Below are 57,671 nucleotides of genomic sequence, written 5' to 3'. Positions count from 1 at the left end.
CTTCATTCAGGCATTGGTGGATTATGAGACAGCAACAGCTGACCTTTCACTTAGACAAGAAAACCTAAATCCGCTGGAGCCCGACACAGGACCAACATCGAATCTGACGGTCTTACCTGAGCGATGGTTTGGTCTGTTGATTGCAGGCATCGTCTGCAGCGGTCCTTACTTGACTGCCCACCTAGAGGGATGGCTAGAAGAAAGCAGAAAAGAACTCGGAAACGATGCTGTATTAACTAACGCCGTACGGTTGCTTCTCGAAGGGGCTTCACGCCAAGCAGATCTTCTTGAGGCAACTGTTCAGGACACAGCGAACCCAGGGACCGTACGTTGTGGAGCCGCAGCGAAGCTACTGTTGAGCTTGCCAGGTGCTACCATAACCCTGCGGCTGCAGAATTTCCTTGTTTCAGCAATGATCAGTGACTCGAGCGTCACACGCCAAGAACTCTTCAACCTCCATGTTGCGAGACGCTTCGCAGGTTCCTGGCATGCACAAGCAGAGAATCGCTTCCAGTTTTCCTCTCCTCGCACATCTGTACCTGCATTGCTCCGAGTAGTACATGATGTTGAGGCCGGGAATGGAACCTTGAGGAAGCTGCTTCAGGCAGCTGCAAATGCCCTCGATCAGCCCTTGGGCAACTTCATCGAACACGTCCGCTAGCTTGATTCAGGGATCAAGAGTTTCCGGAGACTCTTTTTGGCCAGAAAAATGGTTGGGAGTCTTTTCTCGGCTGAATATCCATCGCTATTCTATCAACCATCTCCCTTGAGGGCGGGCTAGATCGTCTCCCACTGCACGCGGCCTCTCAATCCCCTACTCCATTTTCAAGAGTGACCTGGTCAATCCTCGATTGCGCACGTCGAACGAGCACATTCCTATCGTGCGCGTTCCGCGAGCAGGAGGACGACCAGGCTGCCCTTCCCATCCGATTCCAAGCTCGCTCATTCTCTCTTAGGGATGGGGGCTGATTGATCTTCCACTGCGCGCGTCCAACGAGGGCCTTCGGAGGCCGCGCGTTGCGCGAGCACAGAAGATCATCAGGCTCCATCCCTCCTCTGCTTCGGGAGCAAAAAAGCTCCTCAATCCCTTGCGCAATCCCGCTGGTCTAATAAGCAGATTTCAATTTTCTCTACCTCTCTTTAGAGGAGTGGCTGAGGCTGCCCTTTACTGCGCGCATCGGACGAGCACCGTTTCATCGTGCGCGTTCTGCGAGCAAGAAGGGCACCTGGCCACTCCTCCTGCCCCTATGCTCTTGTCTCCGTCGCTGCCATACTCATCTCCCGTGTCTGTTCGCCCAGAGTAACATCCTGACGCTGGAAGTCCTTTCACGCTGGAGACCTCGATGATCGTGACCCTGGAGATGAATGGCCGAAATCGGCGGCAGGCGCTCGTCGTCGCCGGCCTGGTGGCCTGGGCTGCGGGCCTGTTGGTCTGGCTGGCCCCTGCGCTCTGGCTCCTACTGGGTCTGATCCCGTTCAGTTACTGGTGGGTGCGGCGGCGCTATCTCCGGCGGGTGACGGTGATGCAGCAACCCTTTCCAGACGAGTGGGAACGAATTCTTCGCACGCATGTCGCCTTCTTCGTGGCGTTGAACGATGCGGAGAAGACGCGATTCCGGCACCTGGTGCAGATTTTCCTCGACGAGATCCAGATTACGGGCATTCGCACGGAGGTAGATGAGACGATTCGGGTGCTGGTGGCGGCGAGTGCGGCGATCCCGATCTTCGGCTTCCACGACTGGGAATATCATCGACTGCGTGAGGTGCTGATCTACCCGGATGCCTTCGACGACGCCTACCAAAGCCATGGGGGGTCCGATGAGAACATTCTTGGGATGGTCGGGCTGCACCATTTGAGCGGAGTGATGATTCTCTCCAAGCCGGCGCTCCTGGCAGGGTTCGCCCATCAGGCCGGCACACAGAATGTGGGGGTGCATGAGTTTGCGCACCTGGTCGAGCAAGAGGCGAATGAGTATGGGCTCCCGCCGGAGGTGCCCTGGATGGTGGTCCGGCAATGGGTGCGCTACGTGGCTCGGGAACTGGCTCGCCCTTCGACGCATCGCGCCCACGTCAGTTCCTATGCCTACACGAACGAACACGAATACTTCGCCGTGCTGGCCGAGTATTTCTTCACCTCGCCGGAACTGTTGAAACGCCGGGATCCCGCCTTGTACGCCATGCTGCGCGGTATGTTTCACCAAGACACGGGGTCGCTGCTCCCGTTGGTACCCCCACGTCGCCAGGGGGTCAGCCGCAACGCGCCCTGTCCCTGCGGCAGCGGCAAGAAATACAAACATTGCTGCCTTGCAGGACCGGCGAAGCGCGGCTAGCTAGTTCATCTGGTCTATCCCGTCTATCTGGTTTGTTTGGTTGATCGGACTGGAATTTCATCCCGAAAAACCAGACAGACAAGCCCCTGCGCGCTGCGCGAGCACAGAAGATCATCAGCCTCCATCCCGCTCTCTATTCCGCGATCAGAAGGACGGCCAGGCCACCCTTCTCCACCTACGGCTTCTTCGTCTGAGGTGACTCGATTTGGGCTGTGTCTTTCAGCCGTTGGGCTAATGCACAGCAACAAGATGTAGTAACGGAGTCGTTTGGGTGGCAACCGCAATAGAAAGAGAGCCCGCTGAGGACAGGAGGTCGGACGTCGAACCGTGCGCTATAGTTACATGGTACGCGGAGACAAGATCATGGAACAGAAGAGTCATCTCGCCGCTCAGATCCCAATTCTTATGGTTAGCCTCTCATGTGTCTGCGCTATATTTCTGGGCCAGCGCTACATTGAAGGGCTAGAGCAACGCACGGTCTTAGTCGTGGACCAAAACAACGTGGCTCGATTCGATACCGAACATCAACAGCGCTATCGTTATTTCCGGGATCACCACGTCGTCACGGAGAAGGCCTTCCGCCAAGTGCTGACCGAATGGGAGCGAGAACGATTCAGTCAACCGCCTTTACATGAGCCTCCTGAGACAGCCCATTACAAACATCGCTTGCGAAGTCTCTAACACCTCGCCTGGCGACATCCCATTGGTCTGCACCGAGAACTCATAGAAACGAACAGCTATCAATGCTCCTTCCAAGCTTGCTAGTTACCTACCCCTCTCAACGGGGAAGGGTGGTCTGATCGTCTCCCACTGCGCGCGTCCAACGAGGGCCTTCTGAGGCCGCGCGTTGCGCGAGCACAGGAGACCGTCAGACTACCCTCACCCCTCCTCTACCGCCAACCATCCTGACCAGTCCCCCCTCCAAATCCTCCGAAGTTCCCCCCGAATCCCCCCTGCCCGGTTCCCCAATACTCGCCTTTTTGAATCCGTCTGTAGGGATGCCGGAGATCCGGACGGCTGATCCACCAGAAGAATGAGATAGCTCCGATGCTGGTAAAGAGGGTGATCCAGAAACCGACACCTTTGAAATGGGTCTTCGACAGCGTCCCGACCCTGATTTCTTGCGCCGGCGCGGCGAGCGAGACCACGGTGCGATAGAGCCCTTCGCCGAACTGACCCCGGTCGATGAACGGTTGCAGATGCTCATGTCCGACTTGATTCATCACCGTGGGGGTAATCACCGGCAACATCTGCCGGCCCAGCGTGATCGCGACTTGTCGGTCCTCCACCGATACCAGCACCATGACGCCATGCTCTTGTTGCGCGGACCCGATACCCCACTTGGCATAGATCGCCGTCGCATATTCGTTGATCGTCCCGAAAGGCTTGATGTTCGGGACCGTCACCACGACCATTTCCACGCCGGTCTTCCGCTCCAGATCTTGACAGACGGACCGGATGCGTTCTTTCCATTCCGCATTGACCACCTGGGCATGGTCGCTCACGTAACCTCGCGGTTCCGGCAATTGGACCTTGGGTCGATCGTAGGGCACCGCCTGAGCGGTCCCCGCCACGAGGACGAGGCAGCAAACGAGTACAATCCTAACGAACTTCGTCATCGTGGCCCCGGCTGCGGCAATTGTTCGACCGCACGCGTGAGTTGCGTCATGGTGTGTAAATACCGGTCGAAGAGGCGAGGCACTTCGTGCGGGCCGGGAGAAATCTGCCCGCGCTTGAGCAACAAGGCATCCAACAAACCATGCAGATCGAGATTCAACTGCTCGGCCACGTCCTTGATTACGGAGTCGGAATGAGAAAGGACTGGCCGCCCGAGGAGCCGCTGCACCCCGCGCAGCAATGGCAATGTCGCCGTAATCGAGAGCGGCAGCAAAATCGTGGTGGCATCGTCGGTCCCGCCCCCTTCGACATAGCGCTGACGCAGCCGGAATAGATTACTCGTCATGCCCTGAACGACGGCCTCTCGCAGCCGATCGGCCTTCACGTGAAAACCGATGAAGGGATCGCGCCCGCCCAATACGCGATGGTGCTCCTGGATTTCCAGAAACTCGAGCGGGAAGACCGCAGCCGACTGGTGCAGCTCCTCTTCCGTGAGAAAGAGAGGGACCACGATCTGTTCCTTGCTCCATTGACGGTGCAAGGCGCTGTACTTCTTGAGCACGGCGCTGTCGTACGACGACACGAGCAGCAGGATATTCAGATTGGAACGCCCCGGAAGAAATTCACCACGGACGGCGCTGCCATAGAGCAGCATGCCTTCCAACTGGTCCCCGAAGCAGCCTTTGACCTCCTTCACGTAGGTCTGCAGCAGCTGCTGGGTTTCGTCCGACAATCCTTCGATCACACGTTCAGTCATGCCCTATTCCTCATGAAGACTTCGGATGTGGAGATTGTCCATTCGCGCGAAAATCGGGAAGAAACCCCGCGGCGATCACGCGGTCGATCAGATCGAAGGGCGCAGTCGTCCGCAAGCCCGCTGTGGTCGAGAGGACCTGATACCGCAGCCGTTCGTTCCGATCCAAGGTCTGAAACACACGATCGCGCAGGAAAGCCACGACCGGATTGCCCGTATTCCAATAGAACACTTGCTGATCGGCCAACTGCTGCAACATCGTGACATGCGGCCGCCTGATCCGTTCAAACTCTTTCAGCCTGGCGGCTGAATAGTCCTTGTCGGCCAAACAGCCAGGCAAGAGATCGGACAGGGCCATGGCATCGACCATCGCCTGCATCCGTCCCTGCGAGGCATGGGGATTCATCGCATGGGCGGCATCGCCGATCAGGACTGCCCCATCCGCTACCCAGGTCGGCGTGCGTACCCGCCCGGTCGGCATGTAGGCGGTCTGGCTCCAATCGTTCAGACGCTTGAACAGTCCGGTGAACTGCGGCGCGATCTGGCTCCAGGCCTGCTGCAAGGAAGGAAGGCCCCGCTGCATCACGGCCTCCATTGAGCCGCTCGGGATCATGTAGAACAAATAGACTTTGTTCCCTGTCGCAGGAAAGAGACCCAAAATGGTCTTGTGCCCAACGTAGTAAAACGATTCGGAGATCGGCTCCTCCGATTCGAGAATCGCAATCAGATAGCCGTCGGGATAGCGATGCAGGTCGGCGGGAATCTGCAAGGCCTCGCGCACCTTGGAAAAGGCCCCATCGGCGCCGACGACGATCTTGGCGCGGATCGTGCTCGTGCCTTCCGGCCCTTGCGTGGTCAATCCCACCACCTTGTTTCCCTCGCGCAAGAGTCCGACGAAGGAGGTGCCATAACGAAGGGTCGCGCTCTGCTGCTGCTGCACCGCTGCAACGATGGCATGATGGGCCACGTTCGGCAGGGTGACGATGGCGCGATTGTACGGCTCTGGCAGGTCGTTGTAATCGATGCTACAGAGGCGCTTGCCTCCGGCCCGGCAGAAATGAAAGTGCCGCACGGATCGCGTGGCGTTGGCCGGTAAGGATTGCAGGACGCCCAGGCGATCGAGCACATGTTGTCCATTGGGTTGGAGAATTTCTCCCCGCAATCCCTGGGGTGGACCGGCAGCCTGATCCAGCACGACGGTACTGATCCCCTGCTTCGCCAACGCCAGGGCGAGGACCGCTCCACCGCCCCCAGCTCCTACCACCGCCACATCGGTCTGTTCAGTCGAGTCTGCCATGGTCTCAGTGGGCGTCCCAGGCCCGATACCTCGTGTGATCGTTCCACATCATCAGGAATTTCTCCCTGGCTTTTACGGAGATCGCACGATCGGTGATGATATCGAGCCGCTCATCGTTATAACGGTTGCCGCTGGTCGTATGGTTCATCGAGCCGGAGGCGTTCACCTCATCGTCGATCACGGCCTGCTTCAGATGCATCAACCCGTCGTGCTCGTTGACCAGAATAGGAATGTCGGCCAGATGCAACGTATGCAGCGCCGCGCGCTGCTTGACGTCCTCGGTGCGCTGCCGGTCGGTGATCAATCGCACATCGACGCCCCGCTTCTTCGCCGCGACCATCGCCTCCACGGCGCGAGGGGTGGTCAGCCCATAGACCGCCACGTAGAGATAACGTTTGGCCTGTCCGTAGAGCGCCGTCAGGCGATCGAGTGGCGCATCGTCCGGTGCATAGTAGACCTCCACCGTGGCCGCCCAGCCGGCCCCGACCGGAACCGTGAGCAGCAGGGCGACGAGAGCCAGCGACCGGATGATGGAGTGGGCAAGGCCTGCGCTCATAGATGACAATTGCAGGCTCCCAGTTAGTCGAGCTCAAACAACATTTTGAAATGTTCGTCCGTGGCCTCCCAGGCCTCGGGCGCCGTGGTAGAGAGCCATTGCTGCAGAAACTGCTTTTGGCCCGGCGTGAGCAACTGTTTGATCTGGTGTGTGCGGCCTTGGAGGGGTTGGAGAAATCCGACCCGCTTCTGAAAATCCAACGTGGCCGTGCGGACATACATGTTCGTAAAGATCGTCGGCTTTTCGTCTTCCCCCTCGCCTTGAATCCACACGGATAAAAACTTCTCTAACTCGAGTCCGGCGCTATCCATGGCGGGATCGGTATCGTGAAACAGCTCGTTTTCGGATTCTTTGAGCGGAATGGCCTCAGCGGACCGGAACATGAAATTGCGTTTCCACATGCAATCACGCCTCCAAAAGATGGCATAGTGGCGGCGGATCACAAACAAAGTCAAGCCACCAACCGGCCCATTTCGTTGCCTTGACAACGGCAAAGTCCGTTTGATAACGTGTTGAAATTGTTTAATCTCTGGGCCATATTAGGAGTCTTCATGCAGGTCAAAATCAATGGCAAGCCAGAAGAGATTTCAGGAGGAACGGTCCTCGACCTTCTCCAGACCAAAAAAATCGAACCGCAAATGGTTGCGGTCGAAGTCAACGACGCTGTGTTAGACCGGAATCTTCTCGCCACCACCAGCCTGAACGAGGGCGACCGAGTCGAGTTCTTGTTCTATATGGGAGGTGGCCGGTGACGATGCCGCTGCACAAGGATATTACCGAACTCATCGGGCGGACTCCCCTTGTCCGTCTGAACCGGCTCTCCCCTGCTGGCGGAGCGACGATCTACGGAAAGGTCGAGTTCTTTAATCCTGGCGGGAGCATCAAGGACCGGATCTGTCTCAACATGATCAACGAGGCGGAACGCCTGGGTCATTTGAAGCCCGGCGGCACGATCGTCGAGCCCACGAGTGGAAACACCGGGATCGGACTGGCATTGGTCGCCGCGGTCCGTGGGTATAAGTTGATTCTCGTCATGCCGGAGAGCATGAGCATGGAGCGGGCCAGTCTTTTGTCCTCCTACGGCGCACAGCTCGTCTTGACGCCGGCCTGGGAAGGGATGAAGGGCTCGATCCGCGAGGCGGAAAGTATCATCGCGCAAAATCCGTCGTACTATATGCCGGATCAGTTTTCCAATCCGGCGAATCCGGCGATGCATAAGAAGACCACCGCGCTCGAGATTCTGGATGCGCTCGAAGGAAAGATCGATGCCTTCGTCGCGGCGGTTGGCACCGGCGGCACGATTACCGGATGCGGAGAACTGTTCAAGGAACGGAATCGCGACGTGAAGGTGATCGCCGTGGAACCGGCCGGGTCGCCGGTCTTGTCGGGCGGAGAACCGGGGCCGCATAAGATTCAAGGTATCGGCGCAGGATTCATCCCGAAAGTGTTGAACCGGGCCATCATCGATCGGGTGATGACCGTGACCGACGACGAAGCCTATCAAACGGCCAAGCAGCTTTCGAAGAAAGAAGGTCTCCTGGTGGGAATCTCCGCGGGAGCCAATGTGTTCGCCGCACAGAAAGTCGCCCAGGAATTGGGACCGGGCAAGAACGTGGTCACGATCCTCTGCGATACCGGAGAACGGTATATCAGCATCGAGAAGTACTTTAATATTTAAGGACGCTGAAAATGGCTTCCACCTTCGTTCTCGGCTCAAGAAAATCCTCAACGTACCCCCGAGGGTACGCCTCCGGTTTTCTCTCGCCTGCGGCCTCGCTGGAAAACCATTTTGAGCATCCTTTTAGATTCACCAACTGAACATCATGGAATTTACTGAAGATCAGATAAGCCGCTACAGCCGCCATATCCTGCTACCGGAGGTCGGTGGCAAGGGGCAGAAGAAGATCGCCAAGGCCAAGATTCTCCTGGTCGGCGCGGGAGGCCTGGGGTCGCCCGTTGCCCTCTATTTGGCCGCGGCCGGAGTCGGCACGATCGGACTCATCGATAGCGACGTGGTAGATCTGACCAACTTGCAACGTCAGATTCTCCATCACACGTCGGATGTGGGCCGCCCGAAAGTCCTCTCGGGCAAGGAAAAAATTCAAGGCTTAAATCCCGACGTCCAGGTCTCGATGTACGAAGAGCGGCTCACCGCGGGCAATGCGTTAAAGATCATCAGCGAGTACGACGTCGTGATCGACGGGGTCGATAACTTTACCGCCAAGTTTCTGATCAACGACGCCTGCTTCTTTGCCGGGAAACCGTTGGTCCACGGCGGCATCCTCCGCTTCGATGGACGGGTGACGACCATTGTGCCGAAGCAGTCAGCCTGTTATCGTTGCGTGTTCAAGACGCCGCCGCCGGCCGGGCTGGTCGCCTCCTGCCAGGAAGCGGGCGTGATCGGCGTATTGGCCGGGATCATCGGCACGATCCAGGCAACGGAAGCGTTGAAACTGGTCTTAGGCATCGGACAGCCGTTGACGAACCGATTCCTGGACTTCGATGCACGCAAGACCCAGTTCCGAGAGATTAAGATAAAGCGAAATCCCGATTGCGCCCTCTGTGGTGCGCACCCGACGATTACCGAATTGTTCGACGACGGCGATCCTTTTGCCGGCTGTGCCGTCCGGCCGTAACCATTGACGCAGCGAGGTGGAGTCACCATGACCAAAATGAAAGCGCTAGTCTGCCGCGAGTGCGGAAAAGAATATCCGACCAAAGCGATTCACGTCTGCGAGATGTGCTTCGGTCCCCTCGAAGTGAAGTACAACTACGAGGAGATCAAAAAGAACATTTCCCGCAAGAAGATCCAGGACGGACCACTGAGCATCTGGCGATACGCCGATTTGCTGCCGGTGGAAGGGCCGACCTTCCTCGGCCCGCATGCCGGAATGACCCCGCTGGTGCGCGCCAAGAACCTTGGCGCCTACCTCGGATTGGACGAGCTCTATATTAAGAACGATACGGTGAATCATCCGACGCTCTCGTTCAAAGATCGCGTGGTCGCGGTCGCCATCACCAGGGCTCGCGAATTGGGATTTGAAACCATCGCCTGTGCCTCGACCGGCAATCTGGCGAATTCCGTCGCCGCCCATGCGGCTGCCGCTGGCATGCGCGCCTACGTGTTCATTCCCGGCGATTTAGAAGCCGCGAAGGTCCTGGGCAATTTGATCTATAAACCCAACGTGGTCGAGGTCGAAGGCAATTACGACGACGTCAACCGTCTCTGCAGCGAAATTGCCGGTGAATATGCCTGGGCCTTTGTGAATATCAACGTGCGGCCTTACTATGCGGAAGGCTCGAAGACGCTCGCCTATGAAACGGTGGAACAACTCGGCTGGCGCACGCCGGACCAAGTGGTCATCCCGATGGCCTCAGGCTCGCTCCTGACCAAGATCTGGAAGGGCCTCCATGAAATGAAAACCTTGGGACTCGTCGACGACGTGCGCACCAAGATCAACGGCGCGCAAGCCGAAGGTTGCTCCCCTATTTCGACGGCGTTCAAGGCGGGACGGGATTTCTTCAAACCGGTAAAGCCGAAAACCATCGCCAAGTCCCTGGCCATCGGCAACCCCGCAGACGGGTACTACGCCCTCAAGGCGACGGCCGAGAGCAAGGGCTCCATGGACATGGTGTCGGACGACGAAGTGGTGGAAGGCATCAAACTACTGGCGCAGACGGAAGGCATCTTCGCAGAAACGGCCGGCGGCGTGACGATCGGTGTGCTCCAAAAGCTGGTGAAACAAGGCACGATCAAGAAGGGCGACGTAACAGTCGCCTATATCACCGGCAACGGCTTGAAGACGCAGGAAGCGGTGATCGATGCGGTCGGCAAGCCTCACCGCATTCAGCCGAGTCTCGCAAGTTTCGAGAAAACCTTTAAGATGGGAAAGAACGGTGGTGGTGACGCATGATTAAAGTTCGCATTCCAACTCCACTCCGTCCCCTCACGAAGGGACAGGGCGAGGTCGACGCACAGGCGACGAGTATCACTGAGATGATCGACACCTTGAACACCGCGCATCCTGGGATCAAGGATCGTCTCTGCGACGACACGGGTGAGCTTCGCCGTTTCGTAAACATTTACGTCAACGAGGAAGACATCCGATTCCTCAAGGGCAAAGAGACCTCGCTCAAAGATGGCGACGAAGTCTCGATTGTGCCCGCCATTGCGGGAGGCTCATCATGCCAAGCATGAAAGTGCATGTGCGGTTTCCGGAAGATAAAATCAAAGAGCCCGTCATCTATCAGATCGGCCACGAGTTCAAGGTGGTCACCAACGTTCGGCGAGCGGACGTCCGTGAAACCACCGGTTGGATGGATCTCGAGCTGACCGGAGAGAGCGCAGAAATCGAGCGGGCAGTCGCAGGCCTTCGCAAGAAGGGCGTCATCGTCGACCCGATCGAATTGGATGTGGTTGAAGGGTAAGGGGTGCGAGGCAAGGGGCTAGAGAAAATCCTTCTCAAACCTCTCGCTCTAGCCGTTTACCTCTAGCCGAAAGCGAAGCATGGAACTCACCGAACAACAGATTCAACGATACAGCCGTCAGATTATTCTCAGCGAAGTCGGCGGCAAGGGCCAGATGAAGTTGAGCAAGGCGAAGGTCTTGCTCATCGGCGCCGGTGGACTCGGCTCGCCTGCAGGACTCTATCTTGCTGCCGCCGGAGTCGGCACCATCGGTCTAGTCGACGGCGATGTCGTCGATCTCTCGAATTTACAGCGGCAAATCATGCATTCCACGGCGACAGTAGGCATGCCGAAAGTGGAATCGGGCCGTAAGACCCTGTCGGCGATCAACCCTGAGATCACGATTAAGACCTATCACCAGAACGTCGACAGCGACAATATTCTTGCGCTGGTGTCCGAGTATGACATCGTGCTGGACGGGTCCGACAACTTTTCGACCAGATTTCTCGTGAACGATGCCTGCTTCTTTGCCAAAAAGACGCTGATCTCCGCCAGCATGTTCCGGTTCGAAGGCCAGCTGACGACGATCAAGCCCCATGCCGGCTATCCCTGCTATCGCTGTCTCTATCCAGAGCCACCGCCGGCTGGATTGGTTCCGAACTGCCAAGAGGCCGGTGTCTTAGGCGTCCTCGCCGGGACCATGGGTATTCTTCAAGCATCGGAAGCGATCAAAGAAATTCTCGGCATCGGGGAAACCATGGCCGATCGCCTGATGATTTACGATGCCCTCGAAATGAAATTCAGGAAGGTCCGCCGTCCCAAGGACCCGGCCTGCCCGCTCTGCGGCGAGAATCCGAAGATCAAAGATCTGAGTATGGACTATGTGGTCAGCTGCACCATTTAGCCTCAGGATGCTGAAAACGCCCGCCAGCTTTGTTCTCGCATCGTTCGGATCCTCAACGTACCCTGAGGGTACGCCTCGGACCCTCTCTCGCTGCGGCCTCGCTGGACAGACGTTTTGAGCATCCTGCGTAAGATTGGACTCAACTAGCGTGGCTGATCTCGTCATTCCTCAAACAATCCTCGACGACATGGTGGCCCATGCCAGGGAACTCGCCCCCTACGAATGCTGTGGTCTGCTGGCAGGAACCAACGGCGCCGTCACCCATATCTATCGGATCAAAAATATTGTGGCGAGCGAGGGAGCTGAAAAACTGTCTTCCTTCGATCCGGCCAAGGCTGCACATCTGGAACGGCTCTCCCCGGCTGAACGAGCCGAAATTGCCTTCGTAATGGATATGCAGGATTTTTCTACGGCAAAGAAGGATATTCGAAACAAAGGACTCGACCTACAAGTGGTCTACCACTCGCACCCTCACGACCCGGCGCGCCCTTCCATCACCGACATCAAGATTGCCACCGACTACGAAGAAATCTGGCCGAAGATCAACCTGCCAATCCCCGCCTATTTGATTCTCTCCCTCATGGAGAAGTCGAGGCCCGATATACGTTGTTACTGGATCAAGGGTGGGACGGTCTCAGCGGCGCACATCACGACCGCGAATTAAGCCTGGTTTGTTTGGTTACATGACCCGAAGAAACCAAACAAACTACATAAACCGGATAAACGAGATAAACCTCTTGAGAATTTCCAGTTTGTATCCCATCTGCCCCAATGCGATAATGCGCTCCTCATTGTCTTCATAAGAAGGAGTGCTCGTCATGCCCTATCTGCGTACGACTCTTCTCTCCGGATTGTTCGGTCTCATCCTGCTCGGCCTGATCGCGACTCCTGGCTTTGCCGAGGACAAGAGTTTCTATAGCCCTATCATCAGCGTCAACTTGGAAGAGCACAAGATATTGATCTCCACACTCGGGGCCGTTTTCTGGATCGATGTCCCCGATGCCGCCAAGCCGCACCTCGAGAAACTGCCGATCTCGGGCCTCGCAGATTTCGTGCTGGACATGAGAGAGAATGGGCAACCGCCCCTGCTTAAAAGCTGGAAGATAAAATCAGGGGAATCGACCTGCAAATACTTCGATGGAACGACCTGCAAGTAGTTTCGTTGTACGTAACGTGTCGTTCGTCGAGCGTAATAATATGCGAGAATGCTTAAGAAGCCAGAGATGATCTAGCGCGACATTCTGAGCTACTTCCGCAAATCTCAGGCGGGCGCTTTCAAGAACTCACCATGTCCCCGTGTATTTCCCCTTCAGACCTTCACCCGAACACTCTTCTGAATTTTCTCAAACGCTCCATCTAGAAACCAAAGGAAGCGGGCTGGGGGTCGAGTTAGGTTTTAATTACCGGTCATCGCCGCCGAGCCGAGTACTTGGAGCTGTGCATCATCGGACGTCGCAGTCGTAATCGTGAACAACATCTTTCGTGCCGCGTTTGGGAAAGCCCACTCGTACGAAATGGTATGGGTTGGACCATTGGCAGGAGTATGGGCACGCTCGTCTCTTACTGGCCGTGAAACCAGTGGAGCGGGCGAATTGCCGACTAGCGCCACAAACAACTGCTCTGCTTTCGCGGCATCGGCTCTCCGCGCATACACCGCACAAATATTTTTATCGCGGGGAAGAGCCAGGACGAAGGTTCCAGCTTTATCAGAAACCGGCCAGGCATCGCCCTGATTTCCAGCCAAGAAGTGAGCAGATTGCTCCGGAGCGAGCTTGGGCATATCTTTCAACTTCTCCCGAAGACTATCCAGGTTCGTGATGTTCTTCAGGCAGAGCGACGCATAGATCTTTGCGAACGCGTCAGCTTGATCTTCAGCCACGCCTGCGAAACAGGAATTGGATGCCACAACGACCAGGAACAGAGAGACGATAAACGTACGCATTGGTTCTCCTGATGAAGGCTCACGGTTGAGTACACGGACCTGCATCTTGGACCGGGATAAACTGACATCTATGGCACGTTCGGCCTAATTCTCAGGTGAACCACCATCTCCGTCAAGTGCTACCTAGGCAACAGCGTCTCAACATAATTCAATTGTTGGTGTCGGAAGATCGACTGGAAACCACGAGGCATTGCGACGTCATCAGTATCCAGCCAGTAGGAGACTAGCGCTATGAGGATGTTCAAAAAGCCCGTTCAGCAAGGCCGCAGCGAATGGGCAACTAAACTATGAAGCTGAAGTGCGAGCACTTTCCAGCTCACCGTTCAGCGTTTTCCAGCTGGCGGGATTTTTCAACAGCCTCATTCGGAGCTGCCGAGCATGTCGTCGATGAGGGGCCTGTTGATATCGGTGCACCCGAGACAGATCGAATCGAAGAGCGCTTCGTGGTCTGCAATAAAGTTCCTGGCGTCGGTTAACTTCTCTTCCATGACCTGGTCATAACAGGTATCGCAGAGCATCATCAGCCCGCGAGATACGGATACGGTTTTTCGTCCTGCGCTTCCGGCCATGCTGTTCTACACCGACCCTTTCTGCCTCGCGAGCCAAAAGTCTTCGGCTTCGAGATCGATTTCGCACACCGGACATTCGTACACGGACTCACCGGCCGGCAGTTGAATCTCCGTCTTAATAATTTTCCCGCGGCAGACATGATAAAAGCGCCCGCGCGCGTCTTCGTCATCCAGGGGATCGCTTTCATAAATCAGCACCATCGGTCAATTCTCCCTCAAGTGAGGCTCAGTATACTGGCGGACCAGTTCCATCCGCAACGGCCTGGCACGATCCTCCCAAGCAGGAGCGACACGAATCATCTCGACAGGCCTACATTCAATGACTCACCAGCTTATGAGTACTCGGACACAACTTTGCAGGATGCTCAAAAAGGCCGTCCAGCTAGGCCGCAGCGAGTGAAGGGCCGAGGCGTACCCTTGGGGTACGTTGAGGGTCTGAACGATGCGAGAACGACGCTGGCGGACTTTTTCAGCATCCTGCTACACCTGGAACTGGGCGTCATACAGCCGCGTATACACGCCTCCCCGACCGATCAACGTCTCGTGCGTGCCGTCTTCGACGACGCGACCGTGATCGACGACGATGATCCGGTCCACGCCGTGAATCGTGGAGAGGCGATGGGCAATGATGATCGTCGTCCGCCCCTTCGTAAGATCGTCCAGCGCCTCCCGAATCTTGACCTCGGTCTCCGTGTCGATATTGGACGTGGCCTCATCGAACATGACGATCGGTGGGTCCTTGAGGATCACACGGGCGATCGACACACGTTGCCGCTGCCCGACTGACAGCTTGACGCCTCGCTCTCCGATCCAGGTATCGTAGCCTTCAGGAAGTGCCATGATGAAGTCGTGGGCGCGAGCGACTTTCGCCGCCGCTTCAACCTCTCCCTGCCTTGCCGACAGATCGCCATACAGGATGTTCTCTCTCACGGTACCGTTGAACAGGAACGGCTCTTGTTGGACCAGCCCGATCTGACTGCGAAGAAAGGCGAGGGGCAGATCGCGGATATCGTACCCATCGATGGTGATGGCGCCTTCTGTCACATCGTAAAACCGCATCAATAGTTTGAGCGTCGTGCTTTTGCCCGCGCCGCTCGGACCGACCAGCGCAACCCGCTCTCCCGCACGGACGGTTACCGTCACGTCATGCAAAATCGGCGAATCGGGCCGATAATGAAACCCAGCGCGATGAAAGGCGACTTCCCCTCGTACCCGAGGCACCGGGATTTTCGCGTCAGGCCGATCCCTGACATCCGGCACGAGGTCGAGTACTTCGAACACCCGCTCACTTGCAGCCAACGCATGTTGCAACATGTGGTTCACCGAGTGAATCTGATTGATCGGGACATAGAAGAGCGCCAGGTAGGAGGTGAACATCACCAGTTCGCCCACGGACAGCCGATGCGCTAGAACCTCTGCTGTGCCGAACCAGAGCACCATCGCCCCGCCAAGACTCCCGATCAGCATCATGCCTGGGGAGTAGAAGGACCAGAGATACATGGCTTTTAACGTATCTTGCCGGCAGCGGTCGCTCTTCCGATCGAATCGCTCCTGTTCGTACGGCTGACGATTGAACCCCATCGTCTCCCGAATACCGGCCAGCACGTCTTGCAAGAGGGCGTTCAATTCGGCTGCGCCCTTTCGAATGACGCGATAATGCCCATGGACACGCTTGGTAAAGAGGGCGGCACCCACGATCAACAGAGGAATCGGCACAAGCGCCAGCAAGGCCAGCTTCCAGTTGAGCATAAACAGCACGATCATGATCCCGATCAGCGTCAATCCTGCCGTAATAATCTCTTCGAGGCCGTCGACGAAGATGCGCTGCATGTGCTCGGTATCGTTCAAGACCCGTGACATGATCTCGCCCGTCGGACGATTTTCGTAGAAGCTGATCGAGAGTCGTTGGAGGGCGGAAAACACCTGAACATGCAGGTCATGGACGACTTGCTGCTCCAGTCCGTTATTCATCCTGATGCGCATCGATCCGCAGAAATTCCGCAACAGATAGGCGGTGCAGAGCGCGAGAAACACCCATGACAGGAGCTGGACTTTTCCAGCCTGAATCACGTCGTCGATGATCACTTTGATGAGCCACGGCGGCACCAACTCGAAGGCGGTGGCTAACCCGGCGAACAGAAAGGTGCCGACCACCATGGCACGGTGCGGACTCAGGTACTGGAGCACGCGAAGGAGGGTTTTCACAAGGAGGGTCTATTCACGGCTGGTTAAATGACCGGGGTCGATTCTTTTTGCCAATAGCGACTGAACTCCGCGAGTTGCGTGAGCGTCGACATATCGGTCATCCGGTCCACGAACAGTTTGCCGATCAGATGATCCATCTCGTGCTGGATACAGACCGCATAGAGACCGGTCGCTTCGATATCGATAGATTTTCCGTCACGATCCAGCGCCTGCACTCGCACCACAGCCGGGCGCGTCACCTTCCCGCGCAATCCGTCGACACTCAGACAGCCTTCCCAATTTTCCTCCTGCTGCGGACCATAGAACACGATCTTGGGATTGATGAGCACGGTATTGGGAAAACTGTCCTCACCGTCGCCCTCACAACCCAGCACCACCAGTTGGATCGAGCGAGACACTTGTGGCGAGGCCAACCCGATACCAGGCTCATCCAACATGGTTTCAAACAGATCGTCGATGAAACGCTGCAGCTCTTTCGTGCGAATATCGCGAGGATCGACCTTCGCCGCGATCTGACGGAGGATAGGATTACCGAGCTTTGCAATCGGAAGAATAGCCATGGAACGAACCTACAATCCTTCTAGCACGTCATGAGAGGAGCGCGCGGTCTCAGAAAATATAACACAGGGTTTTTCAGCCCCGCAAGGCAGGGCATAGGCATGCGAGACAGGCACGATGCGCGGATCAAGAGGGACAAGCGAAGAGGATATAATTGATCCGCGTTGCGCCTGTCTCCCCTTTCTCGCGATTCGCGCTCTACGGTCGATTACGCCCCGACCTCTTCGGATCCGGCATTTCAAACGTATCTTTTTGCCCGTTCCACCATTCCGACCATTCGACCGTCCATTCTTGACGGTCTTGCTTGGACGAGGTCTCCCAATCGTGGAACTCGCTTTCATGCCTGGTCAAAATCCAGAGGGACTGCACCGCCGAAAGGGCCACGAAACGTTCCTCATCGCCGATCGTTCCGATCAAAATGGGTACGACGGCTTTCTCCCTGACATAACGGGACTCAAAGGCGGCCGCTTTTCGAATCGACGAATTCTGATCCTTCGCCATCACCTCGATCGCCTCCACGGCTTTGGCCGCGTCCAATCGCACCGCCACCCGCAACGCATGTTCGCGCACCCGCGGGATTTCATTCGGTTCCTTGGCTGCTGCGACGAGGGCGGGAACTGCCGAGACCGCCTTCAACATCGAAATTGTTTCAATCACGTTGTAACGAATCCGCGGGCCAGGCATGGTTAAGCCCTTCACCAGGACCGGCACGGCGGGCTCGCCGAGATGCACGAATTCCCCCATCGCCCAAAACTCTTGCTTCCCCTCGAGCAACGGCAGGAGCGCTTCCGCCCGCTGGACTTCTTCAGGCGTCAACGGTTTCGTATTCTGTGGAACGGACTCAGCCAGAACGTCCTGTCCCTTTGGAGGCGCCTCGTACGGCACCTGAATCGGGATGGCCCTTCCTATGCCTAGAGGGTCGGCCCACAAGGTCTGGGGCGCTCCCAGGAATACAGCCAACACGAAGATTCCCCAGGAATACAGATGTCGTTTCTGCACAATCATTCCCTTTCTTCCCCTTCACCAAGACGCTCATCGCGCCGATGGACAATTTCGTAGAGTACCGGCAAGACCACCAAAATCAGCACCGCTGCTGTCAGCATACCTCCGACCACCACTCGTGCGAGCGGTTTCTGTGCCTGCGACCCAATGCCGGTTGCAAGAGCAGCCGGCAGCAAACCAATCGCGGCACCCAACGTCGCCATGAGAATCGGTCGCATCTGCACGTCGGCCCCCTTCCGAACAGACTCCCGAAGGGTTAACCCCGTGCGACGGAAATCTTCGATGCGGGAAATCAACAGGACCCCGCCGAGGATGGCCACCCCCAGCGTCGAAATCACTCCAACCGCGGCAGAAATACTAAAATTCGTATGGGTCGCCACGAGTGACAGCACCCCTCCCACCAAGGCAAAGGGGACCGTGCTCAAGACCAGGAGGGCGTTCTTGATCGAATCGAAAGTCGTGTACAAGAGGAACAAAATGATCACCAAACTGATCGGGACCACCTTTGCCAATCGTTGTTGTTCTTCTTTCAACTGGTCGTATTGACCGGCCCATTCCATCCGATAGCGCTCGGGAAGCGTGACCTCCTTGGCTAGGAGCGCTTGGGCCTCCTCTACGGTACTTTGAAGGTCACGATCCCGGACACTGAACTTGATCGGAATATACCGCTCATTGTTTTCGCGATAAATAATGAAGGCGCCGGTCTGAGTTGTGATCGTGGCGACCTGTTTCAAGGGAATACGGGCCCCATCCGGCGTGCTGACCAGGATATTCCCGATCGCGTCGACATCCTGCCGAAACTCCGGGAGAAACCGGACCACAAGATCGAAGAGCCGTTCGCCCTCATACACCTGCGTGACAGCCTGGCCTCCGACTGCTGCCTGGACCACGGCGTTCACATCCGACACTTGCAACCCATACCGCGCGCTGGCCTCGCGATCGACCTGGATCAGCAGATTCGGCTGCCCCACCAGGCGGAAGATTCCCAAATCTTTGACGCCATGGATGTTCCTCATGACATGTTCGATTTCCGTCGCCTTCGCTTCCATGGTCTTCAGATCGGACCCGAAGAGCTTGATGGAGTTTTCTCCCTTCACCCCCGACATGGCCTCTTCCACATTGTCCTGAATGACCTGTGAAAAATTGAAGATAATTCCGGGAATAACTTTCAGCCTCCCCTCGATCTCTTCGATCAGCCCATCTTTACTCAAGCCGGGACGCCATTCCTTTTCCGGCTTGAGATTGGCCAGGAACTCGGCATTGAAAAAGCTCGTGGGATCGGTACCGTCGTCTGGACGGCCCAACTGCGAGACAATCGTCGTGACTTCGGGCGACTCGCGGAACAGGCGGCGAATCTCGCTCGTCAGCTTTGCGGCTTGGTCGAAAGAAATATCCACGGGCATCGTGGCACGCACCCAAAGATTTCCCTCTTCCAACGCCGGCATGAACTCTCCTCCGATCGACTTCAATGCCACGAAGGTGACGGCCAGAAGACCCACGCAGGCACCGACGACCACAACCCGATGATCTAACGCCCAGTCCAAAATGCCATTGTAGACCCGGCGGACTCCGCGCACGATCACCGTATCATCTTCACTGATCATGCCCTTGAGCAGAAAGGAACAGAGGACGGGCGCCAACGTAAAGGCCATCAACAGTGCGCCCACCAAGGCAAACCCATAGGTAATGGACATCGGTGCGAAGATCTTCCCCGGCACACCCGTCATCGTAAAGAGCGGAATGAACGCCACCACGATAATCGCCGTGGAATAGAAAATCGGCTGTCCCACCTGCCGAGCGGCCCGCACAATCTGCTGGTGGACCGTCAGGCCATGCGTCTTCCCGTGCGCCAGATGGAAGAAGATGCTCTCCACCATAATGAGCGTGGCATCGACAATGATGCCGAAATCGATGGACCCAAGGGAGATCAAATTCGCCGACTGACCGATCGAGACCATCATGCCGAAGGTAAACAGCAAGGACAGCGGGATGGTCAAGGCGACAATCAAGGCCGCGCGCAAATGCCCCAGGAACACAAACAAGATGATAAAGACCAAGACCATACCGCTGATGAGAATATCGGTGACCGTCTCCACCGTCGTATGAATCAGGGCCGTACGATCGTAAAATGTTTTGACCTTGATGCCGGCCGGCAACTTCCACGTATTCAGGTCCTCGACTTTATCTCGCACCTTCTCCAGGACATTAAGTGCCTTATACCCGCGCTGGAGCAGGACGACCCCTTCGACGACGTCGTCGCGATCGTCGATGCCGACCTTGCCCAATCGAACTCGTGGACCGACCGCGACCGCTCCGAGTGTCTTGACGAAAATCGGGGTCCCGTCTTTTTCGGCCACCATGACGTTTTCAATATCCGCGATCCCGTTGATCAAGCCTAAACCACGAATATTGTAGTTCTGCGCGCCGATCGTCAGGTAGTTACCTCCGACGTTCGCATTACTATTGGTCAAGGCGGACATGACCTGCGACAGACTGACGCCATAACTGATGAGCCGGCCCGGATCGATGTCGACGTGATATTCCTTGGTCGTTCCGCCGAACGCGGTGACGTCGATCACTCCGGGAATGCGCCGAAATTCTCGACGGACCTGCCAATCCTGAACCGTTTTCAAATCCGTGAGCGTCGTCTCGCCCGCTCCCGTGAGTTCATAGCGATAGATTTCGGCAATCGCCCACCAAGGAGACAGCGACGGCGCCACACCCGGAGGCAATTGCACCGAGCTCAACCGATTCAAGACTTCCTGACGGTCGCGAAACACTTCCGTATCGAAATCGAAATAGATTTTGATGTCGCTCAACCCGAAGATCGAGAGGGAGCGAATGTCGGTGAGGCCCTGCATGCCGTTGAGGGCGACTTCAATGGGAATCGTGATTTGGCGCTCGACTTCTTCGGCCGACCACCCCGGCTGCTGGGTGATCAATTCGACCATCGGCGGCGAGGGGTCTGGATAGGCGACGATATCGAGAAGATGAAAGGCGTAGAGCCCGCCGAACAGGAGGAGAAAACCCAGGACACAGACCATGACCCGCTGGACCAGAGAGAGTTCGACGATTCGGGCTATCATGGGTGCGGTTCGATTCCAATTCGAAGGAGGAGAACTATCTGGTGAGACACTATCCCTTCACTTCCTGTCCCTTGATCAACACGGCGCCTTTAATCACAATACGCTGGCCTGATGTCAGGCCTTCCAAGACCCGCACATGATCCGGTGAAATCGTGCTCACTTTGACTTCCCGTTTGACATACTGGTCGGGACCTTCGACGACGTACACAAACTGCTTCCCGTCCACTTCCAATACCGCTTCGCGTGGAATCATCAGCAGCGGTGTCGACTCTCCGACCTGGATATGGAGACGCGCAAACATTTCCGGCTTCAGCCGATGGTCCTTATTATTGACCCAGGCGCGCAGCTTAATGGTTCTCGACGTCGTATCGACGACGTCGCCGATGGTGGCCACAGTCGCGGGAAAGCTCACATCCGGATACGCTTCTACGCTGACCGTTGCGAACTGCCCTTCTCTGACCAGCGCCAGATCCCGTTCATACACATCCGCCACGACCTGCAGCATATCGAGGTCAGCTACCGTGAAGACGACCTGGCCGGAATCGCCCCCGATCGACTGTCCGGGCGTGACGTTTCGCTCCACGACAATCCCGGTCAAGGGACTCTTCATGTCGAATCGTGACGTAATTTTCTGACGATCGAGCGGTTTATCCAACTCCTGGGCTGGCACCCGCAACGACAACAACCGCTCTTTTGCGCGGCGAAACTCTGCGCGCGCCTTGGTCAGTTCGTTCTCCGCCTGCTTGAGATCCTTCAACGGCAGGGCTTTGTTCTCATACAGGTCCTTGGCCAAATCACGGGCACGGGTCGCATATTGAAGATCGGAGTCTTCCTTGACGTATTCCGAATAGGCCTGAGCAATTTCCTGGCTATCCAACACCAACAGCACGCTTCCTGCCTGCACACGCTCGCCCAAGTGCGCCCGTACTTCAAGGACGCGGCCTTGGAGTGGAGAGGAAATTCTGGAGTAGCGATCTTCCCCATACGCGACCTTCCCGGACAAGGTCAAGTCATGAGCCCCCGATCCGACTTCAACGAGAGCCGTTTCCACACGCGGATGCGACTCCTGGACTGAGCCGGCCTTCGGAGGAAGAGGACTGGCGGCATTGGAAACTGCCGGTTGCTCTTCTCGCCCACAGGCAACAAGAAACAGACAGGCGAAGGCAACGGTTGAAACCGATCGTGCAGATAGAAATCCGAGAGATTCCTTCATACGCTCAACCATTGCCTCTGCTGGAACAAAGGTTCTCACGATGTAATCTCCTGCCCCACGGCACTTTCTAACTGAAAAAGCTGATGCTGATAGTTAAAGAGCGCTTCGATATAATTCTGCTGAATCATCCGCGAGGTGCGCGCCGCATCCAGCAAATCGAGAATCGTCGCACCGCCCCGCTCATAGGCCCGTTCGACGATAGTAAAGGTCGAGCGGGCATCCTCCAACACTCCACCCACATAGGCCTCTACAAGCCGCCGGCTCTGCAAGAGGTTGCGATACGCGACTTCCACTTCATTTTCAACTAGATTAACGGTTTTATTCAAGTCGGCCTCGGCAGTTTGTACTGCGACCTCGGCCTGGAGGATTCCACCCTGATTCCGATTGAATATGGGAAGCGGAAGCCCCAAGTTGAGAGACCACTGCTGGGGATTATCCGGCCCCTGCGGTCCCTGAACGGCATACCCGGCCCCGATCGTCACGTCGGGGATGCGGTACGCCTTTGCGAGCTTCAGGTCGGACTCGCGTTGCGAATACACAAACCGCCGCGCCTTGATATCGGGGCGAAGATCGAGCGCGACCATCCGTAGCTTCCCGATGTCAGGATCGATGCGCCGAAAGTCTAATTCTGTCGTCAGTTCCAGTAGGGTACTCGGCGAAAGTCGCAACAACAGTCGAAGATCTCCGCGGGCCGATTCCCCTTCCTGCAACGATTGAATCACTTGCGATTGAAAATCGACCATCTGCAGCCTGATGCGAATGAGGTCGACCTCCGCAATGTACCCTTTCTTAAACCGAATCGTATTGATATCGAGAATACGGGCAAAGCGGTCTCGATTCTCTTCGGCTAAAATCAGGCGCCGCTGAGCCAACTGAATTCGGTAGTACGTGTCCTTGACGGTGAACCCCAATTGGCGCACGGCATCGCCAAACGATGCTTCCGCGGACTGGATGCCATAACCAGCGCTTTCAATCCGGTAACCGCGTTTTCCTGCCAACTCGAACAACTGCTGGATTTGGCCGGAAAGCGCTCCGCTACTCGACGATGTCCGCCCCTGTGTAAACGAGCTGAGCGTGCCGATTGTCGCCACAGGATTGGGAAACAGCCCCGCAGTAATCTGCTGTCCCTTGCTGTACTCAATCCCATACTTGGCGATCAGCACATCGAGGTTTTGATTGATGAACAATGCCAGCGCATCGTTGACGCTGAGGCGAACCGCCTTCGAGGCCACAGTGGTCTGTTCAGACATTGAAGACGGCGAGGCTGCACCGGCAAGAGATCCGGAAATACCCAGAACGCTGATGATTGCGAGAGCGCACATGAGCATGAATCGTCGATCCAGCAACACAGACAGGCTCCTAATTTGTGGCCATCGCACATTCATCCTAACCGAAGTGTCATTATACAGGGTACGTAGGCTGAAGCAAAGAACCTCTTGATAAATAAGCACTTATTATCCCTTGTCGATCACTCAGTTAATTGATAAGAAACGGCCGGCCCGCTAATGCATCTTGAGTTCTGTCCAAGCCCGATCATACATTCGCAGCGCCGCGCCTACGTCGGTCATCCATTCCAGACGAGGGAGCAAGTCGAGGGGTGGATAGATGGCTGGATTATCCAAAATACGTGAGGGCACAAATGGCCTGGCTGCTTTATTAGCCGAGGCAAAGAGCAGGCGTTCAGCTGTGCGCGCCGCCACCTGAGGCTCCAAGAGATAATTGATGAACTGCGTCGCCAGTTCTTTCCTGGGAGAGGACTTCAGCACGACCAGACAGTCCGCCCAGAGAGTCCCACCTTCTTTCGGCACGACATAACGAATCGACGGCCGATCTAACATCGCCCGAGCAACCGGCCCTCCCCACCCATGCGCCAGCACCACATCGCCCGACGCCAATAGCTGGTCGTAATGCTCGCTGGCATAGGCCTTCACCAATGGCTTCTGCACCAACAATCGCGTTTTCGCCGCCTCAATCAACGCCGGGTCCTTGGTATTCATGGAGGCCCCCATCGACCGGAGGACCGCCCCAAACACTTCTCGCTGATCGTTCAACATGCTGATCTTCCCTGTATAACGGGCATCCCACAGCACAGCCCAACTGTCTGGCGGTGTCGAGACAACGGCTGAGTCATACCCGATCCCGACCGTCCCCCAGAGATAGGGAATTGCGAACCGCTGCGTCGGATCGAACGGAAGGTGTTGGAGGTGGTCTTCCAACGTAGCGGCATTAGGCAGCTTCGTGGGATCGAGTTCCGCAACAAGTCCCTGCTGAATCATGATCGCCGCCATGAAGTCTGACGGCACCGTCACATCGTAACCCGTGGCTCCACCCTGGAGCTTGGCCAATAGTTCTTCATTGCTGCTGAACGTATCCACGACAACATGCACACCATGGCGTCGTTCAAACTCAGCCAACAACTCGGGGCCGACGTAATCGGACCAGGTAAAATAGTGAAGCGTCTTCTGCCCTGCATCCCCGGAAGTTCGTTGACAGGCCACGGTCCCCCAGAGGAGGAGCATCAGTAGGCAGAGGGAGAGCCGTATTCCTTTGATACGCATACGTGCCCTATCGTCGTTGCAAGAGAAGGGACAACCCGATCAACCCCATGGACACGATCACGAACAGGGCCGACAGGGCGTTGATCTCGGGAGACATGCCGGATTTGATCATCGAATAGACTTTCAGCGGCAGGGTCGTCGCCCCGGGACCGGCCGTAAAATAGGTCACGATGAAGTCGTCGAGCGAAATGGTAAAGGCCATGAGCCCTGCCCCGAGAATGGCAGGCATGAGCAGCGGAATCGTCACATGACGCAACGTATCCCAATAGGAGGCCCCAAGATCCGCTGCGACTTCCAACAATCGTGGATCTAGTTTTTTGAGACGAGCTCGCACGATGATCATGACGACGGGCACGTTGAACAGGGCATGGCCAATCATCACCGTCATCAGACTGAGGGGAATCTGTAGTAGGACGAACAACAACAACAGCGAGACCCCCATCATGACTTCGGGAATCACCAGCGGCAGCAGCATCGCCTGTTCAATCTGGCGCTGCCGTCTCCCTGGCAGACCTTCCAACCCCACCGCGAGGCCGACCCCCAAGAACAGTGCCAGCACTGTCGATACCGCCGCTACCCACAGGCTGTTCACTGTGGCATCGAGCAGCGCTTGATTCACCCACAAAACGCGATACCATTGCCACGTCCATCCTTGCCAGGTCGCAGACAATCGCGACGCGTTGAACGAAAACAGGATCAGCACGGCGATCGGTCCATAGAGAAAGAACAGATTGGCCAGACTCAAGCGCCACAACCAGCCCCCAGCCTGTTTCATGACTCCTCCTCCTGCCGGGAGCGTGATGACGAGGCGTGAAGCAACCAGCGCATCATGCCCATCACGAACAGCATCAACAGACAGGAGATGGCCGCGCCAAGCGGCCAATCGCGCGCGACCAAAAACTCATGTTGGATGAGGTTCCCGACCATCATGCTCCTGGCGCCCCCGAGAAGATCCGGAGTGAGAAATGCTCCCAGCGAAGGAATAAAGACAAGGAGACAACCGGCCATGATCCCTGGCCTGGCAAGCGGCACAATAATCCGCCACAGAATCACCCATCGCGTGGCGTACAGATCCCAGGCCGCCTCGACCAACGTCCGATCCACCCGCTCGAGCGCGACATACAGCGGCAGGACCATAAAGGGGAGATAGCTATAGACCAGTCCAATCACGACGGCGGTGTTGGAGTAGAGCAGCTCGATCGGAGCCGCAATCACTCCCAACTTCAGTAGCAGCGTATTGAGCAGACCTTCTGTGCGGAGGATAAACATCCAGGCATAGGTACGCACGAGGAAGTTGGTCCAGAAGGGAATCATGACCAGCAACAACAAAATCCCCTGCCGTCCCGGCGCCGCCCTCGCGATGTAGTAAGCCAAGGGGAAACCCATGATCAGGCAAAGCAAGGTCGTCACGGCGGCCAGGAGGATCGATTGGCCAAAAATACGAGCGTAAAGAGGATGGAGAAGATCGAGATAGTTCGTCAGGCTGAACGTCCAGACAATCCCGCCATAGGTTCCCCGTTCGGCGAAACTGATCACAAGGACAAGACTGAGCGGCACCACAAACAACAGCCCCATCCAGAGCAGACCTGGTCCGAGCAGCCACCAGGATGCCACAGGCCCTGAAGACTCCACCCGTCCGGCAGGAGGAGAGCTGTTCATTCGCTCAACACCACGGCATCGGAGATCTGCCAGCGCACGCACAAATTATCGCCCGGCACGAGCCTGTTTCGACCGGACTCATCGTTCGGCACCCGCACGTTCCAGACGACATGCTCGCCGAGACGTACCAGATAGCGGCGATCGCTTCCACTGTAGAGCACCTTGTCGACTAAGGCGGTCAGACTCTGTTCACCGCTTAACCCCTGCGCGGCAGTCGACAGGCGAAGCCGCTCTGGCCGTATCAGCAGCGTCACCGGACTTCCCACCTGGATAGCCAGATGCATGGGCAGGACAATCTGAATCTCTCCAACGCATTCCGGAGATTGCACGATCGCTCGCTCCCCGTCGATGCGTCGAACGATTCCACGTAGTTCATTCGAGACCCCGATAAACCGGGCCACAAATGCCGAGCCTGGCGACTCATACAGGTCTTGGGGGCTACCGACCTGCAGCACCCGACCCTGATGCATGACCGCTACACGGTCCGACATGGTCAGGGCTTCTTCCTGATGATGGGTGACGCCGACGAAGGTGCAGGCCGCTCGTGCTTGAATGGATTTCAATTCAACCTGCATCTCTTGCCGGAGCTGTTGGTCCAACGCTGAGAGCGGCTCATCGAGTAACAGAACAGCCGGCCGATTCACCAAGGCACGGGCCAGTGCCACGCGTTGTTGCTCCCCGCCCGATAGCTGGGACGGCAAACGTTCCTCTTTCGATGAAAGCTTCACCATGTCCAAGGCGAGACGAACGCGAGACGCAATGTCGGCGCGTGCGGCTCCCTGCATCGTGGGGCCGAAGGCCACATTTTCAGCGACCGTCATATGGGGAAAAAGTGCGTAGGATTGAAAGACGAGATTCACGGGTCGGCGGTTCGGTGGAACCGCCTCCATCGAGCGGCCATCGATTCGAATCGTCCCCTCATCCGGCGTTTCAAAGCCTGCGATCATCCGCAACAGGGACGTCTTCCCTGCTCCGCTGGGACCGAGGAGCGAAAAGAATTCCCCTCGCTGCACGGTCAACGACACATGGTCGACCGCGAGCGTCGCACCATGCCGCTTCACCAAAGACGTGATGTCGATGCTCGCTGATTGGTCAACCATGCTGATCCATGTGGATGTCACCGGCACAAGGGCGATGCAGCAAGAACGAGGCGGGCTGGGTCTGTTCGCAATGCTGAGAGGAAAGACCCACGAGGAGGAATCGCCGGCACAGGATCACCGGCTTAGGAGTCGAGTCCTACTTTGGAATTCGAATCACGGAGATGTTTCCGAACCCGGACTTGCTCATGGTGCTTGCGCAACAACTGTCGCCGAATGACTTCGCGATCTTCTGCCACGATTCGCACCAACCGATCGACATCCTCCGCATGCTCACGGACCAATTCGGACAACTTGGCCATTTGGCTTTCAAGATGTTCGACCCGCGATAGCGCATCCTTACTGCGATCCACGATCGGCTTCTGAACCGACTTTTGAACCGATTTCAGAATCGGCTTCTGTCTTACCAGCGACGTAACTAATACATCCCGCTTCATACCTACTCCTTTGATCGACGACTCACGCATATGCCTAGGCTGTCTCGCGTAGTATCGTCTCAGATCTTCGCGATGTCAACGAGTCTGCTTTCTTTCTATTTCCTCTGCGTCCTGCTACAATTCGCCGTAATGCAGAATATTTTCACCATGGTGCTGGCGGGGGGAAAAGGCGAACGGCTTCAGCCGCTCACCGAACATCGAGCCAAGCCGGCGGTGCCCTTTGGTGGAAAGTATCGCATTATCGATTTCACACTCAGCAACTGTCTCAATTCCGGACTTCGCAAAGTCGCCGTCCTCATCCAGTACAAATCCCATTCGCTCGACAAGCACATCCGCACAGGCTGGAACATCCTCAACGCCGAACTCGGGGAATACATCGCCTCGATTCCACCCCAGCAGCGGATCAGCGAAGAATGGTATCAAGGCACCGCCGACGCGGTGCATCAAAACATGTTCCTCCTCGACAACGAACAACCGGACTATGTCCTCGTCCTGGCCGGCGACCACATCTACAAGATGGACTATATGGAGATGTTCCATTGGCTCCTCGCCAAAGGCGCCGATGTCGTGGTCGGCGCCATCGATATCCCGATCGAAGAGGCCCATCGGTTCGGCGTGATGAGCGTGGATGAGGATTTCCGGATTACGAACTTTGAAGAGAAGCCTCCCCACCCAACGTCGGTCCCCAACGACCCGACCAAGGCCTTTGCCTCGATGGGCATCTACCTCTTTCGCACCAAGGTCCTCCGTGAGCACTTGATTGCCGATGCCCAAGACGGCGGGAGCCACGATTTCGGGAAAAACATCATTCCGCAGATGATCCGCGATCGACGTGCCTATGCCTACAACTTTGTCGATGCGAACAATAAAGACGTGAAGTATTGGCGGGACATCGGCACCTTGGACGCCTACTGGGAAGCGAATCTGGACCTCGTCGCGGTGGATCCCCAGTTCAATCTCTACGACCAGCAGTGGCCGATTCGCACCTATCAGGGACAATTTCCACCCGCCAAATTCGTCTTCGCGCAAGACTATCAGGGCGGCAGAATGGGCGTGGCCCTGGATTCCATCGTCTGCGGCGGCTGCATCGTCTCGGGTGGCCGAGTGCAAAACTCGGTGCTCTCACCGAACGTCCGCGTGCTGGATCATGCCGACGTGCGTGAATCGATTGTCATGGAAAACGTCGTCATCGGCGAACAGAGCCGGATCAAACGGGCCATCATCGATAAGGATGTCGTCATCCCGCCCAACACGGAAATCGGGTACGACCGGGCGGCCGATGCACAGCGATTTACCGTCACCGAATCCGGCCTCGTCGTGATTTCAAAGGGAATGAAACTGCATGCCTCCCTCGATTCATCCAGTTGACCTGATCCTAGCCCTTCGCGAGAAGCACTTGACCCCTGCCATTGTCTTTCTGACGTCGCGCCGTGCGTGCGATGAAGCGATGCAGGCCTTCGACCATAGCCACATCTTCCTTCCGCCGCCTCGTCAAGAAGCCATCGCCGCCGTGCTGGACAAGGTGATCGCCCAATATCCCAGCATCGCCGAGCATCCGCTCATTCCGACCGTCACACGCATCGGTGTGGCCGCGCACCATGCCGGGCATCTTCCCTCATGGAAAATTGCGGTCGAGGAACTGATGCGCCATGGCTGTCTCGACGCCGTCTTCGCCACGACCACCTTGGCCGCCGGCGTCGATTTCCCCGCGCGCACCGTCATCATCACGCAATCCAGCATACGCAAGTCGCGCGACTTCATGGACTTGACGATCGGCGAAGTGCAGCAGATTGCCGGCCGAGCAGGACGACGCGGCAAAGATCTCGTGGGCTTCGCCGTCGTGACGCCGTCGCCCTACATCGATCTCAACGTGCTGACCAAGGGGTTTACCGGCCATCCGGAAGCGATCAATAGCCAGTTCCTCATCAGCTATCCGATGGTCCTCAATCTGTTGAAGGCGCATCCCCTGGATCAGATTCAATCGATTCTCGCAAAAAGTTTCGCGCAATTTCAGCTCAACCAACGCGCCGAAGTCCTGGAACGAAAACTGGACGATCTGCGCGATCAGATGGAGCCGTTCGGACCGCGCGTCTGCACCGACTGGATCACGGAATGGCAGACCTTCGACCAGGTCCGGCGCCAGAAATCGCACCGGGCTCCCGTCAGAAGGCACGAGCCACCAGAAGTGGCCGCGCGCTTTCACTTTCTCACCCCGGGTCGCGTGGTGGGATTCGGCCGGAGCCGCGGCGTCGTCCTACGGCAATACCGGAGCAAGGGACAAAAGAGCCCGATGGTCACAGCCCTGCGTCAGGGAGGAGGCATTACCGAATCCCCCTCCTCCACCGTCACCGAAGTCTCCGACCGTATCCTCGACTGCGTGGACGCGCCGGTCTATCCCTGGTGCACGCCGGAAAGTGTAGAAGACTTACTCCGGCAACTGGACGAGTTACCGACCAGGCTACCGGAACTTCCCATCCTGACTCCAAAAGACAATGAACCGATTCCGGACGCGATCGTACAAACCCTGGGCGATTTTGCCTGCCCGACCTGTCCGTCGCGCGCCGCCTGTCAGAGCGACTACCCCCTTGCCTCCAAACTCCGACAGGAACAACAACGCCACATCAAATCGATCCAGGCCCTGCGCACCAGTCTGTGGCATCGTTTCCAGGAGAAGATCGATGTCCTGCAACAGTTCGGGTACCTCTCGCCGACGTCCCGTCTCACCGACGACGGCGAATGGGCCAGGCTCATTCGCATCGACCATTCGCTGCTCATCACCGAATTGCTCCGGGCGGATGCCTTCAATGGAGCCGATCCCGCCATGCTGGCCGCCGTTATGTCGAGCATCGCGCATGACGACGATCGCCCCGGCGCCTTTCCTCGCGTCAGTTCAGGATTGGGTTCCTTGCTCGGGCAGGTGCGAAAGCTGGCTGTGTCGCTCGCGCCGCATGAAGATCCCCCGCTCTTGCGGGCCGACATTGCCGCGGTGACGGAGCGGTGGATCGGCGACCCCTCGCTCACCTGGATCGGTCTCTGTAAGAGCACCACGATGGCTGAAGGGGATATCTATCGCCTCTTAGCACGAACCTTGGAGTTTCTCTCGCAGCTACGCACACTCAAAGGCACACACCCGGGGTTGGCAGACAGCGCCTCACGAGCGATTGCTGCCCTCCGCCGAGGCGTACTGGAGGAATTACCGTGAAGGCGTCGTTCGTCACTCGTGAAGCGTATCTCGTCCACGGATTCGGACGCTTCACGCTTCACGCTTCACGATCAACGAGGCAACAATGACCACCGAAGAACTCGAACAACTTCTGGCCCAACAACCGATCGCCCTCCTGCATCGACTTGCGCGCGGACGAGTGCAACGGCATTTCCGCGCGGGTAAACGTCGCTTGATCGAGGTCCTCCTACGCCACTCTGCCGAGAATCGACCAGGATTCGAATCCGACCTCCAGACCTTGATCGGTGAGCGAGAGGCTCGCCCGGCTCCAGCCCCCCCCCAAGCCCCGGCCGCGCGAAAACCGAAACCAGCAGTCGCGCCGCGCCGCGCCGGGCATAGGCCTGTTGAGCCGGAATCCCAGGAACCGGGCATTACCCTCTCAAGCTGGCTGGAAGGACTGGGAGTGCCGCCGCCGCAAACCTTCGTCCCCGATGCCTGGCAAGAAGACGCCATCGCCAAATTACGAGAGGGCGACGTCGTCGTGAGCGTTCCGACGGGAAGCGGAAAGACCTATGTCGCAGTTGAAGCGGCTCGCCGGGCCATCGCGGAGAATCGGACCGTCATCTATACCTCGCCCCTCAAGGCCCTCTCGAATACCAAGTATACAGAATTTTCAAAAATCTTCGGGGCCGATCAGGTTGGTATTCTGACCGGCGATCGGCGGGACAATGGGCAAGCGCCCCTGTTGATTATGACGACAGAAATCTTGCGAAATCTGCTCTACGACGCGGGGGGCGGTGAAATCGATGTACGGCTCGATACCTTAGGTCTCGTGATTTTGGACGAGTCGCAATATATTGCGGATCCGGAGCGGGGTGTCGTCTGGGAAGAAACGATCATTTTCTGTCCGAGCCAAGCCAAACTGCTCTTGCTCTCTGCGTCGATCGGCAACCCGCACGACATTGCCGACTGGCTCACCACGATCAGGCCGACTCCCTGCCATCTGATCAAGCACAGTACGCGAACCGTCCCACTTCGCGCCGGCTACTTGCATCCGAACGGAAAGCTCGCGCCGCTCTTCCGCACCGTGGGCATCCCCCATGGACATCCTGGCCACCTGCACCCGGAAGCCAAGAGGCTCTTCGAACAGTACGAAGACGAAACCCTGCCGTCAGGCCGCCGCCGGTAAGCTGTCTCCGTTGATCTAATCTTAGAACGTGAAGTTGAGGCCGGCCGTCAGACCGTGGCGGAGAGAATCGAACTGGGTGAGTGGATACTCGGAAGTAGCGGTTGTGCCATGGAACGTGACAGTCCCATCGACTGCATGGTTCCACCAGACACGATAGCCTAAGTTGAGAGACATATTCTTCATAAGCATAAATCTCACCCCGACATCTGCATCAGCCCCAACCCCCCATCCCAACATCGAGATACTCGGATTCTGTTGAAGGTCTGATCTCAGGTGATGAATATCCTTATTCTCGACGATGCTCAGCGGAATAAGAGCCGCACTTCCTAACAAGCTGATACGTCGTGTGATCCGATATTCCGTCGTGGCTCCGACTCGAAGCGAATACCAATTCGTCTTGTTCGTAATGACCGTCTGCCCTTGATTGCTGACCGTGTTGGCTGCATTACAGGTCAAGCCTGGGATCGCACTCGAATTACAGGCCACCTGCGTCACCCCTGTGGCCTGATACTCCGTATGCCAGTACTGAAATCCTCCGAACAAGTCCAGGTAGCCACGGTGGTTGGCGAATTCTTTTACACGGCCGCCCAAATCGGCATTGATGTAGTACATATTATTGCCGGGAATGTTGCTGGTCGTTTGCGAAAACAACCGTTGCCCTGATCCATAGTCGTCATCCGTCAGACGACCACCACCGATGTTCGCAAATCCCCCGTTCAACCGGCCGAATATTCTTGGCGAAAACCAGAACTTCCCGGTTAGGTCGATCACATTCGTGCCGACATCTTTGTAGGTCAACTTGGAAGTTGGATTACCCAATCCTGCGACCGAAGAGGCATTGTGAGCCCATTTGGTCTCGCCGGTACTGATCCAGGTCCCCGCACTCAGTTCGACCTTGGGCCGAGATTCCTGAACGAGCTCTTCCCCTGCGCCAACTGAGACCGTCGCGATCGACATCGCTCCGCACAGCAGACCGGTGCACACCCGCCTCCATCCTCCACTCATCGTCTCGCGCCCCCCCGTTGAATCACCACCGTATCCACACAGCGTTGGACCGTATCCGGCATCACCCGCTGACAGGCGGCCCGGATCTCATCTTCCGCAAATTGCCGCTGAAGATGTATGGTCCACCACACCAACCACGATCCCATGAGCACGACAAGCACTGTGCCGACCGTCCATTGAATCACGAGTTGAATCCTACCCGAGTTGCCTCTCGACGTATCCGGCACATGAATCCCATGTTGAGTACATTGCTGGTCCGACATCGCGTGCAGAATCCCCCAGTAAATTTCGCAGACCACAGTCCGACGTCATCCTACCTGAGAGAGGGAAATCTGAACATCGTTTTTTTCTTTCTTGGTTGACGATTGCGCGGCTCTTACGCGAAAGACTAACAGCTCTCCCCACAAGCGATGAATTGAAGGTGCCACCGTACGATCTCTACAGAATCTCTCAGGCGACCGTTTCCAGCCACCTCACCCTAAGTCACCAGAAACGGGCCTTGTTCTGGTCTTACGCCCTCTCCTTGTGCAGCGGCACAGCGATTGCTGAAGTAACATTTGAGACGACAGAACAAACCAGCAGGATGACCCTCGTCACCCCGCTCGCCCACTAACATAAAAAGACGGACGGCACAGCATGCAATACGATAAGACACTTCTTTCTCTCGTACTCTGGGTGCCCATCGCTGCGGTGAGCCTTCTCGATCCATCTGAGCTCTTCGCCTTCTCCTACGCGCCCAGAGCCCTCACCTTTACGGCGACTTCCGGCGGGTCCACCCCACCGGCTCAAGCCGTGACGTTTTCAAAGAGGACGCTCGTGGCCAGGAATTGGACAGTGACGGAAACCTCACCATGGCTCGTGGTATCCCCGGCATCGGGAACCATCTCAAGGGAGGAAGATACGATCACCGTGCAAGTGAACCAGCTTGGCCTCTCAGCCGGCACCTACAACAGCACCGTCCAGATTGCCATTGCAGATCGCTATGGCCGCTACCAGACTGAATCCGTTGCCATCAGCCTCATCGTCTCAGGAGGTGTGACGACGCCAACCCCCAGCATGCTGCTCAATCCGGCAAGCCTGAGCTTTTCAGGAACAGTCGGAGGAACGAATCCTCTTGCGAAGACCATGAACCTGGTCAATCCGACCGGCGGGACGCTCACCTGGAGCATGACGGAATCTGCCGCATGGTTGGCGCTGAACACCGCGGCTGGCACGACCACCACGGAAACCGATCAGGTCAGTGCGAGCGTGAACATCCAAGGACTGGCGGCAGGCACCTACAGCACCGTCATCGCGGTCATAGCTTCAGGAGCCACCAATTCCCCCCAACAGATCCCTGTCTCTCTCACCCTCAGCCAGCCGGCACCCACCACAACAGGATCCGTTGGTCTCAGTTGGACTGCAAACACAGAGCCTGATCTAGCCGGATATAAAGTCTACATCGGAACACAATCACGGCTGTACAACCCTCCCATCGCCCTGGGGCCTGTAGCCGCCTACAATGCCGCGAATCTCACCACTGGCAGGACCTACTATTTCTGCGTCAGCGCGTTCGATAACGCAGGCAATGAAAGCCCCTGCTCCACTGAGGTCAGCAAGCCCCTACTCTAAAGTTTCTGCGATCCCTTGACCCGCCAGGCCAGACACCTGTATAACCCCTCTCTGCAGCGTGATCCGACCGCCCTTCACTCTCCGCATGGCTCGTTAGAGCGTAACGCGTGGGGCCCGGTGAAACTGTGCTTCTCCTACGCGCCCGTAGCTCAATGGATAGAGCATCTGACTACGGATCAGAAGGTTACAGGTTCAAGTCCTGTCGGGCGCACCACTTGTACATCACTCCCCTGACCTCTCTGCTACAGCAAACAGAGAACCATGCGTGCAGGAAGCGCTTCATTATTCGTGGAGCGTGAAACCCCGCATGACCACACATGCTCCGAACATCATGATCACGCCTACAGGGCAGCCCGATAGCCGATAGAGGCACCAGGAATCACCACCGTGATCGGGTGTAAAGGTTCTGTCAGTGGATGGCAGGAGTAGGAAGGATCAGCGAAACGACAGAGGCAGCCCTCGCCATGCCGATTGGGCCTCAGTCGTCAGATGGGGGTCTATCCAATGCATCACCCTTCCACAAGAATCGTGACCGAGGTCGCAGCCCAATCAGCCGCTGGTGCGGTCGGCAGGACCGGCTCGCTTGAAGGCATCGGCGGCGTCAACGCAACAGGATCTGCAGGCGCGGGCATCACTGATGGGGGGGGCTCAGGCTGATCGGCGATTGAAGTGCCGGGCACATGCGAGGTCGGATCGTACACGGTCACAATACCCCTCGTGGCGATGGTGGCCAGATCCTGACGGATGCTGCCGATGCCGGCTGCGACCCCGCGAGTCTTCACCCCGCCACTGGTGCGACCCGCCGCGGCCTGAAGCGTCTGCACTCGCTGACGGAGCATCTGAGCGGTCTGGACATCCGTACTGGTGAAGACGCGAATGGTATCCGTGCCTTTCGGCGGGGTGTAGTCCCAGTAGAAGCCGGCACGATTACCGGGTTTGAGCGAGTCAGGAATCAAGACGGCCTCTCCAGCGCGGACAAAGCCGTCCGTGACAAAACTGGGCTGCTGATAATTATTGGGAAACAGAAGATTGACGCCGCCTTCTGAGTCGACATCCACAATCGTCACGTATGAATCGGCACTCACGCTGACTTCCAATTGCAAACTGTTCTTCTCGGACCGCGTCTCTTTCGGCCGTCGAATGCGATACTGCGCCGGCTTCGTATTCCCTGCCACGACAGCGATGCCACGGGTACCGACTGATGTCTTCTGCGCTACTGCATTCACGACCCTGACGTTCATTTTCAATTGGGTGGAAGGATTATCCAGCGTCAGCAATTCCGATGCATTCGCTGAGCGAGAGACCACCAGGGCCAGACCGGCTCCCCATTGATCGTCGAGCGTCGAAAATGACGCCACCACCTCCAGTCCGTCGGCCGCAAGGAGGCGCAGGTCGCTTCCCTGGCTATCGACCAGGAATCGAGCGGTCTTCTCCTGCCCCACCAGCTCAACCTCGGCGATGTTTCGCTTGAGGATGTCCTCGATATGTTTGCGACGTTCCTGAGGCACGTCGACAATCCTGATGGGAATTTTCTCTCCGTGTGCGGCTGGCAGTAGCGCCACCGCTCGAGCACCCTTTGGAATCGTACTGTCAGCTTTCTGCAGCTTGGCGAGTGAATCCTTTCCGGATGTCTGTGTCACCGTTGCGACCGCGAGCGCTCTTCCAGGTAGAAAATTGATCTCCCCCGGCGGATACAAGGTCCACATCGATCCGGGTCCGGCACCGAGTAGCACCCCGCTCACGAGTGTCACTTGCCCGCCGACGCCTGGCTGCACCTCCAGCCAGGGCAATCGAGAAGCCTGACTCTGCGAGGCAACACCTGTTCCGCCACTCGTCGCACCGAACAGGGTTTTCTCCAGAAGATCAGGCGGCGCTTCCAATTGCGGTTCCGGCATGGACGAGCGGCCGAAATGTGTCTGAATGCGTTTCAGCTCCCGTTCGACTCCGCCGAAAATGTCGCGGGGTGTCGCCCCTGCTCCAGCCGCGCTCAGGCTCCGCGCCAAGGCAAACGTGAAGAAGCCATGGTAGCGTCCGTCAACCGGACCATCGAGGGCTTCCTGATTGGACGCGGCGCCGCTCATGACCACATACCGAGACGTGACGACAGGAATCACCGCTCGTGTTTTGACGGATGCCTGATCGGCCTTCCGGTAGATATCGACCCGGTTATCTCGAGGAATCGATCGTGTGCGGATATCCAGCGAGCGAGTCGCCGTACCGGAGTGGCACGAGTCCAAGACAATGAAGGCGTTCTTTGCGCGCAATCTGGCAAACACGGCATCTAACTCATCATCCGTGATATCCCGCACATCTCCCGAACGCCCATCTTGCGGAACAAGGGTCTCGTCGAGGCCGTCCTCTTCATCGCCGTTCAAATCCTCCACCTGGGACCCATGGCCAGAAAAATGGAAATACACGGTATCCTGTGGCCCCGTCTCCTTCACTAGCTGTTCCAATGCGGCTAGAATACCGGCACGCGTCGCGGCTTCGTCCTTGAGGATGCCGACATTTCGCTCCGGAAATCCCCAACGCGTCAGCAGAATCTGCCGCATGGTCTCAATGTCATTGATCGAGCCCTGGAGCTTCGGTACGGCTTGATATTTATTGATGCCAACCAGCAGCGCGCGTTTGACACCGGGACCACTGTCTGTCGCAGCGGATTGCGCCAATACCCAGCTGTCTCCAATGGGACCCAGGATCGCGCATAGAATGCCTGCACTCAGTTGCGGCCAGATTGAGATTCTCATCAGCATCGCCTTTCGTCTACGGGATCTCGGGAAATGCGGGCGTCCAGCATTCCTCATCTATAGGTCAGTCGCGGGCAGGCTTCCTCAGGTTCACGGTGTCATCGGATCAACCGTACGAATACTCTCCGTCTGGCTACGCAGGGCGTCAACCTTTTTCTGTGTGGCGGCCCGGTCCCCGGCTGGAACCTCCATTATATAGGCGCCATCCAGAGCCGGCCCATCCACGATTCTGCCATGCACCCCTTGGACGAGCACACGAATCTGTCGCTCTGATGCCGTTTCCTGGAATACCACACGCAGCCTGACCGTTGGAGCGCCAATCCCTCTGATCGTCACCTGATCAGAAAGAGTCGGCAGGGTCATGCTCCACAGAAGCAATCCCAGTTGAGCCACGAGCAACGTCACCGCAAGCGCGGGGGCCCATCGAGGAATAAAGAGAGACCGGAACCAAGCATCCAGCCCGTCCAGCCACGCTGAACCGGTCACAGGCTTGGCGCCCTTCTCGGAGGCCTCGCGCTGGACCTGTGCAAGCACAGCCAGTTGAATCCTGGGCGAAGGTTCAGACTGCGCCGCATAGACCTCATGCAACTGCACATTTAGCTGAGCCAATTCCTCCAGCTCCGCACGACAGGCCGCACAGGACGAAAGATGCTGGTCAACGTGACGGCGTTCATCCTCCCGGAGGGTGCCGTTCAAGTACCATGGTAAGAGGGCGCCCTCAGCATGGATGGAATGATCCTGTGTATCTGGTTCTACCATTTAGACTCGCTCATCCTGGGCAAGTTGCTGAAGATGATGTTTGAGACGCTGCTTGGCATAATACACACGGGTTTTCACCGTATTGGTCGGGATCGACAGCAGCTCCGCAATCTCTTCATACGGCAGCTCTTCATAAAACACGAGACGAAGCACCTCCTGATGCTCTAGCGAGAGTGTCTGCAAGGCCAACTGCGTTAACGAAGTCACTTGCTTCCGATTGACCGACTCCGCAGGACTTTCTTGAGCATTCGGCAATTCGAGCGCCTCATCCAACGTCACATCATGATAATGGCGCCCTGTTCGCCTGAGCGCATCCAAGGCCTTGTGCCGCGCAATCCCGAAAATCCAAGTCGACACACGCGAAGAACGGGAAAAGCTTCCGGCACCACGCCATACTGCCATCATGGCATCCCCCACCACTTCTTCTGCCAGCGTGGGGTCGTAGACCAGGGTACAGACATATTGATAGACGCGTTTCTCGTAGAGTTGATAGAGGCGTTCAAACGCTGCGGCGTCACGGCCCGCCACTGCGGCCAGAAGATCGGGGTCTGAGACATCGTGCCAGTGAGTCGCGTCCATAGCGCCATTCGTTCAATGTGGAGACAGGAGCAGGACCGAATCGCGCCCTTGCTCTAACACATTTGTCCCGGCCCCTCAATAGGACGAGGTTTGATTGACCCTCCTTTCAGGCCAGTCTACAATGCCCATGAACCTTCCGACGACTCGCCTCGACCTACGGGACAAGAGCACGGAGATCAATGATGATGCGATACAGATGGATGAGGCCGTACAGAGTCTATCAACAGGGAGTCAGCATGGCTCTGGCGGGCACCCTGCTCCTCAGCTCCTGCGCAGCCGCGCCGTTCCTCGTCCCAATAGCCTTTGAGTTTGCCAAAAATCTCTTCCAAACCGGTCTGTCCAATTACGGTTCCAAGCATCGCGACAACCTCAGCAATCTCGTGAATCGCATGGCCAGTCCCTATATGCAGGGCCTTCCGGCAGGGCCAGGCATGCAGGGTCAACTGGGGCCTCAAGGCCAACCGGGATTTCAAGGCCAGCCTGGTTTTCCCGGGCAACCAGCGCCTCAAGGACAGCCGGGCATGCCCCAACTACAATATCCCGGGCCACAAACCTACCCTGGACAAGCCGGCGCCTACGATCCGAATAATCCCTATGGAGCCGGCGCCCAGAACCCTGGCGCTATGACCTATCCAGGCGGCGCACAGGCCAATCCCTATGGAGCAGCCCCGGGCTATGGCGGACAACCGGGCATGCCCCAACAACAATATCCCGGGCAGCAGACGTACCCTGGACAAGCCGGCGCCTACGACCCGAACAATCCCTATGGAGCCGGCACCCAAAATCCATACGGACAGCCAGCCTCTCCCTATGGAACACCATCGCCGTACGGACAATCTCCAAACCCTGCTGCCGCTCAAAATCCTTACGGATCGCAAAATCCCTATGGCAACAGTGGGTATCAAACTCAGCCGGGCCAACAGAATCCCTATGGTTCGACCAATCAACCGTACGGAACGCCGAATCCCTATGGCACACAAAATCCGTATGGAAACACTGGAATGCCTGCTCAGCCAGGTCAGGCCAATCCGTATGGAGGAGCGGCGTCTCTGCCACAGGCTGGTTACGATCCGAACAATCCCTATGGGGCTGGCGCAGCAACGCAACCAGGCTACGGTCAAGCGCAGCCTGGATATGGCCAGACACAGCCAGGATACGGCCAGGCACAATCTGGGTACGGACAAGCGCAGCCTGGATATGGCACTCCATCGCCGTACGGAGCTCCACCACAACAACAGCAGCAGCAGCAGGGATATGGGGCAGCTGGGCAACCTCAGCCGTACGGGGGACAACCCAACGGAGGGGCTGGAATCTATCCTCGTGGAGTGCCTGCTGAACCAGTGGCCATCGATGTGGCGCTGATTCGTCAGAAACAAACAGCCAAAGACAAAGAAGTGGTTTTAATGAACGATGGCGACGTACTCACCGACGGTGGTGGGAAAAAAGACGCCGGAGACAAGTTCAAGCTGGTGATACGCACAAGCTGCGACTGTTATGTCTACATCGTCTCAATCGATGGATCAGCTTGGGCGGAACCGGTCTTCCCCGCCAAAGCTGGCACGACGGCAAACCCGGTGAAAAAGGACCAAGAAGTGGCGTTTCCAGAAGGACCCTACTGGTTCAGCCTCGATCAGGTAAAGGGAATTGAAACATTTTATGTCGTCGCCTCGGCGAATCGACGAACAGACCTGGAAGAGAGCATGGCGAAGATGGCGGCTGAAACACGCCCCACGAGCACCATCGTGGCGAAAGTCGAAGAACCGCCAGTCATTCCACGAGGGGTAGGTGCGACGAAAACTCGGGGAATAATCACTGTGAAAGACGACACCGGCACCGCCACACAAGTGACTCCGCTCTCCTATATGGCCGGTCAGCCAGGACAAGATGTGACCGTCACCCGCTGGTTTAAACACGAATAAGTGAGAGAGGGATATTGATATGCACATCTCCCGTAGATTGATAGGGATCACGGTGGGACTGATCTTCTCGAGCTCGGTCGCGATGGCCCAAGTATTTCCCCCTCGCCCGCCGCAGCCGGCTCCGGCGCCTTTCCCTGTACCGGCTCAACCACCAGCACAGATGCCTGGACAACCAGCTATGACACCGCAATCCAGCGGACCGCCTGGATCCATCACGAAGGTCATTCCCTTTACGGTGATTCTTGGAGACCCGACAAAGTCGTTTATCCAGTTGGGCAATATGCGGAGCCCATTAGATACAAATTTTTCCCTGGGACGTGGCCTCGCGGGGCGCATTGCGCTGGAAAAATACACACACGAAGCCGGGAACGGGCAAAAGTCATTTATCCATGTCACCGGGGCATCGAACCCTCCCATTGTGACGACGGAAGGTGTGGAGCTCCGACTCCAGTTTGTCATTCCAGTCATCCAGTTCAAAACATACTATAAAGACTATACGGGTGAGGGGGACAGTGCGCTCAGCGATCTCGTGGCGGAGAAGGTGCTCATCGATGTCTTCCTGACGCCGACCATCGATCAGCGAGCCTTGCCGACGTATCACTCTCTTCGCATTGCCGTGACAGGGGCCGTAAAAGAAGCGGAGAAATGCACACACTTCTTCGACGTCATTTTTCCAGTCAATATTTGCAAAGCCGCGGTCGACTACTTCAAACAGATTCAGCCTTCGTTGGAAAACGGCATGCGGGAGTTGCTGCTCCAACCCCAAACTCGCATGCAGTTCGAGCAACAGGTCTTTCAGCTCGTGCGCGCCGATCTGTTATCCAAGGCCGGCATCAACCCCATGAGCCCGGCCAGGATCGAGATCCTGCATTCCGAGTTCCAAGGAACCGATTTTGTGGTGACGTACCTGCCGCGGCCGTAACGGATGGGCGTGAGCCCTTAGGCAAGCAGCCTGTTGCTCGAGAATATGAAAACACATACGGGCGCGTCGATTAGCCGATCGCCGTCGACGAGCACAGCAACGTTCTGGGGACGATGCTCACGTTGACTGCGCCGTCGGGCACCTATGCCACAAGATTGGCCGCGACGGTGCAACTGCCGGACGGTGCTATGATCCGTGAAGTCGCAGTTTTGGCTTACGATGTCATTGACGAGGACATACAGATTGGGCTTCTGGGCCACAGACTGAGTTTGGGATCGACCACCATGGAATCCCAACCGCCTGGTGACTCTCTCATCGACGTCAACGATATGAGAAGTGAGTGCGCCTCAAGGTTCGGGAGCACACTCGTCGCCGCAAGCAACTTGGCCATTCCCGTCGTCAACCGCGACATGGGCTATCTGTTGTATGTCTTCATGATGGCCAAACCGACCCCAGGCCATACGATCAGTCCGATCCGGATTGGGTATACCCTGCAATAGTTTCGCCGCAGCCCAGCCTAATCTCCCCGTTCACATATCCCGCGCCTAGAAACTAGTGGGGCCACTTATCCATAGACTGTCCTGCCAGGCAGTTTCGAGGATGTATTCAGAAGTCTGCATGCCTTATTAGTAAGAAAACATGACCTTTCACGGTCATCAAAATGAGCGGGCCCGCGGCAGGAATCCTGCCGCGGGCCCTAAACGGTTCGCCCGATAGCCCCCTACTGGGTCAGGTGGAATTGCTGATGCCAGACGGTCAATTGCTTGCCGCTGTATTTTCCCAGCAGGAACATCGTCGGTCGGGAAGGAGAGGCGGCGTTGAAATAGTTGGCGAGAAAAGTCATACAGCTGCTGTTGGGAGCAGGACCAGCCGGATCACCGAAGCGGAACTGGATGCGGGAGTCCGTATGCTCCAGCACCTGAAGCGCCATGTTGCATTGACCGATAGTGGGCGCGGATCCACCGGCGATTTGTTGCGAAGGATCCATCAGGCCCGACACGTAGAGCTCGTAGGTGAGGCCGGCGACACCCGAGGGGCGAAGGTGCAATCCGTTGATGGTGTGGGTGACGCGCAAGGCCAAGGGAGCCGGTGGTATGGTCGCGAGGACCGGGCCCGGCACGATCACTAATGGTTGTGGCGTGCAGGTGGTGATACCGTTACTCGTCCCACAGAGCGGGCCGCTTATCGCGGTGGGAGGAGGGCTCACGCCGATTTTCGTGTAATCATTTGAGAGGATGGACAATTGAGAAAGAGGCAAGTTCCCAAGGCGATATTGCCCTTGCAAGTTGTAGCCCTCCACGACAAAGTAGCGTCCGACTCCGTACCCTGCATAGGGAGCATTATTCGGAAGAATCGTCGGTTGGATAAGGAACGGCTCACTGACACCAAATTGGGCGTTGGGATGGATCCCGACCTTCACGATCTTAGGTCCCCCCAAACGCCAGGTCACAGGGCTTGGTGACTGCAAGTCAAGAGTTATTGAACTGCTGGCTTCCGACCGGAATTGAAATGGCGCGGTCACTGTGGCTGAAGGCGCTGTATCTTTGACGATAGTCATGGCAAAGATGTTGTCATTTGGATTGGAGCCAAGATCCATGTAGTCCTTATAGAGAGAGCCGGCAACAAAGGTTAAACGGTCGCCGGATGGAGAACCGATCGGATTCAGCGTCTCGACCAAGCGAGACGGCGAATTGGGGAAGCGCTGAGGGTTCGCACCGATACGAAGCATTTTTCTGGTTTCCGATAGGTGCGTATTGCCTGACCAGCCTGTCCCGACGGAGTTCAAGAGGTCGATGTGGGAGACACTGACGCCGCAAATGGTGACCAGATCGCCGTGACTGAACGTTTCCGGCACCACGCGTGTAATTCTGGGAATCGGGTCAAAGACCTCGTAGTTCGTTTCGATCGTGCGCGGCGTCCCGCCCTGCTGATAGACCACCAAAGGAGCATTGAACGCACGAAGGGACGTCGGAATCGTAAATCGTGCTTCCGAGGCCGACTTTGTGGTGGGGAGGAGTCGCGTCGATCCGACGATGGCGACCAACCCGGCCGGATCGAAGTTGCGCCCCTGAACAATCAACTCGCCTCCAGCAGGAGATTTTTGCTTTGGCTGCCAATCGACGACATCGGGAATGGGGCCTTGGCCTGGAGTGATCTGAGGAAGATTCCTTGGGGCTGGAGCCGGCGCGGGAAGCGGAGGAATGGCCCCGGCACAGGGGTCTGGAGGGGGCATCGTGAACAACGTGAGTTGAGTTGGCCTCAGCACCTGCACTGATTGCTGTAATGTCATGCGAGAGATCATAGTCGACGATGCGGCGCGGGACTGGACTCCACTGAGCGAACCGGAAGCGTCCAGGGCCTCTCCGCTCGGGAATAACAGCGCAATGTGGCGGGTGTCATCCCCTTCCGGAGCGACCAACGCTAAGGGACCGCGCAGCTTGAAGTCGTGGGTCGTCTGGCCGGTTTTGACAGTGGCCATGCCTGTGGCATCCAAGGCCTTCAGCGTGAGTCCATCCTGGGCAGCACGTTCCACATGATAGGTGCCCGCCTCCACAACCAGATCGGCCCCCTCCAGCGTCTGAAAGTGCACGGCTTGCGGAAGAGTGACGATGGTCGCATCGTCGGCCTGACTGGCATCCTGCTGCGGCGTCGCGCAACCGGCCACCCACAGTAGCATCACAAGAGCGAATCCCCTTCCCACGCTTCTCATACCTGCCTCCTCATCGTTGAACATACCCAGTAGCTCGCGGCCACAATCGGCCACCTGCGAAGTCTGTCGTCTCATCGGTTCCAGACGTTCAAAACCGTGCGAGTGTAGGTCACCCCCTAGAACCTGTCAATCCAGTGGAATCATAATCTGTGAACCATCCCTGCCCTTCCCGCGACTGACAGTCAAGCATCTGTCCACTCTATTGGCCACATGTTATACTTCCCTCCCCGCCGAACCTTGGACTCCGCTGCTGACCGAAGGAGACCGCTGATATGACACGATCACATCAACCACAACGGCATTTGGCGATGTGGCTGACTCTGCTCGCATGCCTCCCAAGTGGATGCGGGGTGATTTCCATGTTTGCGGGACCCTCGATACCAGAATACAGACAGCCTTCCGACGCAGACATCCAGGAAATGACCAATCGTATGATGGGCAAGGGCCCAAAAAGAGAAGCACAGATCAGTAAAGACGGTGTCCAGGTGGTCTTTCAAACCGGCCACGCCAGCGGTATACGCACCCTCGCGCTCAGTCCGAACGGACGGTACATCGCCTCATCCGGGCAGGATGCCACTGTGAAAATTTGGGATGTCGCTAGCGGCCAGGAGGTCCGGACCCTGACGGGCTTCGGCATGCTGGGTAGCGATACGCTTGCCTTCAGTCCGGATAGCACACGAATCATTACTGCTGAGATGGGGAACGGGATCAAAGTCGTTGAGGTGGCGTCGGGCCGCGAAGTACGGACGGTGGGATCTGGGTTGTCGGTCGGCGGGACGGTCAGCGCTGACGGGCGACTCGCCGTGGCGCACGATCATGGCGTGACAATGTCCCCGGGCCAGCGCTCCCTGAAGGTGATCGACCTTGCGACCGGCCAGATTCTGTGGACGCTTCCTGATGCGGACTCGCAGAATCCTGTCGCGCTCAGTCCCGACGGAAAAATTCTCTTAACATCAAAGGTCGACACCAGCATGCCCACGTCGATCGGCTCCTTCTTCGGGTTTGGAACACCCGCGTTACCGTCGATGCAGTACGAATTGCTGCTGTGGGATCTTCCGGCCAAGAAGCTTCGCAAGAAATGGCCGATCAAGATGGCCGAGGGCGCAGTGGGGAAAATCAGCCCGGATGGCCGTTGGTTTGTTCGGGAAGATATGACGACGCGGAGCCTCATCCTTTCCGACCTGGATACTGGGAAGCCGGTTCAGACGATTCCCACCGGCACATCGGCCATGAGCGGCATGACGAATAGTCTGGTCTTCAGTCCTGACGGGAAACGGCTTGCATTCGCCACAGCCGATGGGACGACGAAACTGATCGAGATTCCGGGCGGGCTGGTTCAGACGACGATGAAATCGAGTGCCATCAATTTCAGCCGGGACGGCACGCAACTTGTGCTGGCGTCGGAGAGTGGAGGCGCGCCGTTTTTGCGTGACCTGTCGAGCGGGAAGGAAACCAGACTGGCCGGCGGAGTCAGCGGAGTCTCGGATTTGGCGATGGCTCCGCATGGCCGAACCTTGGTGGCGGCCATGGAAGGTGGGAGCGCCAAATACTGGGACCTGACAACCGGCCAAATCGCTCGGTCCTTCGATTGCCCGGGAGGAACGGGTGTCCGATCGGTTGCAATGAACGATGCCACGGCAGTCCTCGCAACCGGCTGTATGGATGGATCGGTCTGGTTGTGGGAGATGAGTACCGGTCGGCAAATCCGCAGCCTGATGCCGCCGCTACCGGCTGGAGAGTTTGTCCTGACGGCCGTCCGCTTCACACCAGACGGCAAACGAGTGATTACGGCAGTCCGCGATCAGTTGGCAATCTGGGAGGCGGCGACGGGGAAGGAATTGCGACGTATCGCAATTCCTCATGGCCCACAACCCAAAGCTCTCGGCATGATGGCCAATCCGGCTGCCGCCTATGAGGGAATGGATCCTAAACTCAAAACCATGATGGAGGAACGCGCCTCAGAACAGCCGACGATGGATCCCCAGACTCTTGAAAAGGTGGAGGAGATGTCACACTGGGTCCAGACCATTGCCGTTCACCCGAAGGGAAACATGGTTGCGGTCGGGAAACAGCATGAGGTGAGCCTCTGGGATCTGCAGACCGGCCAGCTGATTCGAAAGATCGGTGGTGCGGAGAATACATCACTGACTTCAGGAGGCAGAGGGATGCCGAAGGGAGGAGATCTCCAGGCGTTATTGGCTCAGGGAGGCTTTCCAGGAATGCCGAGTCGAGGCAGCGGACTCGGTTCACTGTTTGGATTTGGCGATGCGCCGAGCACCCCTCCCGTCATGATGATGCAGGATCCTTCTGACTTTCTGGATATGGCGAGCGAGCAGATGGGAGGCGGCGCAAACAGTCTGGCATTCAGCGCCGACGGTCGGTTGCTCCTAGGCGATGGCGCAAAGGGAAAAGATCTGTGGGACGTGGCCACCGGACAAAAGATTCGCCCACCGAAAGCGCCGCGAGAAGCCGGGTTCGATCCGATGAGCCTGCTGGGTAACATGGAATTCAATCTGGGCGGCATGGGCGCAGCCTTCAGTCCTGACGGACGCTTGGCGGCTCGCGGCCATGGAGAAGTGATCAAGATCTGGGATGTGGCGACCGGACAGGACCGGCTGGAATTGATCGGACATACCGCAGCGATCAAATCGATGGCGTTTGCGCCTGATGGGAAGTCGCTGATCAGCGGCGGCGGCGATGGCGCCATGCGGATCTGGGACCTTCAAACCGGGAAGGAACGGGTCTCTCTCATTGCACTGGGACAGGAAGACTTCGTGGCGGTCACGCCGGATCAATACTATCGTGCGTCGAAGAGCCGTATCAAAGGCGTCTCATTCCGCATCAAGGGCCAACTGTATCCGTTTGAGCAGTTCGACTTGCGATTCAATCGTCCGGACATCCTGCTGTCACGCTTGGGCATGGCGTCGCCTGAGGCCGTCCAAAGCTACCGCCTTGCCTATGAAAAGCGGCTCAAGAAAATGGGGCTCACCGAGCAGATGCTGGGAAGTGATTTTCATTTGCCCGAGTTGCAAATCCTCACCGGCGATGTCCCGGTATCCGTCAATCAGGCTGCGCTGTCGTTGCACGTGAGGGCGAACGACAGCACATATGCCCTCGATCGGTTCAACGTGTTCGTGAACGATATTCCGGTGTTTGGAACAACGGGGATCCCGATTTCGGACCGGCAGGCAAAGACGCAGGAGCAGGAGATCCTGGTGCCGCTCGTGACAGGCCGCAATAAGATTCAGATTTCAGTTCTCAATCAGCAGGGAACCGAATCATTGCGGGAGACGGTTTACACAACATCAACGGCGGAAGCGGCGGCGCCGGATGTCTATGTGGTGGGCATCGGCGTCAGTGAGTACAAAGATAAGGCCTATAACCTGCGCTACGCAGCCAAAGATGCGAACGATCTGCTGAATACCTATAAAGCGGTGGAACAGCGCCCCGGTATTAAGGGCACGGTACATCTGCTGGACCTCACGAATCAGAAAGCGACCAGACCAGAAATCCGCAAAGTGAAGGACTGGCTCAAGCAATCGAAGATCAACGATCTCGTCGTCGTGTTTGCCGCAGGCCACGGCATGACTGACGAGAAATCCGACTACTACTTCGGTACGCACGACATCGATCCCAAACATCCGGCCACAAATGGGCTGCCGTACGAAGACTTCGAGAATCTCCTCGACGGCATTCCCGCATTGCAGAAAGTTCTGCTGTTGGATACCTGTTTCTCCGGAGAAATTGAAAAGGATCAAGCCGTCGTCGTGGCGCAGGCCGAGACGGGCGGGTCAGGGACGGTGAAGATGCGCTCGTTCAAAGCGGCGCGTGGCATCAGCGTGACGACGGATACCGGCGAAACAGGCTCAAACCAGACAGGCGCACCGCGCCTCTCCAATGAAATGGTGAAATTCCAGCAGGACTGGTTTGCCGATCTGCGGCGCGGGACCGGCGCGGTGGTCATCTCCAGCTCCAGTGGCAACGAATACAGTCTTGAAGGCGAACAATGGAAAAATGGCGTATTCACCTACGCGCTCCTCAACGGGCTGAAGAACCGCGGGGCGGATACGAACAAGGACCAGACCATCACGGTCAGCGAGTTGCAAAGCTATGTGATCGATCAAGTCAGGAAACTGACCGAAGGCGGCCAGAACCCGACCGTCCGCCGGGAGAACTTAGAATACGACTTTGCAGTGTATTGATTGGAAATACGCCCAAGGCTTTGAACCTTTTCCGGAGCCGGTCGACACACGAGTAGGTGGAGGATTGTTATGAGTAGCTGCACATGGCAATGGAGGGTGAGGTTGGCCGTGCTGTGCATGCTTGCATGCCCCGGTCTGGGCTGGGCTGTGGAAGAGGGAGCACCACAAGACGCAACGCCGACGGAAGAGGTCGGCTCACGGGCTGCGCCGATGCTACGACAGGGCATACAAATTCCGCTGACGATTCTGCCTCCTAAGCAGCTTGGTACCGCGCTTGTGCCGCCGGCTCCGCCATCATGCGTCAAATCTGTCTTTACCGCGGCTGTCGTTCCCTCGCCGGTTCCGTCAACGCATTACTACACGATTATGCCCTCAACCATACATGTCAGTGATGCCATTCGACGCACCGCAGATACGCTGGTGCAATTCACATTGGATGCAACCACCTTTGCAATGGCATCGAGGCCAGGAACGTCTCTGAACAGACCCCAGTTTCCTGAAAATGTTGAAATGAATGCTCCGATTCTCCAAGTCTACGCACAGGAATCTGCGAACCCTCCCCCATCTCAACTGATCGGAGAAACCCAGCTGCATCTACCTCATGGCGCGATCATCAGAGAAATCAGCATTGGTGTTCACGACAGGAGCGGCAAGCAGAATCTCCTTGCCGAGTTTCGGGGTTATGTCGGAGACGGCCGTGGATTCATTGACATTGTGCTTGAGAGCGACTGTCTTACGTTGGGCACGTACGGCAAAATGGGGATGAACAATCTCGCGATCCCGGTTGATGCAAGACAGGGACGCTTTCTCAGGCTCACATTGGTTCCAGCAAAAATACCGGTTCCCTCTCCTCAAAGCCCCAGCGTGATGGTGGATCTCATAACCATCGGGTACACCATGCCCTAGAAGGAATACAGCGAACTATTGCGACACATTCACAATCAGATCAAGGAGACTCTTATGGCCCGTCAATCACATCGCTTTTCCATCATGAGCAGTGTGGGCCTATTCGTCGCGCTGTTCGCCTGCTCAAGTCCGGTCACGTTCGCAGCGGAGGATACATCCGGCGAGGTCGAGAGCCGCGGGATGCCGCAGCTGCAACGGCCGATGATGCGGGGTAATCCGGCGCAACCCAGTGCGCCGGGCCAGCCGACTGCACAAGTGCCAACTTGGCCACAGAAGTTCGACGTACAAGGGCCGGAATCTGATTCGTTCGGGTTCGCCGTCACGCAGCCAGGGCCGGTAGTCGTGGAGGTGCAAAGCCAGGGCGCGCCAGTGATCGTGACGTTACAGGGAGGAGCCCCACAGCCGATCAGCCAGCAGGGAACGGGACAAGTTCGTCTGGCTTACACCGTGACACCCCAAGATATCCAGAAGAGTGTCTTCTGGGGTGTACAGATCAGACTCGCGCAGCCAGCGCCTCCTCAGCTCGGAGGCCGTGCGAATGGCGCCGTCATGGTGCAACATCCACCCGTGAATCAAGCGGTGGTTCAACAGGCTGTCCAAGCGATGGCGACGCAGCAGAAGCAGCCGAGCCCACAAGAACAACAACAGGCCTCCGCGCAAGCCGCGGCGCAAACGGAGCAAGCGTTTCAACAGCGCAAGGCTCAATTCGACCGGCAGCAGCTCGATCGGCGTGGCGCGCTTCACGCGCAGATCCAACCGCAGCTCGATCAGTTGCAAATCCGGATGGGTGGACAGATCCGCCCTAGAGGACTTGAAGAGAGTGAGCCGGTTTCAGCGGAAGCCGGTGCGTCACCGGAAGGAGAAATCGGCACACGCGCATTGCGTGGAGATCAGATGATCGGCATCATGAAACAGCCCTTGGATACCACGACAGGGCAAAAACTCGGGGCGATTGTCCCACCGGCGACGGCCTCTTCTGCGCAGCCCATTCAAGGCGTGGGCTCGACAGCCGGTCCCCAGTCGGTCATGCCGAACCCCTCAATTGCCTCGCTCAGCGTGACGCAAGGACAGCCGGGCGATCCGGTTCTGATCAATGGCTCGGGTTTTTCGAATGGTGGCGGCGAGGTGCACTTCGTCGTAAATCCCGGCAAGGATCTCGTCGCGCCGGTCCAGGTTTGGACGGATACACAAATTTTCGTCACGGTGCCGGACATTGCCGGTGTACTCACCTACAGCGGGATTGTGTACGTAGTGCGGGGATCGGATCAGGCAAAAACGAATCTCGTGCCGTGGCGATTCAATCCCACTCTGGAATTGCGTGAGGTGCGATGGACCACGGATCGGCGACTGAAGTTCCCGGTCAATGAGGATTCACCCTATCGCCCGACGACCATCGCTCATGGAAACGGCAACCCCTTCTGGGGATTTAAAGACGATGACGAGTTGTTCATTACAACCCGTCTGAAGAATGCCTGGTTGGTCGATGATGTGGGGGTGACCTGTGCGGTGGCATGGGGCAACGGCCAGTGCGACGGGAATGCATACGCGATCGATAGCCGGCGCGGAACCGATTCGCCTTACCTCAAGGTGCACTGGTGGCTTCCGGCCGCCTTCGGAGGCTACAAGTACACGTTCTACACGTACGTCGTACGAATCATTGGTCCAAAAGGTGTGCCGGACGGCGTGGTGGTGCCGTAGGACATATGAGAAATATTAACAATCTGCTCAAGGAGTCTCTTATGACCCGACAATCACAACGCCTTTCGATCATTGGTATGGTGGGCCTATTCGTCGCGCTATTCGCCTGGTCACATCCCGTCACGTTCGCTGCGGAGGCCGACTCGGCTATTCCGTCCCAGGAATCGGAGGCAGTGGGAGGAGTCAAGTCGGAGGTTCGTCCGAGGGTACGGGCGATGGCGGTGGAGGAACAGTCTGGCGAGATCGAGAGCCGCGGATCTCTTCCGCCTGACAAGAAACGATCGCTCGCCCAGGGAATGGCGACAGACGAAGCCGATGACATCGGGAGCCGCGGGATGCAGCAGTTGCAGCGGCCAATACTGCCTGGCAATCCTGGACAATCTGGCGCGCCGGGCCAGCCGAATGCGCAATTACCAACGTATCCGCAGAAGTTTGATGTGAAGGGACCGGAAGTCGACTCATTCGGCTTTGCGGTCACACAGCCGGGGCCGGTGGTCGTCGAGGTCCAAAGCCAGGGCGCGCCGGTGATTGTGACGTTGCAGGGGTTGGCTTCACAGCCGATGAGCCAGCAGGGTACCGGACCGATTCGCCTGAGCTACATGGTTACGCCGCAGGACGTACAGAGTGGCCCGCTCTGGAGGGTCCAGATCCGACTCGCCCAGCCGGCGCCGCCGCAGCTGGGCGGCCGGGCCGATGGCATGATCAACATTCAATATCCACCGGTGAATCAGGCAGCTCTGGACCAGGTCATCCGATCGAGGGCAAAGCCACGGAAAGAACCGACAGAACAAGAGCAGCAGCAAGCAGCCGCACAAACGGCCACCAAAATGGAGGCAGCCTTCCAACAGCACAAGGCGCAGTTCGACCGCCGGCAGATGGATCGGCACGCGGCACTTCACGCACAGATTCGCCCTCAGTTCGATCAACTACAGGGCCGCATGGGTGGGCAGATCCGCTCGCGCGGCGTTGAAGGAAGCGAGGGAACGTCCGCGGAGCCCGGCACGTCCACGGAAGGCGAAATCGGCACGCGCGCGCTGCAGATGCCCCAGAGAATGCTAAAAGGCGCTCTCCTGTCACCCCCCGTGGCGCCGAATCCGGTGATCGCGTCGGTGAACGTGACGCAAGGGCAGCCTGGCGATCCGGTCATGATCACTGGGAGCGGGTTTGGAGCTGGAGGTGAGGTCCATTTCGTGATTGCGCCAGGAAAAGACCTGGTGGCACCTGCCGCTGCGATCTGGAGCGACGGTCAGATCTTTACCTCTGTGCCGGACGCAGCCGGTGTACTCGCTTTCAATGGGACAGTCTACGTCAAGTCGGCTGCGAGTAGCGTCAACAGTAATATCGTCCCCTTCCGCTTCAATCCTGCGATGGAGCTCCGAGAGATCAAACTGATGACGGAATCGCAACTCCAGCAATTCAATGGTGTGACCGTGTTCAATCAAAACGGGTATTATGTTCGCCGTATGCATGCATTCATGTTTTGGGGTCCGGTAGGAAACGATCATATCTTTCTGAACGCCCGGCTGAAAAACGGCTGGACCGTGAGCCAGACGCCCCTTGTCTATTTATCCTTTCCCCAGTTTACAGATGGCGGCGTGTACCTTGAGGAGAGCCATGTCGGTACCGATCGGCCACACATGAATGTGAGATTTTGGGTGGATTGCTGGGCATCCAACATGTTCTCCGGGGGAAGCTCTCCCACGCTGGACTACTCGATCTCCATGCTCATTCAAGGGCCCAAGGGTGTAGCCGATGGCGTGGTCGTACCATAGCGCACATGTCAACAATGAACCGGCAGGCAGCCTGATTCCATTGGCCTCAATGTACAGCTCTACGCATGTGCAGAGGGGATGGCCCACTCCTTTGCGCCAACAGGTTGAGCCTGTTGGCGATTCGGAAGCCGAACTCAACGACGCTATTCAGTACATAGTACTAACCAGGGAGGTAAATGATGATGTTGACGAAGATAGCCAGGCTCGCACTCGCAGGATTCATGTTCGTGCTATTGGCGACAAGCGTTGCGCAGGCCGCACCTGAATTCTATGTGTCTATCACTGGGTCCGCACAAGGCCCGTTCAATGGTGAGGTCGTTCGGAAGGGATTCGAAGGTAAGATCGCCGGGCTCACATTTGACTATTCGGTGGTGAGTCCTCGTGATGCTGCAAGCGGTCAGGCTACTGGTAAGCGTGTGCACAAACCGATCAGGATCAAAAAGGCGTGGGGAGCCGCCTCGACGCAACTGTTCAACGCCATTACAAAGAATGAGGTGTTAACGGCAGTGGTGATCGATTTCTTCTCAGTTGACCCAAACGGCGTGATGGTGCTTGACCATACCATCAAGCTGACGAACGCCTTCGTGTCATCCATTGCGCACAATTCCGAATCGCTGGGAGCAGCAGCCACGTCACTTCCTCCGACAGAGACGGTGGAGTTTGTCTTTCAACAAATTGAACTCATCAATCACAGATCGAAGACCGCGGCGATGGATAGCATGTTGGCACCGTAACGGGTGAGCTCTTGTCGACAAGGCTGCTGAGCGGCAGGTCCCATCCGCTCCAACATGAGGAGTATTGGGTGTGAGGAGGCGATGAGAAATCTTCCGATAGTCCGGCCGCAGGAGACGCGTTATACACGCGACAGCGCGTTCTCATACACCTGTCACGCCTGTAGGCGGTGCTGCCACGACAAGATCATTCAGCTCAATCCGTATGAAGTTGCCAGGCTGGCGGAGAATCGCCGCATCACCACGACGGAGTTTCTCGCCCGCTATACGGAGCGGAATGGAACAGTCCTCCAGCGCGAGGAAGAAGGAGCCTGCGTCTTTTTGACTCCGGAAGGCTGCGGCGTGCATCAGGATCGTCCGTTGGTCTGCAGGCTCTATCCCCTGGGACGCAAGGTCACGGCCGAGGGAGAAGAGTCCTTTCGAGAAGTGGCGCCGCATCCGGAAACGGAAGGGTCCTACGGCACTGGAAGCACGGTTGAGGAGTTCCTGGCACGCCAAGGCGCCGGACCATTTATCGAAACGGTTGATCAATACGTGGATGTGGTGGCCCGCATGACTGCCGCGTTAGTGGGCGCCATGCGCGGCAATGAGGAACTCAAAGACGAAGTCCGGGGTGCTGTTGAACAACTGGTGCAAGGGCAGGACGAGGTGATGCCGGAATGGACCGACATGGATCTGGTGGTGACGAGATATTGTGTCCGTCAGAATCTTCCGATTCCAACCGAGGTGTCAGGCAAAATGGCCTTGCATATCCAGGCCATTGAGGAGTGGGTGCGATCAATCTAACCGTTAAGAAGGAGGAAAAAGCATGACACAGCACAAGAGGCAGGCTCTGGCGTTGGCTGCGGCGCTCGCGACGTTAGGTCTCTCTGTCGGTGTGGAGATTCAGTCCGTGCTGGCGGCTAGCCCGGAGGCGCCGATCGGATCGAATCAATTTAAAGTCGGCCACGAAGGCATCAAGAAAGATGCGATTCAGATGAAGGAGAACGCCATCCAGCAAAAGCTCGACGCGACGCAGCACAAGCTGCCGTCGATGCAACAGAAGGATCGCATGATGCCGGGTGTCAAGCCGGTTGACCCTCCGCGATAGTTACGGCATCGAACGCCGTGAATCAGGTGGAAGACGGGTTGAAGAGTCCAGGCTGGGCGGCTGTCGGTCGTTTGTGTTGAGCTGCGTGTAGAGACACCGGACTGTTCCGCTCAAGCAGCCCCAAGTCCGATGGTGTCAGAGGCGAGGGAAGCGCCGGTCTTTCCCTCGCCTTGTCATTGTCTCCATGCCGGGGCGATCTGTCGACGAGCAGCGAGTCAAGCGTGCGCAATTATTTCAAGATGAGAGACGGTTGAATTCCCTCCAACCGATAGTCTCATGCAGCCGAGAGTGAACCAATCGATATACCCTCTGTCCTGAGGAGAACACCATGCGACGAGTCATCTGTTGTTTTATGCTGGTGGTCGCGCTCTGCGCAAGTATTCCTACCACCGTACGTGCGGCAGGCAACCCTGCGCTGGATTCCCTTGCGCAGGGAACGGTCGTTCAATTCTCAGGAAAGGAGGCGGTGTCGGAACCGTTTGCCTTCAACCTAACGATCGCGGCCAACGACAAGGCGATCAACTTTTCGCTGGTGGTCGGCCAGTCGTTCACAACGGCTGTGGCTCCAGGGCGAATTGTCAGCGGCATGGTCGAAAGTATCGAACAGCTGGAGTCTCCCACTGCGCAAGGGCAGTATCGGTTACGGTTGGTCCCAAGTCTGAATCGCCTGAAGTACCGCAGTACGAGCCGGACATTCTATGGGATGACGGTGCTTGACGTCGTCAAGACGCTACTGAATGAAGCGGGCCTCACGAACGCGGAATATCGCGTGGCCGCTGCCTCCCCGTCCCGAGAACTGACGGTGCAGTATCAAGAGAGCGATTTCGCGTTCATCTCAAGACTGCTGGAAGAAGCCGGTATCCATTATCACTTCGAAACATCTCCGAATGGCGACAAGGTGGTCTTCAGCGATGCCAATGCAGGATTACCCTTCTTGCCTTCGGGGAAACTGATCTTTGCCACGGCATCCATCCCCTCCGTATCCTCTTTTAGCCGGGGACAATCCCTGCATAGCGGGCAGGTACAAGCCGGCGACTACAACTGGAAACTACCGGCTGCTGACCTGACTGCCGGCGCCCAGTCGACGATCTTCGGAGATTTGACAGAGCGGATATTTCCTGCCGGTGTGGAGACGAAGGCCGATGCCCAGGTTCAGGCGAATATCCGATTGGCCGCCCGTATCGCCGAAGCGCAACAATGCCGGGGCGAGTCGACCTATCCGCAATTACAAGCCGGGCAACGCATACTCATGACCGGGCATCCACGCGCAGATTTCAACCAAGAGTATGTCGTTACGGCTGTGGAGCATCAGCGAACGGCCAAAGACTATCGCAATGTCTTTCGCTGTCTGCCTGTGCAAATTGCATTTCGTCCCCTTCCAATCACTCCACAGCCAGTCGTCAATGGAATAGTGTCAGGCATCGTGGTTGGACCGCAGGGTGAAACCAAACATGTCGATCAGTTTGGACGCGTTCGGATTCGATTCCCCTGGAGACACCCGTCGCATTCTATGCAGACCGATCCAGGAGACAGCGGATTTGTGCGAGTCGCGCAGATCGCGGCGGGTGCCGGAAGTGCGGCTCTGTGGTTGCCGGATGTCGGGGATGAAGTCGTCATCGCCTTCGAGCATGGCGATCCGAACCGTCCTATGGTCATCGGCAGCCTGTATAACGGAAGGGACATGCCGCCCGTTCAACTTCCCGCCAAAAAACATCTCTCCCTGTTGCGTACACAATCGTCGAGCGGCCAGAAATCAGAAATCATCTTTGACTCGACGCCAGGATACGAACGGCTCGTTCTAGAATCGGGAGGACAAATGCTAACCCTCGGCACGAGCGGTCTGACGATGGCGGGATCTTCGGTCATATTGTCGGCAAGCACGTCGCTTCAGTTGCAGGCAGGCGCAGACCTGGTCCAACAAGTCGGACGAAACATGGTGGTGGAAGCCGGCAAGGACATGCTGCTCAAGGCCGGACAGAACTTTTCGCTCACCAGTCAACGGAATGCGCAGTTTACGGTCGGAGAACATGCCGTGATCCTCACAGGCAAATCGCTGACGACTCAATCCGGTGCCATGCTCAAATTCGTCGCCGCAGACTCGGGAACGATCCAGGTGGGACAGGGCCTTCTGGACATCCGCCGTGACGGGAACATCGAGATTGCAGGAAACAACGTCGCGATCAAATCCAGTGGGAATATGGTGATCAAAGGGTCGAAGATCACTCAGAACTAGGCCTGCATGCCGATCGCCTGTTCATCGAGAGGGATAGGGTTTTCAAACCCGTATCCCTCTCGCACAGACTGTCTGACCCGAGCCGCACATCCGTCAGCAAGCTGGACGGCACGTCAAGGCGAGATCGTGCGTGGCCAGGAAACGTTTCGGATCTCTACCTCATGCACAATGATGAATCCGTCTCGCCTCCGTTCATCACGACTATTCCGCAACAGTATTAGAACGGTTTGTTATTGATCACATC

52 protein-coding genes and 1 tRNA gene (1 of these 53 running past the window's edge) are annotated in these 57,671 nt (G+C 57.1%); 28 read left to right on the top strand and 25 right to left on the bottom strand.

Annotated features, from left to right (window positions below):
* From Q7U76_10510 to Q7U76_10500, 3 genes are all read left to right on the top strand, one after another.
* Positions 1-661 carry the 3' portion of a hypothetical protein gene (locus Q7U76_10510; GenBank protein MDO8356809.1) on the top strand. 3,404 nt of this gene lie to the left of the window's left edge, so 661 of the gene's 4,065 nt are visible here — the last part of the coding sequence; its start codon lies off the left edge, out of view; the stop codon is at positions 659-661.
* 682 nt (positions 662-1,343) lie between these two features.
* A complete protein-coding gene (locus Q7U76_10505) occupies positions 1,344-2,330 on the top strand; it encodes a zinc-dependent peptidase (protein ID MDO8356808.1) in 987 nt (328 codons plus the stop codon).
* A 363-nt stretch (positions 2,331-2,693) separates the two neighbouring features.
* Complete coding sequence (locus Q7U76_10500; protein MDO8356807.1) at positions 2,694-3,011, top strand: hypothetical protein; 318 nt, start codon at positions 2,694-2,696, stop codon at positions 3,009-3,011.
* A 209-nt stretch (positions 3,012-3,220) separates the two neighbouring features.
* Here the strand turns inward: Q7U76_10500 and Q7U76_10495 are convergent, their stop codons facing one another.
* From Q7U76_10495 to Q7U76_10475, 5 genes are read right to left on the bottom strand one after another with little or no spacing between them, the layout of a single operon-like run.
* Positions 3,221-3,949: a TPM domain-containing protein gene (locus Q7U76_10495; protein MDO8356806.1), complete on the bottom strand. Its 729-nt coding sequence runs from the start codon at positions 3,947-3,949 to the stop codon at positions 3,221-3,223.
* Positions 3,946-4,704, bottom strand: a complete 759-nt coding sequence (locus Q7U76_10490; GenBank protein ID MDO8356805.1) for a hypothetical protein — start codon at positions 4,702-4,704, stop codon at positions 3,946-3,948. Before Q7U76_10490 ends, Q7U76_10495 begins: the two co-directional genes overlap by 4 nt.
* 10 nt (positions 4,705-4,714) lie before the next feature.
* A complete protein-coding gene (locus tag Q7U76_10485) occupies positions 4,715-5,998 on the bottom strand; it encodes an FAD-dependent monooxygenase (protein MDO8356804.1) in 1,284 nt (427 codons plus the stop codon).
* A 4-nt stretch (positions 5,999-6,002) separates the two neighbouring features.
* On the bottom strand, positions 6,003-6,554 hold the full coding sequence (locus Q7U76_10480; protein ID MDO8356803.1) for a phospholipase D-like domain-containing protein: 552 nt from the start codon (positions 6,552-6,554) through the stop codon (positions 6,003-6,005).
* Positions 6,555-6,577: 23 nt separating this feature from the next.
* Entirely contained in the window at positions 6,578-6,955 is a 378-nt protein-coding gene (locus Q7U76_10475; GenBank protein ID MDO8356802.1) for a hypothetical protein, read from the bottom strand.
* Between the two features lie 150 nt (positions 6,956-7,105).
* Between Q7U76_10475 and thiS the strand changes: the two genes are divergently transcribed.
* The 9 genes from thiS to Q7U76_10430 all read left to right on the top strand — a co-directional run bounded on the left by thiS (position 7,106) and on the right by Q7U76_10430 (position 13,022).
* Positions 7,106-7,306, top strand: coding sequence for a sulfur carrier protein ThiS (gene thiS / locus Q7U76_10470; GenBank protein MDO8356801.1), 201 nt, complete (start codon positions 7,106-7,108; stop codon positions 7,304-7,306).
* A gap of 2 nt (positions 7,307-7,308) precedes the next feature.
* Complete coding sequence (cysK, locus tag Q7U76_10465; GenBank protein MDO8356800.1) at positions 7,309-8,232, top strand: cysteine synthase A; 924 nt, start codon at positions 7,309-7,311, stop codon at positions 8,230-8,232.
* 145 nt (positions 8,233-8,377) lie between these two features.
* Entirely contained in the window at positions 8,378-9,190 is an 813-nt protein-coding gene (gene moeB / locus Q7U76_10460; protein ID MDO8356799.1) for a molybdopterin-synthase adenylyltransferase MoeB, read from the top strand.
* Between the two features lie 27 nt (positions 9,191-9,217).
* On the top strand, positions 9,218-10,468 hold the full coding sequence (thrC, locus tag Q7U76_10455; GenBank protein ID MDO8356798.1) for a threonine synthase: 1,251 nt from the start codon (positions 9,218-9,220) through the stop codon (positions 10,466-10,468).
* Complete coding sequence (locus Q7U76_10450; protein MDO8356797.1) at positions 10,465-10,752, top strand: MoaD/ThiS family protein; 288 nt, start codon at positions 10,465-10,467, stop codon at positions 10,750-10,752. The genes thrC and Q7U76_10450 overlap by 4 nt, the downstream gene beginning before the upstream one ends.
* Positions 10,740-10,982 (top strand): NIL domain-containing protein, encoded by a 243-nt coding sequence (locus tag Q7U76_10445; GenBank protein MDO8356796.1) that lies wholly within the window; start codon positions 10,740-10,742, stop codon positions 10,980-10,982. Before Q7U76_10450 ends, Q7U76_10445 begins: the two co-directional genes overlap by 13 nt.
* Before the next feature lie 79 nt (positions 10,983-11,061).
* Positions 11,062-11,865 (top strand): molybdopterin-synthase adenylyltransferase MoeB, encoded by an 804-nt coding sequence (gene moeB, locus Q7U76_10440; protein ID MDO8356795.1) that lies wholly within the window; start codon positions 11,062-11,064, stop codon positions 11,863-11,865.
* Between the two features lie 148 nt (positions 11,866-12,013).
* Entirely contained in the window at positions 12,014-12,529 is a 516-nt protein-coding gene (locus tag Q7U76_10435) for a M67 family metallopeptidase (protein ID MDO8356794.1), read from the top strand.
* Between the two features lie 154 nt (positions 12,530-12,683).
* Positions 12,684-13,022, top strand: a complete 339-nt coding sequence (locus Q7U76_10430) for a hypothetical protein (protein MDO8356793.1) — start codon at positions 12,684-12,686, stop codon at positions 13,020-13,022.
* A 239-nt stretch (positions 13,023-13,261) separates the two neighbouring features.
* On the opposite strand, the gene Q7U76_10425 is transcribed toward Q7U76_10430, so the two are convergent.
* From Q7U76_10425 to Q7U76_10360, 14 genes are all read right to left on the bottom strand, one after another.
* Positions 13,262-13,807 (bottom strand): hypothetical protein, encoded by a 546-nt coding sequence (locus Q7U76_10425; GenBank protein MDO8356792.1) that lies wholly within the window; start codon positions 13,805-13,807, stop codon positions 13,262-13,264.
* A 359-nt stretch (positions 13,808-14,166) separates the two neighbouring features.
* Complete coding sequence (locus Q7U76_10420) at positions 14,167-14,376, bottom strand: hypothetical protein (GenBank protein MDO8356791.1); 210 nt, start codon at positions 14,374-14,376, stop codon at positions 14,167-14,169.
* A gap of 6 nt (positions 14,377-14,382) precedes the next feature.
* A complete protein-coding gene (locus Q7U76_10415; GenBank protein ID MDO8356790.1) occupies positions 14,383-14,577 on the bottom strand; it encodes a hypothetical protein in 195 nt (64 codons plus the stop codon).
* 279 nt (positions 14,578-14,856) lie between these two features.
* Positions 14,857-16,581 (bottom strand): ABC transporter ATP-binding protein, encoded by a 1,725-nt coding sequence (locus Q7U76_10410; GenBank protein ID MDO8356789.1) that lies wholly within the window; start codon positions 16,579-16,581, stop codon positions 14,857-14,859.
* A gap of 23 nt (positions 16,582-16,604) precedes the next feature.
* A complete protein-coding gene (def, locus tag Q7U76_10405; protein ID MDO8356788.1) occupies positions 16,605-17,141 on the bottom strand; it encodes a peptide deformylase in 537 nt (178 codons plus the stop codon).
* Positions 17,142-17,337: 196 nt separating this feature from the next.
* Entirely contained in the window at positions 17,338-18,144 is an 807-nt protein-coding gene (locus Q7U76_10400) for a HEAT repeat domain-containing protein (protein MDO8356787.1), read from the bottom strand.
* Positions 18,141-21,227, bottom strand: a complete 3,087-nt coding sequence (locus Q7U76_10395; GenBank protein MDO8356786.1) for a CusA/CzcA family heavy metal efflux RND transporter — start codon at positions 21,225-21,227, stop codon at positions 18,141-18,143. Before Q7U76_10395 ends, Q7U76_10400 begins: the two co-directional genes overlap by 4 nt.
* A 49-nt stretch (positions 21,228-21,276) precedes the next feature.
* Complete coding sequence (locus tag Q7U76_10390; protein MDO8356785.1) at positions 21,277-22,440, bottom strand: efflux RND transporter periplasmic adaptor subunit; 1,164 nt, start codon at positions 22,438-22,440, stop codon at positions 21,277-21,279.
* A 35-nt stretch (positions 22,441-22,475) separates the two neighbouring features.
* Positions 22,476-23,825 (bottom strand): TolC family protein, encoded by a 1,350-nt coding sequence (locus Q7U76_10385; protein ID MDO8356784.1) that lies wholly within the window; start codon positions 23,823-23,825, stop codon positions 22,476-22,478.
* A gap of 117 nt (positions 23,826-23,942) precedes the next feature.
* On the bottom strand, positions 23,943-24,998 hold the full coding sequence (locus Q7U76_10380) for a spermidine/putrescine ABC transporter substrate-binding protein (GenBank protein ID MDO8356783.1): 1,056 nt from the start codon (positions 24,996-24,998) through the stop codon (positions 23,943-23,945).
* A 7-nt stretch (positions 24,999-25,005) separates the two neighbouring features.
* Positions 25,006-25,773, bottom strand: coding sequence for an ABC transporter permease (locus tag Q7U76_10375; protein MDO8356782.1), 768 nt, complete (start codon positions 25,771-25,773; stop codon positions 25,006-25,008).
* The gene (locus tag Q7U76_10370) at positions 25,770-26,657 is read right to left on the bottom strand and encodes an ABC transporter permease (GenBank protein ID MDO8356781.1); all 888 of its coding nucleotides are present in this window, start codon (positions 26,655-26,657) and stop codon (positions 25,770-25,772) included. Before Q7U76_10370 ends, Q7U76_10375 begins: the two co-directional genes overlap by 4 nt.
* The gene (locus tag Q7U76_10365; protein ID MDO8356780.1) at positions 26,654-27,757 is read right to left on the bottom strand and encodes an ABC transporter ATP-binding protein; all 1,104 of its coding nucleotides are present in this window, start codon (positions 27,755-27,757) and stop codon (positions 26,654-26,656) included. Before Q7U76_10365 ends, Q7U76_10370 begins: the two co-directional genes overlap by 4 nt.
* 122 nt (positions 27,758-27,879) lie before the next feature.
* The gene (locus Q7U76_10360) at positions 27,880-28,191 is read right to left on the bottom strand and encodes a hypothetical protein (protein MDO8356779.1); all 312 of its coding nucleotides are present in this window, start codon (positions 28,189-28,191) and stop codon (positions 27,880-27,882) included.
* Positions 28,192-28,320: 129 nt separating this feature from the next.
* Between Q7U76_10360 and glgC the strand changes: the two genes are divergently transcribed.
* The 3 genes from glgC (at position 28,321) to Q7U76_10345 (ending at position 32,543) form a co-directional block, all read left to right on the top strand.
* Complete coding sequence (gene glgC / locus Q7U76_10355) at positions 28,321-29,559, top strand: glucose-1-phosphate adenylyltransferase (GenBank protein ID MDO8356778.1); 1,239 nt, start codon at positions 28,321-28,323, stop codon at positions 29,557-29,559.
* Positions 29,534-31,393: a hypothetical protein gene (locus tag Q7U76_10350; protein ID MDO8356777.1), complete on the top strand. Its 1,860-nt coding sequence runs from the start codon at positions 29,534-29,536 to the stop codon at positions 31,391-31,393. Before glgC ends, Q7U76_10350 begins: the two co-directional genes overlap by 26 nt.
* Positions 31,394-31,478: 85 nt before the next feature.
* Positions 31,479-32,543 (top strand): DEAD/DEAH box helicase, encoded by a 1,065-nt coding sequence (locus Q7U76_10345; protein MDO8356776.1) that lies wholly within the window; start codon positions 31,479-31,481, stop codon positions 32,541-32,543.
* A gap of 21 nt (positions 32,544-32,564) precedes the next feature.
* Here the strand turns inward: Q7U76_10345 and Q7U76_10340 are convergent, their stop codons facing one another.
* Complete coding sequence (locus tag Q7U76_10340; protein MDO8356775.1) at positions 32,565-33,500, bottom strand: hypothetical protein; 936 nt, start codon at positions 33,498-33,500, stop codon at positions 32,565-32,567.
* A gap of 44 nt (positions 33,501-33,544) precedes the next feature.
* Positions 33,545-33,733 carry a hypothetical protein gene (locus tag Q7U76_10335; GenBank protein ID MDO8356774.1) on the bottom strand — a complete coding sequence of 63 codons (189 nt, stop codon included), beginning with the start codon at positions 33,731-33,733 and terminating at the stop codon, positions 33,545-33,547.
* 451 nt (positions 33,734-34,184) lie between these two features.
* On the opposite strand from Q7U76_10335, the gene Q7U76_10330 reads away from it, so the two are divergent.
* Positions 34,185-35,159, top strand: a complete 975-nt coding sequence (locus tag Q7U76_10330; GenBank protein ID MDO8356773.1) for a hypothetical protein — start codon at positions 34,185-34,187, stop codon at positions 35,157-35,159.
* A gap of 138 nt (positions 35,160-35,297) precedes the next feature.
* A tRNA-Arg gene (locus Q7U76_10325) sits at positions 35,298-35,373 on the top strand.
* Between the two features lie 295 nt (positions 35,374-35,668).
* On the opposite strand, the gene Q7U76_10320 is transcribed toward Q7U76_10325, so the two are convergent.
* From Q7U76_10320 to Q7U76_10310, 3 genes are all read right to left on the bottom strand, one after another.
* Positions 35,669-37,906, bottom strand: coding sequence for a caspase family protein (locus tag Q7U76_10320; protein ID MDO8356772.1), 2,238 nt, complete (start codon positions 37,904-37,906; stop codon positions 35,669-35,671).
* Between the two features lie 90 nt (positions 37,907-37,996).
* Positions 37,997-38,665 (bottom strand): zf-HC2 domain-containing protein, encoded by a 669-nt coding sequence (locus Q7U76_10315; GenBank protein ID MDO8356771.1) that lies wholly within the window; start codon positions 38,663-38,665, stop codon positions 37,997-37,999.
* On the bottom strand, positions 38,666-39,244 hold the full coding sequence (locus Q7U76_10310) for a sigma-70 family RNA polymerase sigma factor (GenBank protein ID MDO8356770.1): 579 nt from the start codon (positions 39,242-39,244) through the stop codon (positions 38,666-38,668).
* A 236-nt stretch (positions 39,245-39,480) separates the two neighbouring features.
* Between Q7U76_10310 and Q7U76_10305 the strand changes: the two genes are divergently transcribed.
* From Q7U76_10305 to Q7U76_10295, 3 genes are all read left to right on the top strand, one after another.
* Positions 39,481-41,163, top strand: coding sequence for a DUF4384 domain-containing protein (locus tag Q7U76_10305; protein ID MDO8356769.1), 1,683 nt, complete (start codon positions 39,481-39,483; stop codon positions 41,161-41,163).
* 178 nt (positions 41,164-41,341) lie between these two features.
* Positions 41,342-42,085, top strand: a complete 744-nt coding sequence (locus Q7U76_10300; GenBank protein MDO8356768.1) for a hypothetical protein — start codon at positions 41,342-41,344, stop codon at positions 42,083-42,085.
* Between the two features lie 113 nt (positions 42,086-42,198).
* A complete protein-coding gene (locus tag Q7U76_10295) occupies positions 42,199-42,585 on the top strand; it encodes a hypothetical protein (GenBank protein ID MDO8356767.1) in 387 nt (128 codons plus the stop codon).
* A gap of 221 nt (positions 42,586-42,806) precedes the next feature.
* Here Q7U76_10295 and Q7U76_10290 read toward each other — a convergent pair whose 3' ends face one another.
* Positions 42,807-44,765 carry a hypothetical protein gene (locus tag Q7U76_10290; protein MDO8356766.1) on the bottom strand — a complete coding sequence of 653 codons (1,959 nt, stop codon included), beginning with the start codon at positions 44,763-44,765 and terminating at the stop codon, positions 42,807-42,809.
* 302 nt (positions 44,766-45,067) lie between these two features.
* On the opposite strand from Q7U76_10290, the gene Q7U76_10285 reads away from it, so the two are divergent.
* From Q7U76_10285 to tssI, 8 genes are all read left to right on the top strand, one after another.
* Positions 45,068-48,997 carry a caspase family protein gene (locus Q7U76_10285; GenBank protein MDO8356765.1) on the top strand — a complete coding sequence of 1,310 codons (3,930 nt, stop codon included), beginning with the start codon at positions 45,068-45,070 and terminating at the stop codon, positions 48,995-48,997.
* Positions 48,998-49,066: 69 nt separating this feature from the next.
* Complete coding sequence (locus Q7U76_10280; GenBank protein MDO8356764.1) at positions 49,067-49,903, top strand: hypothetical protein; 837 nt, start codon at positions 49,067-49,069, stop codon at positions 49,901-49,903.
* A 54-nt stretch (positions 49,904-49,957) separates the two neighbouring features.
* Complete coding sequence (locus tag Q7U76_10275; GenBank protein MDO8356763.1) at positions 49,958-51,601, top strand: IPT/TIG domain-containing protein; 1,644 nt, start codon at positions 49,958-49,960, stop codon at positions 51,599-51,601.
* A gap of 41 nt (positions 51,602-51,642) precedes the next feature.
* A complete protein-coding gene (locus tag Q7U76_10270) occupies positions 51,643-53,373 on the top strand; it encodes a hypothetical protein (GenBank protein MDO8356762.1) in 1,731 nt (576 codons plus the stop codon).
* A 179-nt stretch (positions 53,374-53,552) separates the two neighbouring features.
* The gene (gene tssD, locus Q7U76_10265; protein ID MDO8356761.1) at positions 53,553-54,107 is read left to right on the top strand and encodes a type VI secretion system tube protein TssD; all 555 of its coding nucleotides are present in this window, start codon (positions 53,553-53,555) and stop codon (positions 54,105-54,107) included.
* An 81-nt stretch (positions 54,108-54,188) separates the two neighbouring features.
* On the top strand, positions 54,189-54,890 hold the full coding sequence (locus Q7U76_10260; GenBank protein MDO8356760.1) for a YkgJ family cysteine cluster protein: 702 nt from the start codon (positions 54,189-54,191) through the stop codon (positions 54,888-54,890).
* A 22-nt stretch (positions 54,891-54,912) separates the two neighbouring features.
* A complete protein-coding gene (locus Q7U76_10255) occupies positions 54,913-55,194 on the top strand; it encodes a hypothetical protein (GenBank protein MDO8356759.1) in 282 nt (93 codons plus the stop codon).
* Positions 55,195-55,522: 328 nt separating this feature from the next.
* On the top strand, positions 55,523-57,427 hold the full coding sequence (gene tssI / locus Q7U76_10250) for a type VI secretion system tip protein TssI/VgrG (GenBank protein MDO8356758.1): 1,905 nt from the start codon (positions 55,523-55,525) through the stop codon (positions 57,425-57,427).
* Positions 57,428-57,671 lie beyond the last annotated feature (244 nt).

It is taken from the genome of Nitrospirota bacterium (genome assembly GCA_030645475.1).
Lineage (GTDB): Bacteria > Nitrospirota > Nitrospiria > Nitrospirales > Nitrospiraceae > Palsa-1315.
This window is presented reverse-complemented; position numbering and strand designations above follow the sequence as displayed.

Bases quoted from the DNA above. Each gene is read 5' to 3' on its own strand.
- Q7U76_10485 (MDO8356804.1), bottom strand. From the start codon at position 5,998: ATGGCAGACTCGACTGAACAGACCGATGTGGCGGTGGTAGGAGCTGGG.
- Q7U76_10450 (MDO8356797.1), top strand. From the start codon at position 10,465: ATGATTAAAGTTCGCATTCCAACTCCACTCCGTCCCCTCACGAAGGGA.
- Q7U76_10350 (MDO8356777.1), top strand. From the start codon at position 29,534: ATGCCTCCCTCGATTCATCCAGTTGACCTGATCCTAGCCCTTCGCGAG.
- def (MDO8356788.1), bottom strand. From the start codon at position 17,141: ATGGCTATTCTTCCGATTGCAAAGCTCGGTAATCCTATCCTCCGTCAG.
- Q7U76_10360 (MDO8356779.1), bottom strand. From the start codon at position 28,191: ATGAAGCGGGATGTATTAGTTACGTCGCTGGTAAGACAGAAGCCGATT.
- Q7U76_10270 (MDO8356762.1), top strand. From the start codon at position 51,643: ATGACCCGACAATCACAACGCCTTTCGATCATTGGTATGGTGGGCCTA.
- Q7U76_10285 (MDO8356765.1), top strand. From the start codon at position 45,068: ATGACACGATCACATCAACCACAACGGCATTTGGCGATGTGGCTGACT.
- Q7U76_10495 (MDO8356806.1), bottom strand. From the start codon at position 3,949: ATGACGAAGTTCGTTAGGATTGTACTCGTTTGCTGCCTCGTCCTCGTG.
- Q7U76_10315 (MDO8356771.1), bottom strand. From the start codon at position 38,665: ATGGTAGAACCAGATACACAGGATCATTCCATCCATGCTGAGGGCGCC.
- moeB (MDO8356799.1), top strand. From the start codon at position 8,378: ATGGAATTTACTGAAGATCAGATAAGCCGCTACAGCCGCCATATCCTG.
- Q7U76_10305 (MDO8356769.1), top strand. From the start codon at position 39,481: ATGGCTCTGGCGGGCACCCTGCTCCTCAGCTCCTGCGCAGCCGCGCCG.
- Q7U76_10255 (MDO8356759.1), top strand. From the start codon at position 54,913: ATGACACAGCACAAGAGGCAGGCTCTGGCGTTGGCTGCGGCGCTCGCG.
- thrC (MDO8356798.1), top strand. From the start codon at position 9,218: ATGACCAAAATGAAAGCGCTAGTCTGCCGCGAGTGCGGAAAAGAATAT.
- Q7U76_10295 (MDO8356767.1), top strand. From the start codon at position 42,199: ATGCTCACGTTGACTGCGCCGTCGGGCACCTATGCCACAAGATTGGCC.
- Q7U76_10505 (MDO8356808.1), top strand. From the start codon at position 1,344: ATGATCGTGACCCTGGAGATGAATGGCCGAAATCGGCGGCAGGCGCTC.
- Q7U76_10480 (MDO8356803.1), bottom strand. From the start codon at position 6,554: ATGAGCGCAGGCCTTGCCCACTCCATCATCCGGTCGCTGGCTCTCGTC.
- Q7U76_10330 (MDO8356773.1), top strand. From the start codon at position 34,185: ATGCAATACGATAAGACACTTCTTTCTCTCGTACTCTGGGTGCCCATC.
- Q7U76_10300 (MDO8356768.1), top strand. From the start codon at position 41,342: ATGACACCGCAATCCAGCGGACCGCCTGGATCCATCACGAAGGTCATT.
- Q7U76_10380 (MDO8356783.1), bottom strand. From the start codon at position 24,998: ATGCGTATCAAAGGAATACGGCTCTCCCTCTGCCTACTGATGCTCCTC.
- Q7U76_10415 (MDO8356790.1), bottom strand. From the start codon at position 14,577: ATGGTGCTGATTTATGAAAGCGATCCCCTGGATGACGAAGACGCGCGC.
- Q7U76_10280 (MDO8356764.1), top strand. From the start codon at position 49,067: ATGAGTAGCTGCACATGGCAATGGAGGGTGAGGTTGGCCGTGCTGTGC.
- thiS (MDO8356801.1), top strand. From the start codon at position 7,106: ATGCAGGTCAAAATCAATGGCAAGCCAGAAGAGATTTCAGGAGGAACG.
- Q7U76_10475 (MDO8356802.1), bottom strand. From the start codon at position 6,955: ATGTGGAAACGCAATTTCATGTTCCGGTCCGCTGAGGCCATTCCGCTC.
- Q7U76_10345 (MDO8356776.1), top strand. From the start codon at position 31,479: ATGACCACCGAAGAACTCGAACAACTTCTGGCCCAACAACCGATCGCC.
- Q7U76_10370 (MDO8356781.1), bottom strand. From the start codon at position 26,657: ATGAACAGCTCTCCTCCTGCCGGACGGGTGGAGTCTTCAGGGCCTGTG.
- Q7U76_10310 (MDO8356770.1), bottom strand. From the start codon at position 39,244: ATGGACGCGACTCACTGGCACGATGTCTCAGACCCCGATCTTCTGGCC.
- Q7U76_10320 (MDO8356772.1), bottom strand. From the start codon at position 37,906: ATGAGAATCTCAATCTGGCCGCAACTGAGTGCAGGCATTCTATGCGCG.
- Q7U76_10425 (MDO8356792.1), bottom strand. From the start codon at position 13,807: ATGCGTACGTTTATCGTCTCTCTGTTCCTGGTCGTTGTGGCATCCAAT.
- Q7U76_10375 (MDO8356782.1), bottom strand. From the start codon at position 25,773: ATGAAACAGGCTGGGGGCTGGTTGTGGCGCTTGAGTCTGGCCAATCTG.
- Q7U76_10500 (MDO8356807.1), top strand. From the start codon at position 2,694: ATGGAACAGAAGAGTCATCTCGCCGCTCAGATCCCAATTCTTATGGTT.
- glgC (MDO8356778.1), top strand. From the start codon at position 28,321: ATGCAGAATATTTTCACCATGGTGCTGGCGGGGGGAAAAGGCGAACGG.
- Q7U76_10490 (MDO8356805.1), bottom strand. From the start codon at position 4,704: ATGACTGAACGTGTGATCGAAGGATTGTCGGACGAAACCCAGCAGCTG.
- Q7U76_10400 (MDO8356787.1), bottom strand. From the start codon at position 18,144: ATGATTGTGCAGAAACGACATCTGTATTCCTGGGGAATCTTCGTGTTG.
- cysK (MDO8356800.1), top strand. From the start codon at position 7,309: ATGCCGCTGCACAAGGATATTACCGAACTCATCGGGCGGACTCCCCTT.
- Q7U76_10275 (MDO8356763.1), top strand. From the start codon at position 49,958: ATGGCCCGTCAATCACATCGCTTTTCCATCATGAGCAGTGTGGGCCTA.
- Q7U76_10445 (MDO8356796.1), top strand. From the start codon at position 10,740: ATGCCAAGCATGAAAGTGCATGTGCGGTTTCCGGAAGATAAAATCAAA.
- tssD (MDO8356761.1), top strand. From the start codon at position 53,553: ATGATGTTGACGAAGATAGCCAGGCTCGCACTCGCAGGATTCATGTTC.
- Q7U76_10340 (MDO8356775.1), bottom strand. From the start codon at position 33,500: ATGTCGATCGCGACGGTCTCAGTTGGCGCAGGGGAAGAGCTCGTTCAG.
- tssI (MDO8356758.1), top strand. From the start codon at position 55,523: ATGCGACGAGTCATCTGTTGTTTTATGCTGGTGGTCGCGCTCTGCGCA.
- moeB (MDO8356795.1), top strand. From the start codon at position 11,062: ATGGAACTCACCGAACAACAGATTCAACGATACAGCCGTCAGATTATT.
- Q7U76_10385 (MDO8356784.1), bottom strand. From the start codon at position 23,825: ATGAATGTGCGATGGCCACAAATTAGGAGCCTGTCTGTGTTGCTGGAT.
- Q7U76_10430 (MDO8356793.1), top strand. From the start codon at position 12,684: ATGCCCTATCTGCGTACGACTCTTCTCTCCGGATTGTTCGGTCTCATC.
- Q7U76_10420 (MDO8356791.1), bottom strand. From the start codon at position 14,376: ATGGCCGGAAGCGCAGGACGAAAAACCGTATCCGTATCTCGCGGGCTG.
- Q7U76_10365 (MDO8356780.1), bottom strand. From the start codon at position 27,757: ATGGTTGACCAATCAGCGAGCATCGACATCACGTCTTTGGTGAAGCGG.
- Q7U76_10390 (MDO8356785.1), bottom strand. From the start codon at position 22,440: ATGAAGGAATCTCTCGGATTTCTATCTGCACGATCGGTTTCAACCGTT.
- Q7U76_10260 (MDO8356760.1), top strand. From the start codon at position 54,189: ATGAGAAATCTTCCGATAGTCCGGCCGCAGGAGACGCGTTATACACGC.
- Q7U76_10395 (MDO8356786.1), bottom strand. From the start codon at position 21,227: ATGATAGCCCGAATCGTCGAACTCTCTCTGGTCCAGCGGGTCATGGTC.